The following is a 54091-nucleotide window of genomic DNA, read 5'->3' on the forward strand; positions in this document are numbered from 1 at the left end:
CCCAGATCAAGTGGGGCCTGGACTACATGAACTCCCGCTACGGCAGCCCCGTCGGCGCCTGGAACTTCTGGCAGACCCACCACTGGTACTAAGCCGGCGCCGAACCACCAGCGGACACAGCAGCACGCACACAGCAGCACGCACACAGCGACGCCCGGCCGGGACAATCCCGCCGGGCGTTCTCGCGTTGACGTCGCGCGGCGCCGGTGCGGCGACCGTGCCGGTGGCCGCGGTCGCCGGGTTCGATGCACGCGCGGTCCGTCGTCCCCGCCCGACACGCCTCATACGGCTGGGGCGGATGCCCCGTTCGGCCGGCGGCTTCGGTGGAGCAGCCGGGCCGTGAACACCACGACAGGTACGGCCACGGCGGGTACCACCCACGACGGGATGTCGAGCCACACGGCGGGCAACCCCACGGCAGCACAGGTGATCATCATGAGGGCGAGCAGCGGCTTTCCGTACGGGCGCCAGGTGAAGGGCTCGTAGTCGAGGGGTCTGGCCATCCGCACCGCGCCGAACCCCAGCCCCATGACCGCGAGGAGTCCCAGGAACGTCCCGATGGCGACCGTCATCTGGGGTTCGTCCCGGGGTGCTTCGGACGTGCTCTGCCGAAGGCGCCCCTTGCCGACCGTGACGACGTCGCCGCGCCAGACGGTCCCGGTGACCCGGTCGCCCGGCCGCAGTGTCTCCAGTACCGGATCCGGGTCGCCGAACTCCACGACCCCGTTCCAGAAGGGTGTGCCCGACAGGGTCACCTTGTAGCCGCCGGACCTCATACCCGGATTGTTCGTGGCTCGCTCCACGGTGAAGGAGACCGTCCGGAGGCAGTCCTCACCGTCCTTCGCCGTCGCGTCGGCAGCGCACGGCACGGCCGCCACGTAGTCCTGGTGCCGCTTGATGTCGTGGGGCAGCCAGACGCCGAAGACGAGTTGGCAGCCCAGCGCCGGGATCAGGCAGAGCACGATCAATAGCGCGCCCACGAATCGCGCGCGGCCGGGAGACCGCCGGGCGGGGTGGTCGGCGCCGGGCGGAGGCCGCGACGGGCCGCCCGTTCCGTGGGTGATGTCCGTACTCGGCACTGCCCTCACATGCCTCTCCTGGCCGGTCGGAAAGGCCCTGCGCCGCCATGGTGCTCCAGCCCCGTCCGCACAGCTTCGTTCAACCGGAAGCGGGCGGACAATGAGGGCCTCGGGCAGTCCGGTCCCACGATTCCTTGCCGCACCCGGGCAATCGGCCGCACGGTGAAGCGTGTTCCGGGCCGGGACGGCTTCGTACGGCGGGCGCCGTGTGCCGGGTGGCACGGCGCCCGCCGAGCTGTGGGGGGACGTACGGTCGCGGGGTCAGGTGTTGAGCAGGCGCAGGGCCGCGGGTGCGTAGCGTTCTCCGGACACCTCGGTGGCCGGGAGGGCCTGCTCCAGTTCGTGCAGCTGGGCCGCGGTGAGGTGCAAGTCGGCTGCGCCGGCGTTCTCCTCGAGGTAGCTGATGCGCCGGGTGCCGGGGATCGGAACGATCTGCGGGCCTCGGGAGAGCAGCCAGGCGAGGGCCAGCTGGACGGGGGTGCAACCGATGTCGCCGGCCAGGGTCCGGACGCGCTCCACGAGGGCGAGGTTGCGGGTGAGGTTCTCTCCCTGGAAGCGGGGGTCGTTGCGGCGGTAGTCGTCCGGCTCCAGTTGACTGAGGGAGGTGAGGGCCCCGGTGAGGAAGCCCCTGCCGACCGGCGAGTAGGGCACGAGTCCGATGCCGAGCTCGGTGGCCGTGGGGGCGATGTCGCTCTCCACGTCCCGTTCCCACAGGGAGTATTCGGTTTGCAGGGCCGTGATGGGGTGCGTGGCATGGGCACGGCGCAGGGTGTCGGAGTTGACCTCGGACAGGCCCAGGTGCCGGACCTTTCCGGCCGTGACGAGCTCCGCCATGGCTCCGACGGTCTCCTCGATCGGCGTGTCGGGATCGCGGCGGTGCAGGTAGTAGAGGTCGATGCTCTCCACGCCCAGCCGGGCCAGGGACGCGTCACACGCCTGCCGGGCGTGGGCGGGGCTGGAGTCGATCACGGCGCCGCCGGCCGTGCCGCCCGGGCCGACGCTGCGGATGCCGAACTTGGTGGCCACCACCGCTTCGTCGCGGCGCCCCCCGAGGGCGCGGCCGAGGAGTTCTTCGTTGCGGCCGGCGGCGTAGGCGTCGGCGGTGTCGAAGAACGTCACCCCGGTGTCCAGGGCACGGCGGATGGTGGCGATGGACTCCGTTTCGTCGCTGGTCCCGTAGTAGGCGGACATGCCCATGCAGCCGAGGCCGATCGCCGAGACCCGTAGTCCCGAGGTACCGAGGGTGCGGTGCTCCATGTGGTGCTCTCCTGTGTTCCGGTCGGGGTGTGTGCCTGCTGGTACGCCGGGGCGCGGTCAGGCGTTCGTGGGGGTGGGGGTCGGAGCGGGACCGCGGGCGCGCGTGCCGCGGGCGGACAGCAGCAGGGTCAGCAGGGCGCAGGCGGTCAGCGCGGCGGCGACGGCTGTCACGGCGCGCGGTCCGGCGGCGGAGTCCACGAGCAGTCCGCCCGCGAGGGATCCCACGGCGATGGCGCCGTTGAAGGCGGCCACGTAGAGCGACGAGGCGGCATCGGACTCCTCCTTGGCCAGTTGCAGCACCCAGGTCTGGAGGCCGACGGGCAGGGCCGCGAAGGCCAGGCCCCACAGGACGAGCAGGGTGATCGCCACGGGCTTGGAGTCGCCGAAGGCCCACAGGAGGGCGAGCGAGACGGTCATCAGGACAAGAGCGCCCGTCAGGGTGCCGTGCACCGAGCGGCCGACCACGGCGCCCGCGACGAAGTTGCCCGCGAACCCGGCGGCTCCGAAGACCAGGAGCAGTACGCCGACCATGCTTTCGCTGATGCCCGTGATCTGCTCGAGGTAGGGGGCGACGTAGGTGAAGGCGAGGAAGTGACCGATCATCACCAGTGCGGTGACCGCGACGGCGACACGCAGTCGGCCGTTGCGCAGGACGCGCGGTAGGGCGGCGAGGCTGCCGTTGCCCTGCGCGGGGAGGTTCGGCAACAGGAGCAGCACCGCGACGAGGACGACGAAGCCGATCGCGGCGACGGCGGCGAACGCGGTGTGCCAGCCCGACCGCTGACCGATCATGGTGCCCAGCGGGACGCCGAGCACCGAGGCCAGCGAGATCCCGCCGAGAACGAGTGCGGTGGCCCGAACGGCATGCCGCTCGGGGACCAGGCGGACCGCGATGGCCGCGGCGATCGACCAGAAGACGCCGTGTGCGAGTGCCACGAGCACCCTGGCGGACAGCAGGGCGCCGTACGAGGAGGCGACGGTGGCCAGCAGGTTGCCCGCGACGTACATCACGAGCAGCCCGGCCAGCAGCCACTTGCGGTCCACGCGCCCGCACAGTGTGGTCAGCGGTGCCGCGGTGATCGCGGCGACTGCGGCGAAGCCGGTGACGAGGAAGCCGGCGGTGCCGACGGAGACGTCCACGCCCGCGCCGATCGACGGCAGCAGTCCGATGGGGAGCGTCTCGGTGGTGACGAAGGAGAACGTGCCCAGTGAGAGGGCGATGACGGCCAGCCAGGCACGCACCGGTGAGGGGGCGGGGCCGGGCGCGGCGGCGGGGCGTTGCCTGTCCGGGGTGAGGGTGGAGGAGCTTCGTGTCATGGTTACCGGTCTCCGTGGGTGGGGGTGGGGACGGTCGGGCCGCCCGTGGGGGTGGGGGTGGGATGGTCGGCCCGGGGGCCGGGGCTCCAACCGTGTGCGCAGGGGCCGGCGTCGAGGACGTCGCGTCCCATCGACCAGTGGGCGATGGCGCATCCGGGCACCGCGCACAGCACGTCGGACACGGGGGCGGAGCGGAACGCGGAGGCCGGGACGGTGAGGGGTCGGTTCATCGGGCCACGCTCCCGACGAGCTGCGCGGAGTGCGGCACGGCCGGGTGTCGGGGGCGCGTGGCGTCCCAGCGGACCAGGGCCGTGCCGACTCCCATGCCGCCGCCGAAGCCGGCCAGCAGTACGAGATCCCCGTCCCGTAGCGCGCCGGACCGGTTGGCGTGGTCGAGCGCGAGCGGTATGGAGGCGGCGCCGGTGTTGCCGTGCAGGTCGACCGGCAGGTGGGCGTGGGCGTTGGGCAGCCCCAGTCGAGGTATGACCTCGCCGACCATCACGCCGTTGGCCTGATGGGGTACGAAGTGCTTGACCTCGGCCGGATCGACGCCGTGGGCGGCCAGCACGCCTTGGACGGCCGCGGGCAGGCGCTCGTTGACGAACTCGCGGACCTCCCGCCCCCTCATTCTGAAGAAGTGCTGCCCGTCGGCCAGGGTGCCCGCGGAGGCCGGGTGGCGGCTGCCGCCGGCCTGGACCCCGATCAGGTCGTGGAGGCTGCCGTCGGTGCTGGTGCCGGTCCCGACGATGCCGAATCCGGGGCGGGTCGGGCCGAGCACGACGGCGCCCGCGCCGTCCCCGAACAGCACCGCGGTCTTGCGGTCGCTGTGGTCCAGGATCCGCGAGTAGACGTCCGCGCCCACGACCAGCGCGTACTTGGCGTCGGTGTGTTCGCTGATGCCCGCCAGGAGCTGCGCACCGGTTTGCAGGGCGAAGACGAAGCCGGCGCAGACGGCGTTGATGTCGAAGGCCGCCGCCTGGGTCGCACCGATCTGGTTCTGCACGAGGCAGGCGGTGGCCGGCTGCGGGTAGTCGGGGGTGGAGGTCGCCACGATCACCCAGGCGACGTCGCGTGCGCGGATCCCGGCGTCGTCCATCGCGGCCCGCGCGGCGGCGGTGGCCAGGTCGGAGGTCGCCTCGTGGGGCGCGGCGCGATGCCGTTCCCGTATGCCGGTCTTGCGCACGATCCACTCGGCGGTCACTCCGGCCAGTTCCGCGACCGCGGAGTTGGGCACGATCTCGGTCGGGAGGTACGAGCCGGATCCGATGATGCCGACGGCGGTCGTGGCGGGTGAGTACACGGTCATCGCTGGTGCTCCAGAGGAGTGGGGGAAGGCCGGGCGTCGAGCAGGGCGCGCAGGGCGGGGTCGTCGCCGACCACGACCGGGTGACCGACGCAGCCGAGCATCTCCAGGTCGGACGGGTGATCGCCGTACGCGTAGCAGTCGCGCGGGTCGATGTGCGGCCGGTCGGCGAGGAAGCGACGTACGGCGGTCGCCTTGTGCGGGCCGATCATCGGGGTCTCGATGAGGCCCGTGTAGGTACCGCCGGTCCCCGGTCTGGCCGCGTCCGTCTCGACGAGGGGACGGCTGCACAGCAGGTGCCCGGCGCCGACGGCCCGGGCGACGGGGTCCAGGCAAGCGGGGAACGACCCCGAGACCAGGATGAGTTCGGCGCCGGCCTCGCGGTGGGCGCGGAGCGCGTCCCGGGTCGCGTCGATGAAGAGGCCGTCCCCGGCACGGTCGGCGAACCAGCGCTCGCCCCAGGCGGCGATGGTGGCCTCGGATTCGCCGGCGTACGCGGCGTAGTAGGCGCGGTTGATCAGCTCGCGCGGTGTGCCGGTCGCGGCGGCCTGCTGGAAGCCGGCGAGGAGCCGGTCGTGTTCGGCGGTCCCCGCGGCGCCGTGCCGGCCGGTCAGGTGGTAGTGGAGGAAGTCGAACATGCTCTTGCAGTGGATGAGTGTCTCGTCCACGTCGGCGAAGACGAGGTAGGGACGAGCGGTCATGGTGGGTCCCTCCTTCGGGTACGGGTGTGTGATCGGAATGTGGGACGGGCAGGGGGGCGCGCGGCCCGGTTGCGGCGTTGTCGCCCTATCGCGTCCGCAAGACGTCGCGCGCCGCGTTGAGGCCGTTCACCGCCGCCGGGACGCCGGCGTACACGGCCATCTGCAGGATCGTCTCGACGGCGTCCTGCCGCGTGCCGCCGGCGTCGAGGATCTCGTGCACGTTCGCCATGAGCTGCGGTCGCCGCGTGCCGATGGCCGTGCAGGCGGCGACGGCCACGATCGCGCGGGTGCGCGGATCGAGGCCGCCGCGCGCGGCGTCCGGATCCGGGGCGCCGGACACGGTCTCGACGAGGAAGTCGGCGAGATCCGGGTCGATGGCCCGTACGGAGGCGAGGACCTGCTCGCCGATACCGTCGTGGCCGTCGTGGGCCTTCGCCCCCGGCCCGCCTTCGGAGCGGTCGGTGGGCCGGACGCGGGCGGCTTCGGCTTCGGCTTCGGCTTCGGCTTCGGCTTCGGCTTCGAGGACGGTCCTGACGACGCCCAGCGCCTCCAGGGTCGCGGGAAATCCGGCGTGGTCACTCAGGTGGAGGACCGTTTCGACGATGGCGCGGCGGCCGCAGCCGACGTTGCGCGCGCCACGGACGTGGAACTCCAGTTGCGGAGCGGCGTTGCCCAGTGCGGTCAGCGCGGCGATGGTGACGAGTTGGCGGGTCTGCGGTTCCAAGCCCGGCCGGGAACAGACGTCACCGAACGCGAAGCCGACGATCAGCTCACCGAAGCCGGGGGCGATGTCCTGGAAACCGTCGAGGATGCCGGGGCGCTCGGTGGCCTCGATCCGGCGCAGGGTCCGTAGCCCGCGCTCCATCCGGTCGTCGTTGTCGGCGGAGGTGGGTGCGCTCATGGCGGAAGTCCTTCCTGGTACGGGACGGGTGGGGGCCGGGCATCGCGCCCGGCCCCCCGAGGCCGGCGGGGGCGACGTCAGACGGCGGCGGGCCGGGCGGCCCGGCTGAGCCGGGCGAAGTCCGGGTCCGAACCCACCGCCCCGCCCTCGGACCAGCGGTTGCGCGACACTTCCTGGATGTAGACCGTGATCCGGTCGCGGGGCGCTCCCGTGACCCGGTGGACGGTCTCCGTGAGCTCTTCCATCAGCTCGTGGCACTTCTCGTCGTTCTCACTGGGCCACGTGGTTACGGAGATGATCGGCATGGTGGTTCCTCTCGTCAGCCGGTGGTCGTGAATTCCTCGAAGCTGGGTCCCTGGAGCTTCAGCTGGGCGTGGATGTCCCCGCCCAGGCCGAACTGGCCGATCGCTCCGCCGTAGTTCTGCTGGTAGCTCATCCACAGCACGATGACGTTCACGACGCGGTTGCCACCGGTGCCCGGCGCAGGGAAGGGATCGGGGAGGGAGGCCCGGTAGCGGCCCTTGCCGTCCTGGTCGGTGACGAAGGCATTGGGTACGCCGAGCGGTCCGGGTCGGGTCGGCCCCGACGGGTCAAGGTCGTGTGCCCGGAGCGACATCACCGTGTACAGGCTGTTGGGGAGCATCCCGGCGAACTCGAAACTGAATTCCGCGGACCTCGCGTCGTCGGCCAGCCGCACCTCGAGCTCGCCGCGCGCCCGTCCCCACGTGCCGAGCGTCACCGGTTCCGTCACCTTCGGCCCGTCCTGGGCCCGCATGTCCGGTACGTCGACCTGGTGGAACGCGTAGCTCGGGCGCACCACCTCGGACGCCTTCGGGAACTGCTCCGGGGCGAAGACCATCGGATAGTTGCTGCAGGGCAAGGGCAGCGGCAGTGTGTGCAGCACGATCTCGTTGTCGGCCGGACTGAATTGGCCGGGATGATCCGGCAGGTCACGGACGATGCGGTACGGCTCGTTGCCGCCGAACGGCGGCAACGAGCTCTCGGCGGAAACGATGGCGCAGCCCCAGCCGTTCGACACGCCGCCCGTGCCGTCGTCACGGTTGATGCGGCCGATCACGACGAAGTCGCCGTTCGCGTCCATCACTTCGCTGGGCGGGTAGGTCGGCCCCTGAGTGGTGAGACTCAGCTGGTAGGTGCGCGACGGTCCCATCCGCTTCTCCTCTCCTTCGCGTGTTGTGCTTCTCGCGTCCTTCCGGTGCAGGGCAGGACGTGGGGCGTGCTACGACACACGGGCGTAGATCGTGGTGTAGAGGCCGCGCTCGCCGCCCGCTATGAAGCGGTCCCCGGCCTGCCGGACGATCTCCTGGTAGCGCGGGGAGGTGAACACCGCCGTGTAGTCGGCCGGGTCGCAGCTGAATCCCGAGACGAACATGACACCGGGCTCGGTGCTCACCACGGAGTGGTACGCCTCGAAGACCTCGACCTCGTCGGCGGTGCGCACCACGTCGTAGATCGTCTCCTCGCGCCAGGCGCGGTACGGCGAGTAGACCCGCGGCGGTACCTCGATGTGCCGCATCTGCACATAGGGGGTCTGCGGCAACGCGGTGTCGGCCGGCTTGGGCGCGTCGACGAAGCCCAGCACCTGACGCCGGAAGTCACCCTCGGCCATCGGGGCCAGCGCGTCCCACAGCTGCGCCCAGTCGGAGCGCAGGTCGGCGAACTGCTCCCAGCCGGCGACCGGCGCCAGCTCCAGGAGGGCGGCTCCCTCCAGGCTCCGGAACAGGGCGCGGCCCTCGAACGCGGATGCGGCGTGGTGGGCCTTCCAGGCGGTGGCGGCGGCATCGACCTGATCGGGCTTGACCGACAGTTCCACGGCGGTGATGAGTGATGCGGACATGACTGCTCCTCGGTGGAGTGGCTGGGTGGAGTGGAGTGGGTGGAGTGCACGGGGTCCGGCGCGGGGAAGCGGGCCGTGCCCGTGGGACGGCCGGGGGCCGGGGTGCGGCGGGGGCCCGGCGGTCGGTCGGCCTGCGGCCGGACTGCGGCGGATACGTCAGCCGGTGCGTGGCCGGTACGGCCGGGGAAGCCGGTGTCGGTCAGACACCGGAAAGGACTGCGGCCGGGGTCCGGAGCGTGTGCTCGACGGCCTGGCGGGCGCGGCGGTCCTCCTTGGCCTCGATCACATCGGAGTCGAAGGCGGTGAAGGCCAGGTGGGTGAGGGAGGACCGGCGGCCGGCCTGGTGGATGCCGACCTCGGCGTGGAAGGACAGCCGGGACGGATCCTGCGTACGGGATTCGGTGATCCGGTACTCGATGGTGGAACACAGCGGGAAGAGGAAGTTCTCGAACGCGGTGTTCATGTGCTCGATGACGAAGTAGTACTTGCGCTGCGGCCACTGAGCGGCAAAGAAGCGTTCCGTGACGGCCAGGAACATCTGGCGCGACGCCTCTACGGCGATCATGCCCTGCACGTGCTGGCCGGTCTGGTGGTCGAGCAGCAACTCGTTGTCGTTGTGCACCCGCAGTCCCGCTCCGAATAACGAGTCGCTGACCTGGTGCAGGTCGGCGATCAGCGCGTTGGCCACCTGGTGCTTGTGCACCTCACCGGCGCCGCTGAGGGCGGCGGGCTGGAGCCGGATCTGCACGCGGTCGAGGCCTCGGTGGCGCAGTTCCTCGACGATGAGCAGCACATCGGATTCGGACACGCCCTGCGCGCTTTCCGCGAGGACCGGCTCGCCTTCCGTCGCATATGCGCCGCGGCGCAGGTCGTCGATGAACTGAGAGACGGTGAATACGTTCTCCTGTGCGGCGAACCCGATAAACCGGTCCCCGACCAGGACGATGCTCTGGATCGGCTGATTGATGACGAACTCCTCGGTAGTGGAACCGCGCGGCATTGAATGCCACGACGGATCCCGGGGCGATGAGCATGCGAGAGGAAGGGCATTCGCGGGGCGATGCGCCCTTCACGACGCCTGGCAGTACCCGGTCCCGGGGGCCTTGGCGGAGGCGCCGGCCGGGCTGACGTCATCGACACTAGGGGAACGCTCGAGAGGGCGCAACCATCTAGTTGGTTGGGCCCAACCATCCAGTTGGTTTTTCGTGCTAGGCTCGATGCATGGCCAATGATCCAACTCGCGACACGCCGACCCGCCTGCTGGACGCAGCCCGCAGGGAGTTCGCCACGTACGGCATCGCGGGCGCCCGTGTGGACCGCATCGCAGAACAGGCGGCGGCGAACAAACAGCGTCTGTACTCGTATTTCGGCAGCAAGGAGCAGCTCTTCTCCAAGGTCCTGGCGGCCGCCTACCGGGATCTGAGCGAGCGGGTTCCCGTGCCGACGACGCGGGAGGATCTTGAGCAATACGTCGGCCAGGTCTTCGACTACCACCGGCGCGACCCGAGCCTGGTGCGCCTCCTCGCGTGGGAGGGCCTGCACTACGGAGACGCGGAAATCCCCGGGGAGGAAGAACGTCACGCGTACTACCTGAACAAGAACGAGGCGCTCCGCGAGGCCCTGTCCCTCACCTCGCCCCAGGAGGTCGGCCATCTGCTGATGACCCTGATCGGGATCGCCTCCTGGCCCTTCGTGGTGGAACAGCAGCGTCGGCTGATGGCCGGTCTCGTCGCCGGATCGGAAGACGGCTGGGACCAATTGCGCGCCAGCCTCACCGCCTATGGCAGCGCGGTCATCAATACGCGAGTGACCGAATGCGCCGCCCATCCGGAATCGGATCCGGAATCGGAATCGGATCCGGTGTGATTTCCGACGCTGATTCCTCCGGATCCGGTACTGACGGGGGACGTACGACGACCACGGCCGGGGCCCGGCGGACGTGATTCGTCCGTCTGGCCCCGGCCGTGGTCGGGAGTACGTGCCTGGTGCTCAGCCCCGGTAAGGGTGGCCCGGGCGAAGTCGGTCGGTAAACGGGAAGATCCCGTCGACGATGCCGGCGAAGTCGCCGCCGGTGGCGTAGGGCCCCCGAGTGGGGCCCTACGGGCGCCGTCAGTCGGATCGGACGCTCACCAGGGATTCTCGGGCGGGCGGCGTCCCATCCGGTGCCGGGGTCGGGGATGGGGTGGTGGCAGGGGGTGTGGGGGTGGTCGGGGAAGCAGCGCGGGCGCGGGGACGGGACCAGCGGCGCATCACGGGAAGTTCGACGAAGCGGTAGAGCAGCCAGGACAGCGCCAGGGTCAGGGCGAGCCAGCCCGCGATGCGGGCGGTGGCCTCGATGGTGTCCCATTGGCGGCCACTGCCGAAGGCGGCGGGTCCGTGGTAGGCGACGACCATGTGGAGCATGTAGAAGGCGAAGGAGATCTCGCCGAGCCACACCATGGTGCGGCCGCCGAGGAAGCTGGTGCGGCCGGTCGCGTCCGCGTGCGCTCCGGAGGCGACGATCAGGCCGAGGGGGATCAGCAGGGGCAGCACCAGTCCGTACGAACCGGGGAGGAAGACGGTGCCGAGGTAGCCGGGGATGAGCGTGAGGGCGGCCACGGGGCGGCTCACCGGGATCCAGCGGCCGGACATGACGATCCTGGCGAGCAGGATGCCGATCACGAACTCGAACAGGCGGCTGACGGGGAGGAAGTAGACGAACCAGAACTGCCACCAGCCGTACTTCAGGCCGGGCAGCGACTCGTACGGCAGGAAGGACTCGGCGATCACGGCGACGGCGATCGCGCCGAGGACCATCACGCCCACCCAGGCCCACAGCCGCTGCGGGCGGATCCGCTTCACCCACAGGAGCAGGGCGGGGAAGGTGAGGTAGAAGACGAGCTCCACGCACAGGGACCAGGCAGCGCCGTTGGTGCCCCGGATGACGAGGTACTCGGGGAACCAGGCGTTCACCAGGAACAGGCCGGGCAGGAACTCCTTGCCGGTGACGGCCGTGCCGGCGAGCACCGCGAGGAGCAGGCCGGCGATCCAGGTGACGAAGTGGTTCGGGTAGATCTTCGCGAGGCGGCGCCGGTAGAAGAGGCCGGGCCGATCGCTGTCGCGGGCGGACCAGGTCAGCACGAACCCGCTGAGGACGAAGAAGAAGGACACGCCGACGGCGCCGAGCGTGCCGAGGTACTTGTCCAGGCGCGTGTTGAGGAGCTGGTCGGTGAACATGCCGGCGGCCGACATGTGGGCGAGGAAGACCAGCAGCGCGGCGATGAAACGCATGCCGGTCAGGGACGGCAGCGCAGCGCCGGGGCGGATGGCTGCCTGTCTCGGGTCCAACATCGTGGTCCTTTGCGGTGGTGGGGTGCGGGACGGGCTCGGGCGGGGCGGGGCAGGTGGAACGGGCTCGGGCGGGGTGGGCGCGAGCACGGGCGGGGGTGCGCGGGCGGAGGTGGGCGCGGGCGGGGGCCGGCTACTCCCAGTTGGTGACGATGGCGCCGCCGGGTCCGTAGGCGCGCATCCTGGTGACGAGGAGTTCCTCGTTCTGGACCTCGTCGAGACGGTCCAGCAGCCAGTCGAGGTCGTCCTCGACGGAGAGGTATCGGCCGTGCAGGGCGTCGTACCGGCCGGAGGCGAGGGCGGCGACGAGGCGGCCGCTGTCCTCGGCGGGAGTCCACTCCATGTCCGGGTACTTGGCGGCGAACGACTCGGTCAGGCGGGTCTGGACGGTGCCGGGGCTGATCGCGAAGGTCCGTACGCCGGTTGCGGCGCTGTCGAGGGAGATGCCGAGGGTTTCGGTCAGGCGCACCAGGGCGCTCTTGCCGAAGGAGTACGAGGTGACGGGGAACGGCAGGACGCCACTGTCACTGCTGACGGTGATGATCCGGCCGCGCCCCTCGGCGACCATGGTGGGCAGCACGGCGCGCATGCAGATGAGGGGGCCGCGGACGTTGATGTCGACGGTCCGCCACCAGGCGTCGAGGTCGGCCTCCCAGAAGGGAGGTTCGCCCGCCGTATAGGTGGCGGCGTTGTTGACCAGCAAACTCACCGGCCCGAAATGGGCGTTGACCTGGGCGACGACCTCGGCGACGGACGCCTCCTCCGTCATGTCGGCGGGAGCCACGAGAACGTTCGAGCGGTTGATGCCGGCGAGTTCCGCCGTCGCCTCCAACTCGTCGCGCGTCCGCGCGACGACCGCGACGCGAGCCCCGTGGTCGGCGAGGGAAAGTGCGATCTGACGGCCGATTCCCCGCCCGCCGCCGGTCACGATGGCCACCTGCTTCGACAGATCCATTGCTACCTCCATGTACTCGCGCGAACCACCACCGTGGTCCGGACCTGGCCAGGGGGAGTGGAGGAGGTCTGGATTCGCCCTGGATAAGCGGTATCGGCCGGCAGGACACCGGCCCCAGGAACGGACCGGTGAGGACGGAGCCCGTGCCGCCGGCGGGGGCCGGCCGCCGGCTCGGTCGGGGCTCACCGAGGGGCTCACGGAGGGAGCGCGGGGTCCTGACCGGTGTGCGAACGCGAAAGGGGCGGCGTGCTCCGACGGGGGTCGGGGTACGCCGCCCCTGGGGCGGAACCGGTGCGGGAGGTGGCCCGCGCTGTCACAGCGGCTACTTCGGGTCGCGCTTGAAGGAGGAGGTGGACCAGCGGTAGCCGAGGGCGGCCAGGGCGACGGACCAGGCGAGGGCGAGCCATCCGTTGTGGCCGATCCCGGTGCCGAGGAGAAGGCCGCGCAGGGTTTCGATGGCGGGGGTGAAGGGCTGGTACTGGGCGATCGGCTGGAACCAGCCCGGCATCGCGTCGATCGGGGTGAAGGCGCTGGAGATGAGCGGCAGGAGGATCAGCGGCATCGCGCTGTTGCTCGCCGCCTCGGCGTTCGGGCTGACCATGCCCATGCCGACGGCGATCCAGGTGAGGGCCAGGGCGAAGAGGACGATCAGCCCGAAGGCGGCGAGCCATTCCAGGACCGTGGCGTCGGTGGAGCGGAAGCCGATGGCCACGGCGACGATGCCGACGAGGACGACACTGGCGACCGATTGCAGGACGCTGCCGATGACGTGCCCGATGAGGACGGAGCCACGGTGGATGTTCATGGTCCGGAAGCGGGCGATGATGCCCTCGGACATGTCGGTGGAGACGGACACCGCGGCCCCGATGACGGTGGAGCCGATGGTCATCAGCAGGATGCCGGGGACGACGTAGGCGATGTAGGCGGAGCGGTCGGCGCCGCCGCCGAGGCCGGCGCTCATCACGCCGCCGAAGACGTAGACGAAGAGCAGGAGCAGCATCACCGGGGTGAGCAGCAGGTTCAGGGTGAGGGAGGGGTAGCGGCGCGCGTGCAGGAGGTTGCGGCGCAGCATGGTGGACGAGTCGCGCACGGCAAGGGAGAGGGTGCTCATCGGACGTTCTCCTCGGACTGGGTCGGCTGGGTGCTCGGGGCGCTCGGGGTGCTCTGGGTGGGGACGGTGGTGTTGCCGGTGAGGGCGAAGAAGACGTCGTCGAGGTCGGGGGTGTGGACGGTGAGTTCGTCGGCCTCGATGCCGGCCGTGTCGAGCCGGTCGAGGATGGTGCGCAGGTCGCGTTGGCTGCCGTCACTGGGGATCCGGAGCGAGAGGGACTCGTCGTCGCCGGCGGCGGTGTGGAGGGTGGCGGCGGCGGACCGGTAGGTGGCCGGGTCGGTGAAGCGGAGGCGGACGTGTCCGCCGGGGATGAGGCGCTTGAGTTCGGCGGCGGTGCCCTCGGCGGCGATCCGACCGTTGTTCAGGACCGCGATGCGGTCGGCGAGTTGGTCGGCCTCCTCCAGGTACTGGGTGGTGAGGAAGACGGTGACGCCGCCCGTGACCAGTTCACGGATGATCTGCCACATGGTGTGCCGGGAGCGCGGGTCGAGGCCGGTGGTCGGCTCGTCGAGGAAGATGACCCGCGGGCTGCCGACCAGGGTCATGGCGATGTCGAGGCGACGCTTCATGCCGCCGGAGTAGGTGGAGGCGGGCTTCTTCGCGGCGTCGGTGAGGTCGAAGCGTTCCAGCAGTTCGGTGACGGTGCGGCGCCCCTCACCCTTGGGGAGGTGGTGGAGGTCCGCCATCAGGAGCATGTTCTCCTCGCCGGTGATCAGGCCGTCGACGGCGGAGAACTGGCCGGTGACGCCGATCGCGGCGCGTACCGCTCCGGGGTGGGTGGCCAGGTCGTGGCCGGCCACGTGCAGGGCGCCGGCGTCGGGGGTGATGAGGGTGGAGAGGATCTTGACGGCGGTGGTCTTGCCGGCGCCGTTCGGGCCGAGGAGGGCGAAGACCGTACCGGCCGGGACCGTCAGGTCGATGCCGTCGAGGACGGCCTTGTCACCGTAGGACTTGCGCAACCCGTGCGCCGAGATGGCCAGGTTCGTCATGAGGGGTGCTGCTCCTTGGAAGGGTTTCGGAGGGGCGGGGCCGCGGAGGATCGGGGGTTGCGCAGGATCGGGGGTTGCGGATGGTTCGTCAGAGGCTGCGGGCGGTGACGTCGCCGTACGAGGTCGTCGCGTGGATGTTCAGGTCGGCGGCGCCGTCCGTGTTCCGGAGGGTGTTGCGGATCCGGCCGTAGGCGGTGCCGGCGTCCATGGAGGCGTGGACCCCGGCGGCTGCGGCGATCGACAGGTCGCCGGCCTCGGTGCGCAGCACGACCGTGCCGCTCACGGCTTCGCCGACCTGGACGTCGCCCTTCTGCGTGCTGATGTCTGCGGGGCCGCCCAGTCGGCCGACCGTGATGTCCCCGGCGAGGAGGGTGAGGCGGGCGCTCGCGGTCTCGTCGAGCTGGATGGAGCCCTGGGCGCCCTCGAAGGTGACGTCGCCGAGCCGCCCGACGCCCCGGAACTCGGCGGCGGCCGCCTTGGCTTCGACGCGGGAGCCGGCCGGCAGGTGGACGACCACGTCCACGGAGCCGGAGTTCCCGAGGATCTTGTTCTTCGGTGCCGGGGCCGCGATCCGCAGGACGTCGTCCCCGTACTCGACCGTGATCTGCTGCGCGGCCTCCAGGTCCCGGCGCTTCGAGTCGTCCGCGGGCCGGACCTCGACCGTGGTGTCGGCGCGGTCGGCGGCGACGAACCGGATGCGTCCGGCGGGGATGTCGAGGACGGCGGAGACGGTGGCGGGGGTGAGGAACTTCTGCATGATGGCTTCCTTCGCCTTGTCGTTTCTGATGAACGAAAAGCTACGTTGCCTTCATGAACTCGGCAACAGGCTCGTTGCGCGTAATTGCCATATTTGCAGGTCAGTTGGCAGCAATCGTTGCAACTACCTGAGGAAGCAACGCAACACGACGACGCCGTGCGTTGCATTGACTTGATGTGAACGCTCGGCTTCGGCACCGGGTACGGGCACCGGTGACAAGGGAGCCGGCGAGCCGGTAGCCGCCCGTCGGCGCAGGGCGCGCGGACGGGCGGCGGGGCGAACGACCGGTTGGTGGCCTCGGGCGCCGCGTCGGGCCCGACCGTGGTGGGTGCGGGTCCGGTCAGTCGAGCACCGCGGTGGCTTCGACCTCCACCAGGTGCGCGGGGACGTCCAGCGCCGCCACGCCCAGCAGCGTGGCCGGCGGGACCGGGGTGGTCCCCAGCTTCTCGGATGCCCGACGGATCCCCTCCAGGAGCTGGGGCATCTTGTCGGGGGTCCAGTCGACGACGTGGACGTTCAACTTCGCCACGTCATCGAAGGATCCGCCGACCTCGGCCAGCGCGGTGGCGACGTTGAGGTAGCACCGCTCGACCTGCGCGGCGAGGTCGCCCTCGCCGACCGTGTCGCCCTCGGCGGTCCAGTCGACCTGCCCGGCGACGAAGACGAGCCTCGTGCCCGTCGCGATCGACACCTGCCGGTAGACGTCGATCTCCGGAAGTCCCTCGGGGTTCACCAGCGTGATGGCCATACGACCCGCCTCCTTCTCACCCGAGCCCATGGGCTCGCAACTACGCCGGACGGGGGCCCGGCGCTCTCTTGTGGTTACTCAGGAACCGTAGGAGAGTGATCGCTGACATGGAAGAACGCACTTTTCGGTGACTGGGGAACCTCATGGTGACCAAGCAGTACACGGGCTCGCCCGACGAAGCGGACCTGCGGCGCGCGGACTCGCTGGCGCGGACGATCTTCTCGGACGTCGCCAACAAATGGGCGCTGCTGATCATCGAGGCGCTGGGCGAAGGCACCCTGCGCTTCAGCGAGCTGCGGGACGGGGTCGAGGGCATCAGCCACAAGATGCTCACCCAGAACCTGCGCATGCTGGAGCGCTACGGCCTGGTGGAACGGACCGTGCACCCCGTCGTGCCGCCGCGGGTCGAGTACACCCTCACCGAGCCGGGCCAGGCCCTGCGGGTCACGATCGACGGATTGTGCGACTGGACCCACCGGTACCTCGGTCACATCGAGGCCTCCCGCGACCACTTCGACAGCTGACGGGGGAACGGGGGAACGCAGGAACGACCCTCCCCCGCGCGGTGCCGGGCGCTACCCCGTGTGCCAGGTGGCGGGGCCGCCGCCGCGCCATTCGATGAGGCCTTCGCCGTAGGGGGCGACCTCGTCCGGATCGCGCCCGGCCAGGCGCAGGAATTCCAGGACGTCGGCGGGGCCGAAGGCGCGGCCGAGGATCTCGCCGTCGACCCGGACGCGGCGCCCGCCCTGTTCGTCGGGCGGGTAAACGATCACGGGCAGCGCGTCATCCATGCTTCAAGGGTGCCGCCGGCCGGTCACTCCAGCACCCCGAGAGCGGTGTCCGGGCGGCACTGGGGACAGGCGGATACGCCCTCGGCGAGTGCGCGTCGCACGGCGTCCCGGTCGGCGGGCTTGCAGCGCGTGCGGGTGTCCCAGCAGGTGCCCACGTGCACGCGGACAGCCGGCCGGCCGGTCCCGATCCCGTGCTCGACCAACCACTCGGCGGGCGCCGGAGGCGGCGCGGGCGGCCCCTGCGCGCCCTCGTACGCCGTGCGCCGCTCCTCGGCGGCGATCCAGTCGCGCGTGCGTTGCAGGTCTCTGACCTGGACCTTCTCCAGGAAGCGGAGGAGGTCGAGACGCGATGACTCATTTTCGGACACAAGTTCGATTATAGGCCAGGGTGAGGCCGCCCGATGGATACCGGGAGCGCCCCGGCGGCATGTCGGGCCCGGCCCGGCGGGGAGCTCGCCCGGACGGGTCGAAAAAAGAACGCGGCGGCGATGTCGAGAACCCGCGGGCGGCTCCGTCCCCGTGGTGAGAGCGACCGGCGACCACAATGGGTCGCACCAGTGAGGAGAACCACGATGGCCAAGTACCTGCTGCTCAAGCACTACCGCGGCGCCCCGGCTCCGGCCAACGACGTGCCGATGGACCGGTGGACGCCGGAGGAGATCTCGGCCCACGTCCAGTACATGCACGACTTCGCGGGCCGGCTGGAGCAGACCGGCGAGTTCGTCGACGGTCAGGCGCTCGCCCCCGAGGGGGCGTGGGTCCGCTACGACGGCGAGGGGCGCCCGCCGGTCACCGACGGACCGTTCGCCGAGACCAAGGACCTCATCGCCGGCTGGATGATCATCGACGTCGACAGCTACGAGCGGGCCGTCGAGCTGGCCGGGGAACTGTCGGCCGCGCCGGGGGCCGGCGGCAAGCCGATCCACGAGTGGCTGGAGGTGCGTCCCTTCCTGGCCGCGCCGCCCACCATCACGGAGTGACGCCACCGATGGACGAGCTCCGACTCAGGCGCCTGACGCCGAGCGTGCTCACCGTCCTCGTCCGCCGCGGAGCCGACTTCGCGGCGGCCGAGGACGCCGTGCAGGACGCGCTGGTCGAGGCGCTCCGGGTCTGGGCGACCGACCCGCCGCGGGACGCCAAGGGCTGGCTGGTCACCGTCGCCTGGCGCAAGTTCCTCGACGCGACCCGCGCCGACGTCTCACGGCGTCGGCGTGAGGACCGCGTCGAGGTGGAGCCGGCGCCCGGGCCGGCGCCCGCGGCGGACGACACGCTCCAGCTCTACTTCCTGTGCGCGCACCCGTCGCTGACCCCGGCGTCCGCGGTCGCGCTCACCCTGCGCGCCGTCGGCGGGCTCACCACCCGCCAGATCGCCCGGGCCTACCTGGTGCCCGAGGCGACCATGGCGCAGCGCATCAGTCGGGCCAAGCGGACCGTCTCCGGCGTGCGCCTCGACCGGCCCGGCGACGTCGCCACCGTGCTGCGCGTCCTCTACCTGGTCTTCAACGAGGGCTACTCCGGCGACGTCGACCTCGCCGCCGAGGCGATCCGGCTCACCCGGCAGCTCGCGGCCGCGGTCGACCACCCGGAGGCATCGGGGCTGCTCGCCCTCATGCTGCTCCACCACGCGCGGCGTGCCGCCCGGACCGCGTCCGACGGCAGCCTCGTACCGCTCGCCGCACAGGACCGGGGGCGGTGGGACAAGACGATGATCGCCGAGGGCGTCGGGATCCTCCAGGCGGCCCTCGCCCGCGACCGGTTGGGCGAGTTCCAGGCGCAGGCCGCCATCGCGGCGCTCCACGCGGACGCGCCCGCCGCCGAGGAGACCGACTGGGTGCAGATCGTCGAGTGGTACGACGAGCTCGCGCGGCTGACCGACAGTCCGGTCGTGCGGCTGAACCGCGCGGTCGCCGTCGGGGAGGCCGACGGGCCGCGCGCCGGCCTGCGGGCGCTCGCGGAGGTGGACGCCGCCCTCCCCCGCCACACCGCGGTGGCGGCCTACCTCCACGAGCGCGACGGCGACCGGTCGACGGCGGCCCGGCTGTACGCCGAGGCCGCCCTCAAGGCGGCCAACCTCGCCGAGCGCGACCACCTGACGCGCCAGGCCGCCCGCCTCAACGCAGGCCGGTGCCGGTGACGGACGGGGTCCGCGCTCGGTTCCTCCCGTGGCACCGGCGTCGGTCGGGGCCGGCACGGCAGCCGCCGGGTGGTGTCACTGGCGCGGGATGTCGACACCGGCTGCGCGGAGGTTGGCCTCGACCAGCGCGTTCAGTCGGGCGATGGCCGGCGCCCGGTCCTCGCGGTGGTGGTTGACCAGTCCGTACCGGGAGGCGGTGTCGGACCGGCCGTGGGAGCCGGTCGGCATCTCCAGGAGTGCGCGGTCGGTCAGCAGCCTGGCGGCCAGGGCGGATGCCAGCTCCTCGATCCGGGGATCGTCGGGATCCCAGGACGCCGCCTCCGAGCCGCGCTTGGTCAGCTCGACGAACTCGGGATCGTCCAGGGAGCGTTGGAGCCGGGTCAGGAAGCCGTCGAAGATCTCCGGGAGCAGCGCCCGGGTGAGCACCAGGGCTTCGCGTTGGGTGGCCACGTAGTCGGGACCGAAGCCGAGACCGGTGAGTCGGTCCAGGACCGCGCAGGCCCGGTCGGGCAGCAGGACCCGGTCACCGTTGCCGAGTCGGTGCAGGGTGTCGCGGCGTGCGGTCAGGTCCTCGATCCGCTCGGTGAGCCGACGGTATACGTCGTCCAGCGCGGCGGCGAACCGTTCGGGCTCGGCGTCGAGGAGGTCGCCGACCTCGGCCAGCGGCACCCCGGCCCTGGCCAGGGTCCGGGCCTGGACCAGCCGGAGCAGGTCGGCCGAACCGTAACGGCGGTAGCCGGACCCGTCACGTTCCGGCTCGGCGACCAGGCCGAGCCGGTGATAGTGCCGGACGGTTTTGATCGTGACGCCGACGAACGCCGCCGCCTGACCGATCGTGAGTCCGTTCGCCATCGGATCGGCGCACCTCCGGGTCGTGGGCGGCCGCGCGTCGGGGGCGGCCGCGGTGTAGCGGTGTCGCGGACCTCGGCGCGGGGGTCGCGGGGGGTCGCAGGGGCGAGGGTAGCCGCATCCGCGCCGGTCGATCACACCGCCTGCGGGGGCGTTCGCGCCCCGCTGGGCTCCTGCGCAGCGGTGTGGGCGGTCCTGTCGGTGTTGACCTTGACCTTGGGTCAAGGTGCACGCTCCTCGCGAGACCACCTCGAAGGGGAGATTCACGATGGGGACGAACAACGGTGACAGCGGCTTTTCGGAAGCCGGCCTGCGCGCACTGCGCGACGTACTGGCACGGCACGTCGAGTCCAAGAGGATTCCCGGGCTCGTCGCCCTGGTCGGCCGCGGCGGCCGGACGCACGTCGAGGCGATCGGGACGATGCGCCCCGAGGGTGGCGAGCCGATGCGCCGGGACACGATCTTCCGGATGGCTTCCACGTCGAAGCCGGTCACGACGGCCGCGGTGATGGTCCTGCTCGACGAGTGCCGACTGCGACTGGACGAACCGGTGGACCCGTGGTTGCCCGAACTCGCGGACCGCCGGGTGCTCAAGCGGCCCGACGGCCCCCTGGAGGACACCGTGGCGGCCCGCCGGCCGATCACCGTACGGGACCTGCTGACCTCCACGTTCGGGCTCGGAGTGGACTTCGGGTTGATGGACTCCCCGATCAGGGCCGCGACCTTCGAGCGGCTCGACTACAGCGTGGCGTCCGGACCGGCGCCCGACCCGGACGAGTGGATGCGCCGCCTCGGCGAGCTGCCGTTGTCGTACCAGCCCGGCGAGCGCTGGCAGTACGACCTCTCCAACGAGGTGCTCGGCGTGCTCGTCTCCAGGGTCACGGGCCGGTCGTTGGAGTCGTTCCTGCGCGAACGGATCCTCGATCCGCTGGGGATGAAGGACACGGCGTTCCACGTCCCGGCCGAGAAGATCGACCGGCTGCCGCCGCTGTACGGGCCCGATCCGCAGACCGGGGAGTTCCTCGTGTGGGACGAGGCGGCGGGCGGCAGGTCGAGCCGGCCGCCCGTCTTCCAGGGCGCCGGCGGCGGGCTGGTCTCCACCGTCGACGACTACCACGCCTTCTTCCGGATGCTGCTGAACCACGGGACGCACGACGGCGAACGGATCCTGTCCCGGCCGGCGGTCCGGCTGATGACCACCAACCGGCTCACGCCCGGGCAGCAGGCTTCTCGGCACGCCATGTACGAGGGAATCGCCCATCTGACGGGGGGCCAGGGACTGCACGGTGGCTGGGGCTTCGGGATGGCCGTCCGCACCCACCCCGGCGCCTACGAGCCCGTCGGCCAGTTCGGCTGGGACGGCGGTACCGGCACCACCGTCCACGCCGACCCCGACAACGGGCTCACCGGAGTCCTGCTCACCCAGGTCGGGATGTCCACGCTGGATTCGCCGCGGCTCATCCAGGACTTCTGGACCACCCTCTACCAGGCGATCGAGGACTGAACCCCGCTGTACGGGGCGGGTCACGCCCGGCCGCCCGCTCGCCCGCTCGCCCGCTCGCCGCGAAGGGGGTCGCCGTCACTGCCGCTGTCGCTGCCGCCTCCCGTACGACCAGGTCACCGCGGTCATCAGGGGCGGGATCGCGAACAGCGGTGCGAAGGCGAGGGCCCAGACGGTCCGGGCCGTACCGTCCGACATGTACGTCCGGCTCTCGACAGTGAAGGCGACCACGAGTTGCCACAGCGCCACCAGGACCAGGAGGGCCGAGGCCGTCCAAGCGAGCGCGGCAAGGGTCCGGGGTCGCAGCGGCTGCCGGCGGTCGCTGACGAGGAGCAGCGGGAACAGGGCCGCCAGTTCGGCGAGGACGGAGAGGCCGACGACGTACGCGATGCCCCAGCCGGGAATGTCGAAGACGTCCCGCAGGACCTGCTCGCTGTAGCCGACGTGGATCCCGGACGCCATGGCGATGCGCCACAGGCCGGACGGGAGGGCGCACAGGGCGATGGCGTGGGCGGCCCGGCGGGCCCAACGGGGAGCGGGTACGGGGCCGGAGGCGGGCAGCGGAGCGGTCGCTGTGGTCATGACCCCATGCTGGCCGTGAACATGGCGGCCACGCGTCGTCCGCCACGGCGGAGCGTCTCCGCCGTGCGGCGGACGCGCGCCCCGCTCGGGTCATACCTCAGCGGGGCGCGCGTCCGTGGTCGGTCAGGGCAGGATCTCGACGTACCCGTCCGTTCCGTGCACGCGGATCCGCTGACCGTCCCGGATCAGCCGGGTGGCCCCCTCCACGCCCACGACGGCCGGCAGGCCGTACTCCCGGGCGATCACCGCGCCGTGCGTCATCAGGCCGCCCACCTCCGTCACCAGTCCGGCGATGCCGACGAACAGCGGCGACCAGCTGGGATCCGTGAAGGTCGTGACCAGGATGTCGCCCGCTTCGAGATCGGCCTGCGCCATGTCGAGGACGACGCGGGCCCTTCCTTCGACGGTCCCCGCGGAAACCGGTAGGCCGGCCAGGGCGCCGGCCGGCACGTCGTCGCGCCGGTAGGCCCCGTTGAGCGTCTCGCCGTCGGAGGTGAGCACCCGGGGCGGTGTGAGCGCGTGGTGCGAGCGGAACGCCTCTTTGCGCTCCTGGATGAGCGGGCCGTCCACCCGGTGCGAGCGCGCGGCGTCGTGGAGTTCCTGGAACGTGAGGTGGAAGGCGTCCTCCCGGTCGGCGAGCACCTCGGCCCGTACGAGGCGGTCGGCCTCCGCCAGCAGGGCCTGCTTGTAGAGGAAGTAGCGGCTGACGATCCCGTACTTCGGGTACTCCCGGTACCCGATGAAGGTTCTGACCCGGTCGATCATCCGCTTGGTCTCGTCGGCCTTGCGGTCCCCGTCCGGCAGGGTCCGCAAGCGGGACAGGACCTCCTGTTCCTTCGCCCGCGCCTTCAGCCGTCCTTGCTCGAAGCGCCGCTCGGCGGCGCCCGCCTCGAAGTTCCTCACGTTGTCGAGGATCGCGGGGACGAGCGTGGAGGGGCGTTCGCGCCAACGTGGCCGGGTGATGTCGATCTCGCCGACGCAGCGCATTCCGTACCGGTCGAGGTAGGCCTCGATGGCGTCGCGCGCTTCGGCGCCGCCCGCGAGTTTCGCCAGTTCGTCCAGGAAGCCCTCGTCCTCGACGCCTTGGACGCCTTGGACGCCTTGGACGCCTTGCAGGAACGTCACGACGTCCGGCCGTGGACGGATCACGTCCGCGACGTCGAGCAGCGCCAGCCCCATCTCCGACGTGATGTTGTCGGGGGCGGACAGGGTGAGCGTGTCGGCCGCGTTCTTCTCGCCCAGCCAGTCGAACAGGTGGTCGTTGAGCCACCAGGTGGCGTCCATGCCGGCCATGATCGCCTGCATGTTCAGCGGATCGCCGAGGACTCGTTTGTGCTCCTCGAAGGCTTCCAACAGGAAGTCGAAGAGCGCCGGTCCGGTCTTCGTCCGGATGCCGCGTTCCAAGGCGGCGATGGAGGTCCGGCTGCGTTCGATCAGCGCGGTGACGATGGCCGGATCGGTCCCGATCGGGGCGGGCGGGCCGCCGACGGGGGGCCCGCCGGGAGTCGTGTCCGCGTCCGAGGACGTGTCCCGAGTCGTGTCCGGGGTCGTGTCCGGAGTCGTGTCCGGGATCCGCGGGAGGAAGTCGTCGCGGTCGAGGACGGTTTCCAGGGCGTCCCTGATCAGCGGATCGCCCTTCCCCAGAGCGTCCAGGAGCCCGGCTCGACTCGCGGGCGCGGACAGGCCCCGGGTGACGTCGACGAACAACCGCCCGCCGGCCGCGTGCATCGGCACCATGGCCGTCAGCTGCCACATGGAGAGCCCGAGGGACTTCATGGGGTCGGTCATCATCTGCCCGTGACCGACGGAGACGTAGACGCGGTTCCCCGACTCGCCGGTCCCGGGGGCGGCGGTGGGTGCGGTGGCGGGGATGGGGAACAGGGTCGTGATCGGCCGGCTCTGAACGATGCGGAACCCGTCATCGAGCGGGTCCTCGACCGGGCCGTCGGCCAGGCACCATTCGATGTCCTGCGGGCGACCGAAGTGCGCTTCGATCCGCCGTCCGAGCCGCACCAGCCGTACGACCTGCGCGTCCGTCAGCGCCGGCTCCTCCTGCCGCCGCGGGTCGATCGCCACTTCGCGCGTACCGCCGCCGGTCGGGAGGGCGTGCACGGCACGCCGCTTGGCGGCGATCGCCCTGTCGACCACTTCCCCGTCGCGCACCCTGAAGACGTCCGGGTTCACCAGACCGGAGACCAGGGCCTCGCCGAGGCCGAACCCGGCGTCCACGGTGGCGACCTTGCGGTGGCCCGTGACGGGGTCGGCCGTGAACAGGACGCCGGCCGCGTGCGGGAAGACCATCCGCTGCACGACCACGGCCATGTCGACCGTACGGTCGTCGATGCCGTTGCGCCGGCGGTAGGTCACGGCGCGCTCGGTGAACAGCGAGGCCCAGCACCGGCTGACGTGCCGGAGGATCTCCGCCGGGCCCACCACGTTCAGGTACGTGTCCTGCTGGCCGGCGAACGAAGCCGTCGGCAGGTCCTCCGCGGTCGCGCTGGATCGGACCGCGTACGCGGCCTCCTCACCGAACCGGGCGAGCGCGCCGGTGATCTCCCCCGCGAGATCATCCGGAACGGTGATCCCCTCGATGATCCGGCGGATCTCCGCGCTGAGCGTACGGATCGCCTCCCGGTCGTCCGGGTTCAGACGCGAGAGGCGATCGAGCCGGTCGTCGATGGACGGAGCGTGCGCCATGACCCGGCGGAACGCGTGCGTCGTCACGCAGAAACCGTCCGGTACGCGGATGCCCTCGATCCGCGACAGCGCGCCCAGGTGAGCGCCCTTGCCGCCGACGACCGCGAGCCGCGTCTCGTCGACCTCTCGTAGATCCCACACGTACGGCTCGCTCATCGCGGTCCCTCCGGGAAGGCCGCGCCGCGTCGCACCGCGCCGGCCGGTCGCATTCGCTTCGGCGAGCCGGACGGCGGCTCGACCTCGCGCAGCGCCGGCAGGCCCACCGTCTCCGGCCGGACCCCTGTTCCGGCGTCATCGCGTCCCTCGTACGCCGACAACAACACACGCACGTCGTGCCCTCATTTCCGCAGGTAGTGGCATCGGCCGACGATTCTCCGGCACCACCGGGGCCTTGCCGCAAGCCCCCCGGTGCGCTATACCTTGGAAGTGCGGGGAGAGTGATCTCCCCGCTTTTTCGTTTTCCCCCGCGGTCCGATTCCTGGCGCGCTCGCCGGCTGCGACCGAGCTCCCGAAAAGGAGTGGGGTGTCCCGGTGCGGCGGGGCGTCAGTCCTGGTTCGCGGTGGACAGCGCCTTGGCGATCAGGCGGGTGGCGAAGTCGCGGTCGCCGGTGATCCGGTTGATGTGCTCCGCGAGGAGGAAGGCCGTGGCCTCCAGGGGGTTCATCTCGGCCCGGGTCCAGTCCCCGTACTGCCGGCGCCACAGGTTCGGGCTCAGGCCGATGCCCGCGGCGATGACCATGCCGGCCATGGTGGGGATGGTCTCGGGATCGATGCTCCTGGGCATCGCGCGCATCGAGGCGACCAGGTTCGGCACCACGTACTCGATGACGTCCTTGTCCTGGGCCTCGTGCGCTGTGCGCAGCCACGTCATGAACATGTAGATGAGCGTGCACGCGCCGTCCAGCAGGTCACGGACTCCGTCGGCGTCCATGGAACCGGCGAGCTGGTCGATCAGCGCCCGCTGCTCGGGATCGGTCTCGGTCCTGCCGTCGTAGACGGCTTTGAGCCGCGAGTCGATCATCATGAGCGCCGCGCCGACGTCACCGGGGGAAGCGTGCTCGGGGTCGCAGGGCGATGTCACGGGTTCCTCCTCATGTGGCTGCCGCGGACGGCACCTTGTCCGTACGGTAGGCCGCCGATCGGTCGGCGTCCGGCGAATCCCGGTGGGAAACGCCCGAGGGGGCGCGGCGCCGGTGCCGGTGCGCTCTTGTCGGGCGTCCCGTGCACCGGGCGGCCCGGGAGGGGTGATCATGGTCCCGGGGGCCGGTCGCGGGGGTGGGTTCGCCGCGCGTCGTGGGCAGCCCTGTGGGGGAAGTGCCGCCGTGGCCCTTGCTGTTCGCCCACCTCATCGCCGCAACCGACCGCCCGAGAGGACCCGACACCTGATGTCCATATGGCCTTCGATCGTCGCCGTACTCGGTACCCTCGCCGGTGCCCTGACCGCCGGGATCCTCCAGCACCGTTCGGCGCGTACCGCACGCGTCGAGGAGCGTGCCGTCAGCCACCGCCAGGACCAGCTCGGCGCCGTCACCGACTTCGCGGCCGCCTTGGACGCGCACCGTTCGGCGATCTTCCACCGGGAGCGTCTGGCGCTGACCGGGGCGGGCACCGAACACCAGTTGGAGGCCCAGACGAAGTCCCACGACACCCGGGCGGCGATCACCGCGCCCCACATCCGGCTTCAGATCCTGGTCCCCGAACTGGCCGGACCGGCTCAACTGGCCGCGGACGCCACCTACGTGCTGCGCAAGGCCGCCGACCGGAGCGAGCTGGACGCCCGTCGGCACGCGGCCAAGGCGGCGTCCGTCGCCTTCATCACCGCGGCCGCCGCACTGCTGAGCCCCGACCACCGCTGACCGCCGAGCGGTGGCGGTGAGCGGTGGCGGTGAGCGGTGGCGGTCAGGGCGCCCGCGGGGCGCCGGTAGGGGCCGTCGATAAACGGCTCGACATCGGTCGCACCGATCGGGGACTCTTCGGGCGATGACCAGAATCGACGACACGCCGCCCGCGTGGGACGAGCGCACCCAGCTCACCACGTTCCTCGACTACGCACGCGACACCGCCCGCACCAAGTGCGACGGCGTCTCCGCGGAGAACGCGCGCAAGGCGCTCCTCCCGGGCTCGCCACTGATGACCATGAGCGGTTTGATCAACCACCTCCGCTGGGTCGAGTACTACTGGTTCCACGTGGTCTTCCTCGGGGAGGAGGACCAGGGTCCCTGGACCGATGAGGACCCCGACCGCGAGATGCGCATCGCCGTCGACTTCCCGCTCGCGCAACTGCTCGACGAGTACGCCGCCGAGAGCGCGCGCCACCGCGAGCTGGTCGCGGGCAACAGCTTGGACGAGAAGGCCCGGCGGGCCGGCCGCAGCGGCCTGCACGTCGACCTGCGCTGGATCCTGCTCCACCTCACCGAGGAGACGGCCCGACACAACGGCCACCTCGACATCCTGCGCGAGATGCTCGACGGCACGACCGGCGACTAGCGGGCCGTGACCGGGTACGGCGCACCCAGGCAGCCCGTGGGGGCGGCGGCTTAGCCTGAGCGGGTGACCAGCAACGATCTCGGAGATTTCCTGCGCGCTCGCCGTGCCCGCCTGCGACCCGGTGACGTCGGGCTGGCCTCGTACGGTGCCCGCCGGGTGGCGGGGCTGCGGCGGGAGGAGGTCGCCGTCCTGGCCGGGATGAACAGCGATTACTACGCCCGCCTCGAACAGGGCCGCGAACGCAGCCCGTCCCCGCAGATCCTCGAATCCATCGGCAACGCCCTGCGGATGGACGACGAGGCCCGGGAGCACCTGTTCCGGCTGGCGGGCACCGCACCGGAGGGCGAGCGGCCGCGACCTCGGGAAACGGTCAGTGCCCCGCTGCGGCAGCTGCTGGACGGTTACCCGAACGCCGCGGCGTTCGTCCTGAACCCGGCCACCGACTTCCTGGCGTCGAACGCGCTGGCCGACGCGCTGTTCTCAGCGTTCGCGAAGCCGGACAACCTGGCCCGGATGACCTTCCTCGATCCGGCCGCCCGAACCTTCTTCACCCGGTGGGAGCGGGCGGCCGAGGGGGTCGTCGCCGCGTTGCGCCACGCCACGGGCCTCGACCCGCACTATCGGCAACTGCACGATCTCGTCGGCTCGCTGGTGGAGGAGAGCGAGGAGTTCGCCGCGCTGTGGTCCTCGCACACCGTGTACGGCAAGACCCGTGACGGCAAGGAGCTCCTCCACCCCGACGTCGGTCCGCTCTCGCTCACCTTCCAGACCTTCGACGTGCGCGGGGCGTCGGGTCAGCAACTGGTGGTCTACCAGGCCGAACCGGGAAGCCCGGGCGCCCAGGCCCTCGCCCTGCTCGGGAGCCTGCACGCCACCCGCCGCCGGGAGTCCGCGACGGAGCACTGACCGGATCGCGGGAGCGCGGCGGGGTGCGAGGTTCCGTCAGAGGCGGCGGGTGAAGCGGTATCCGGCGTGGTGCAGGACGCCGTCCCGGAACTCGCCGAAGGCCCAGAAGCCCAGGTCGTCCAGGTAGTCGATGCGGTTGCCGGTGATCCAGTAGCGGCCTCGGTAAGCGCTGGGGCGCTCGCCGCGTGCCTCGTCGTAGCGGCCGTCGGGCAGCAGTTCCTGGCGTACGAAGTCCTTGTCGTCGACCCACGTCCCCAGGAACGGGTGCGCCCGATCGGCGTCGTGGATCGGCTCGCCCCGTCGGGGCTCCACGGCGGCGGCGTTCAGGTCGAGGGGACGACCGTTCCAGAGGCGGACCTGTCCGGCGGTGACCAGGATGTCGAGGTGCGTGCCGGTGGGGGTGCCGGGGGCGTCGGCCAGGCGCAGGACGGCGATGTCGGCGGGCCGGCCGGGGGTGAGGGTCGCGGCGGGGCGCCGGGTGGTGAAGTCGGCGGTGGCGGGCAGGACGAGGGTGCCCGCGCAGTCGATGACGATCATGTTGTCGTCGCCGGCCGCGGTCAGCAGGCCGGGGCCGATTCCCACGATCACCGTGCCGCCGATGAGGACGTCGGCCTCCCGCCAGTCGCCCAGCAGCGGGTCGCCGGTGACCACGGCGCCGCCGGTCAGCAACAGCGGCCTGCCTTCCGGGGCGCGCAGATCGTGTGGGACGCCGCCGTCACGGCGTGGGCCACCCCGGTGATCGGTTGTCATGTCAGTACCTGCTTCGGTCGTCGGAGGAGCCGTGGAGGGACATCGGCGGAAGGGTCGGGTGCACCGGTCAGGCCGCCGCGGGGGTGGTGGTGAGCACGTGCTCCCGCGAGGCGTGGACCTCGTCGCGCAGGGCGGGCAGGTCGACGTCGAGGACCTGGCCGTTCCATTTGCGTACCGCGCCGTTGATGAGGACGGCGCTGATGTTGCGGGCGTCGGAGCCCAGGACGACGGTGCCGATCGGGTCGTTGAGCGGCATGTTGTTGAGGTCCTCGGCCCGGATGACGAGCAGGTCGGCCTTCTTGCCCGGGGTGAGCGAGCCGGTGACGTCGGCGAGGCCGTTGGTGCGGGCGCCCTGGAGGGTGGCGAAGTCCAGGACGTCGTGGGTGGTGATGCGGTTCGGCTGCCGGTCGGTGCCGTGGACGGCGTTGGCGGCGCGCATCCGCTGGATGGCGTGCAGGGCCCGCATCTGGGTGAACATGTCGCTGGCCAGGGCCACCTCCACGTCGATGCTGAGACCCGGGCGCACCCCGACCGAGAGGGCCTCGTCGATCGCGGGGATCGCGGTCTCCAGTCCGATCTGGGCGTCCGAGGTCGGGGCCAGGGCGATGGTCGTGCCGCTGTTCCCGATCGCCCGCCATGCCGCCGGGGTCAGGCCGGTGGCGTGGATGAGGGTGAGGTCGGGGCCGAGGATGCCGGCCTTCTCCCACCTGAGGACGGCCTCCGAGGACGCGGCCCCGAAGACGGCGTCCACGCTCACGCCGATCCCCAGTTCGGCGGCCGTGCGGGCGAGTTCGGTGCCGTGGGCGAGGGCGGGACCGGCTATCGCGTCGGTGGCGAGGGCTGCCAGCCGTAGCGTCAGCAGTTGGTCCTCGTGGGCGAAGTAGGTGTCCTTGAGGCGGGCCAGGTCGCCGGGCCACTGTCGGTCCCAGTCACCGAAGTGCGGGCCCATGGAGGCGTGCACGCCGCGGATGCCGGTGTCGATGAGGGCTTGGACGGCGGCGTCGGAGTGCTCGGGGGTGCGCGCGTTGTGGGAGAAGTCGAGCATGCAGGTGATGCCGCCGTCGATCGCCGTGAGAGCGGCCAGTTTGGTGCCGACGTACATGTCGTGGGGCCGGTAGACGGTGGCGTGGCCGGCGAGGGTGGACATCACGTAGGCGCCGAGGTCGTCGACGTCCGGCATGATCCGGCGCAGCTGGGTTTGCCAGGCGTGCCGGTGCGTGTCGACGAAGCCGGGGGCGAGGATGGTTCCGGTGGCTTCGACGACCACGGCGCCGTCCCGGCTCAGGTCGTTGCCGATCGCGGCGATGGTCTCGTCCTCGACGAGCAGATCCGCGCCGTGGAGGACGCCGAGGTCGGGGTCCATGGTGACGATGGTCGCGCCGGTGAACAGGATGCGCCGCCGCTCGCGGTCGGCGGACCGTCGGCGGAGCTGTTCGAGTACGGCAGGGCTGGTGGTGTCGGGGGGAGTCACGGGAGGTCCGTCCGTTCCGTCATGCCGGGGCGGAGGGGGCGAGGGCCCGTGCGGCCGCGCGGCGACGCGCCTGCGCGCCCGCCGTCGCCGCCTCCGCGCAGTGGGTGATGTCCCCAGCCTCGGCCCGTCCCCCGGCGACAACCAGGCCGCCGCTTGCCCGGGTACGGCGCACCCCGGCTGCGTGGGGGTGCGGGCGCCGTGGCCTTCGGGGACCCCCGGCGGTGGGTGGATGACGACCCGGCCCTGTCGGATCCGGGGGTCCGCTCCACGACGTCGGCCCCGCAGCTCGGGCTGTGGCTGACGAACGTGCGCAGGCCCGGCGGGCTGGGCAAGGACCCCGTGCGGGCCCGCCGGCGGGCCGACGAGCTCGCCGCGATCGATCCGGACTGGAACCCCGGTCCGCTGGGTTGGACCGTGGATTGGCAACGTCACCTCACGTACCCGCGGCAGGCCCTGACGGCCGGGGCGGGCGTCGACGACATCGTGCCCGGGGTCACTCGGCACGGTGACGACATCGGACGCCGGCTCGCCACGCAGCGTCGCGACTGGAACCGGCTGAACGCGGAGCAGCGGCGGCGGCTCGGCGGGCTGGGAGTGACGGCGGCCGTCCGGGTCCCCGGGACCGCGACGGGGCCGGCGCCCGAACGCGGCGGCGCGGCCTTCGAGCAGGGCCTCGAAGCCCTCGCGCGGTACGTGCGCAGGGAAGGCACCGGCGTGGTCCCCCGCGGCCACGTCGAACTGCTCCCGTACAGCGGTGAACACCGCACGGGGGTGTGGCTCATGAACCACGAGCAGCGCCGCGACCGCCTCGACCCGCGCCGGCTCGCCGCCCTCGCCGCACTCGGCGTCGACTGGGCGCGGTAGGGCGGAAGTGGACCGGCGCCGGGCTTCCGGGGCGAGTGGAGTCCCGCGTCACCAGGTGACGAAGCCCTCGGGGTCCAGGGCGTTCGCCCTGTCGCGGAGGTCGTCGGAGATGTCGTCCCAGGAGGGTCCGAACGCCGCCAGGTTGATGGCCGCCGCCCGCATCAGCGCCGGCTCGTCGGGCCGCTGGAGCAGGATCAGGCGGTATCCGAGGTTGCGGACCCAGACGGGCAGGAAGCCGTCGACCACGTTGGGGCACAGCGCGTGCAGCATCGCGAGGATCTCGTCGGCATCGGCGAAGGTGAGTTCCTCGGTGAAGTACATCGAGTGGTGATCGCGTACGTCACAGTCGGGCGTCGGAGCGTACTCGTCGCCCCACAGGCACCGGGCGTGCTCCGTCAACGTGGTGTGCATGCGCCGAACCTACGGGATGGTTGGCCGTGTCTCGTCAACCGCATCGGCATCGGCATCGGCGCACCGCTCCGGTTGCGTGGGCCCGGGTACGGCGAAGGGCCGGGGCGGCAACCGTGTGGTCGCCGCCCCGGCCCCGACGCTTGGGCCATGCGCCGTCAGATGCGGTTCGGGCCGCCGTAGTGGCCGCCGACCTGGCGGTGGTAGTCCTCGTTGCCGAGGTGCTTGTCCTTGTCGAACTCCGGAGCGGCCTTGATCTGCTCCTTGGTCCGGTCGACGTAGACCTTCTGCTCGTCGGCGTCGACGCGCTGGACCGTACCGGCGGGAAGGAGCACTTCCTTGCCGAAGATCCACGGGCCGGTGTCGACGACGAGGTACGCCGACCCGACCTCGTCGGAGTGCTTGTCGACCTTGCCGATGGAGCCGTCCGTGGCCTCGACCTTGTAGCCGGTCAGGTCCGTACCGGCCAGGTGGCCGGACGTCTCGCGGTAACCCCATACGTTCTCAGTCATACGAACAACTCCTTCATTGATTTCGGTGATTGCTTTCCCGGAGTTCTTTTTGGGAAGACCCCGGGATGCCACACCGTCAGAAATTCGCCTGCCCCGGAAATGCCGATCGACACTCCCCCGGGCCGCGTGTTTCACATGCGGGGCGGGTACGTCGCCGGTCTACCAGCGGTACCAGCGGCCGCTGCCGCCCTTGGGGCGGGCGACGAATCCGACCAGCCACAGCACCAGTACGGCGATGGCGACCCACCAAAGGATCTTCACCGCGAAACCGGCACCGAAGAGGATCAGAGCGAGCAGAAGAACAAGCAGCAGGGGAACCATGTGTATTACCTCCGAGGCTCCTTCTGTCCGGCGCCCGGGGAAGCATGCGCATGAATCTTATTTGTTTCTTATCGGCGCAGGCGGGAAGTCGAGGGGCCCTCATACGGGCTACGCGTAGGGCTCGTCGTCCTGGTCGTCGTCCTGCTCGTCGTCCTGGTCGGCGGACAGCCGGGGGCCGATGTCGTCGGCCCAGGACCGGGCCCAGGACCGGAGGGTGGCGATGGCGTCGTCGTCGAGGCCGTAGGCGGCGAACTCCTCGTCGTCGTACCAGTCGGCGCCGCCGAGGCGGGCGTGCAGGTCGTCGAGGCGGAACTCGTCGCGGCCGTGCCGGGCGCCGAGTCGCTCCAGACCCGCGAAGGGGTGGTGGCGGTGCGCGGCGTGGACGTCGATGAGGTCGCGCACCGCTCCGCGGTCGGCCAGGGCCCGGACCTTGGTGCCGATGACGTCGTCGAGCGCGAGGACCGGCCCGTACTCGGTGTCCTGCGGCGCGGACCAGAGGTTCTCCTTCAGGACGTCGACCTCGCAGCGCCCGCCGCCGCGGAGGTCGGTGACCATCATGCGGGCGGACAGCGGGTCCACGCCGATGACGTCGACGCCCCAGCCGCGCTTGGTGAGCTCGTGGACCAGGTCGGCGGCGATGTCGTCCATCGGGGCCGGGTTCTCGGTGGCGACGTCGAGGTCCTGGCTGAGGCGGTCGACGAGGCCGTGGGCCTGGACGGCGTAGCCGCCGGTGATCACCAGGGGGTACGGGCTGCCGATGGCGATGACGTCGGCGAGGAGCCGGCGGTGGAGCGCGCTGAGGTTCACCCGGCGGGGCTCACGCGGCCGGGAAGGCCGCCCGGGGGGCGAGCCGCGGGAAGGCGTCCTCCCAGACCTGCCGGACGTGGCGGCTGATGAGGGTGCGCAGGACGGGCCACTGCGCGATCAGCAGGTGCTGGTCGAGCAGGCCGGTCAGGTCCTCGCGCAGGCCTTCCGCGAGGACGGTGCGGTAGAGGCTCATGCGCTGGCGCGGCCGGTCCAGGTCGTACGTGCGCAGCCCCGACCAGGCGATGTGCGGGGGCAGCGCGACCGGTCCGCAGGTGGGGCCGGTCAGCTCGCCGAGGGAGGCGGGCAGCCGGTCGGCGTACCGGGTGCGCAGGACCTCGCCGGCCATGGTCGGGGGGACGGGAGAGGAGAGCTGCTGCGCCATGGGGCCAGTATCGCGCGTCCCACCCGCCCCCGGCACCGCGGACGTGACATCCCGCTCCGGGTGCGGTCAGCACCTGCGACCGCCGACCCGAGCCGCCGGCCCGGGGGACGGGAGGGCGCGGTGGGCGGTCGGGGCGTGCAGTCGGGCGAGGTAGTCGTGGGCCGTGGGGAGGGTTTCCAGGAGGGTGCGCTGGTGGCGCTCGATACGGCTGAAGTGCTCCTCGGCGGCGCGCAGGGCGCCGGGATGACGTGCGAGGGCCGCGGGCGGGGCGGCCGTACCCGGGCTGAAGGCGGTCAGCAGGGCGCGCAGCGGCAGTTCGTCGGGGGTCGGTGCGAGGCCGGCGCGGTGGGTTTCCAGGGCCGCTCGCGCGGTGTCCGAGAGGACCGGCGTCCGCCGGGCCGGATGCCGCAGCCGCACGAGGTCGAGGGCCCGCTCGTGGTGCGCCGCGGCCGCCCGGTTGAACCGGGCCGCGGGCGCCTCCGGGGTGTCGGCGGCGGGGAAGTCCCGGATCAGGCGGTCCAGCAGGTCCAGGGTGACGGCGTGGTCCTCGGCCAGGGGGTCGGTGAAGCCTGCGGCCGTACCGAGGGCCACGCAGTTGTTCACCCAGGAGCGCCGGGGCCGTCCCGGGCGGTGCCGGGTGTGGGTGAGTCGCGGCGGCGTCCCGCGCGGGTCGAGGGCGCCGGTGAGGCCCCGGGCCGCTTCGTCGGGGGTGGTGCGGCCGCTCGCGTAGGCCGCGCCGGCGCCCTGGCGGCCGAGCAGGGGCAGGCGCCACGTCCAGCCGCCGCGTACCGCGGTGGCGGTGGTGTACGGCTCGACGCCGTGCAGGGCGCTGTCGTGAGGGACCGTCATGGTGATGCTGCTGTCGGTGGGGACGAGGTCCGTCTCGTCGGTGAAGGGTTCGGCCAGCACACCGCCGATCAGCGAGCGGGACTCGCCCGTGCAGTCCAGGACGAGGTCGGCGTTCAGGGTGCCGCGCGTGGTGTGCAGGGCCGTCACCCTGCCGCGGGTGTCGCGGTCGGCGCCGAGCAGGTCACCGGTCAGCAGCCGGACCCCGTGGGTCCGGACAGCCCTCGCGCGCAGGAAATGGGTCAGCATCGTGGTGTCCGCGTGCCAGCCGTAGGGAATTGCCGCCCGGCCGTCCAGCCAGCGCGGTGATTTCTTCGCGTCCATGAGCGGGGGCTCGCGAAAACAGGCGTGGTCGGGAGGGGCGACGGTCCGTCCGGAGGTACGGCGCAGGGTCCAGGCGTCGGAGAGCGGAAATCCCTCGCAGTCCGGGATCGGGCTGCTCCGCGGAATGTAGACGTGCGTGTGCGGGGCCGACCAGTCCACGTATTTGACCGCCGCGGAGAAAGAGGCGTCGGCGGCCCGCATCCATGCGTCCTCCAGGACGCCGAGCGGGTCGAAGAGGGTGCGCTGCGCGGTCGGCGCCAGCGCCGTGACCTGCCCGGACGGGCGGTGCGGGGTCTCCAGGACGGTGATGCGGACCGTGCCGGGGAAGGCGGAGGCGAGCCGGGCGGCGGCGATCCAGGCGGTGAGGGTACCGCCGGCGATCACCACGTCCGTGCGGGGGGCGGGGGCGGTCCGTTCCGCGCTCTTGTCCATGGGAAAAGGGTGGGGAGCCGCTCTGCATTCCCTCCATATTCCATCCATGGAGCAGCTGTATTCGGGGTGCGAGCCGGAAAGGAGATCGCCCATAGGGGCTGATTCCAATCTGTTGGTGCGGGACCTGAACGGGGCCCGGAACCGACAGGAGGAAATCGGAAATGTTCGAGCTGCCCCAGGTCCAGCACCCCTTGGACATCCTGACCGAGATCGAGAACACCGCGGCGGTGGATCAGGAACTGCTGCTGCGCGACGGCGCCACCCCGTGGGCCGATCTGCTCGCGGACTACGTCGACGCGCTGAACGAGCTGGCCGTGCGGGGCACCGCGGAGAACGGCTGGATCGCGACGTACGGCCTGGACGAGGGGCACGCGGGAGGCTGCGGCTGACGGCGCCGGAACACGGCGCCGGCGGCCCGGTGGGATTCACCGGGCCGCCGCGGGAAGGGACGCCGAGGGGGCCTCGGACGTCGGAATGTCGGGACGTCGGGACGGACGTCGGGAGAGACGCCGGGACGGACGTCGGGCGTCGCGAGGGACGTGTCAGTGGACGAGTACGCGGGTCCGGGCGAAGAGCCTGACCAGGGGGGCCAGGTGGTAGCGGGGGACGGCGCCCTCGGTGTGCCTCCCCGGTTCGAGGAGGCGGGCGTCGGCGAGGCGGTCGAGGACGTCCTCGGCCTCGTGGTGCGGGAGGTCGAGGACGGCGGCGGCGTCGGCCGGGGTGAGCACCCGCAGGCCGGCGGCGGTGAGCGCGTCGAGGGCTGCCGCGGTGGGTCCGTCGAGGCCTTCCAGGGTCGGGCGCAGCGTGGCGGCCAGGTCGAGGCTGCCGATGCGGAGTTCGGCCAACCGGCCGTCCTCGGCCGCGAGCCGGGCGGCGAGCCGGGACACGGGCCAGTGGGGTCGGTCGGCGAGCCGGGCCGCGGCGATGCGCAGGGCGAGCGGGAGCCGGTCGCAGTACTCGGCGACCCGGGCGACGGATGCCGCGTCGGCGGCGAGCCGTTCGGGGCCGACGATCCGGGCGAGGAGGCGGGTCGCCTCGGCGGGGGTCATCGGGCCCAGCCGGACCAGGCGGGTGCCGGCGAGGCCGGCGAGGCCGGGGCGGATGCCGGTGACGACGGTACGGGAGTCCCCGCCGCCCGGCAGGAGGGGACGTACCTGGGTGTCGTCGGCGGCGTTGTCGAGGACGACGAGCACGCGGCGGCCGGCGAGGAGGGTGCGGTAGAGCGCGGTGCGCTCCTCGACGCCGTCGGGGATGCGGTGTTCGTCCACCCCGAGGGCGCGCAGGAACCATCCGAGGACCTGGCGGGGCGGGCACGGCGTGCCGTCGGCGGTGCGCAGGTCGGCGTAGAGCCGGCCCCCGGGGAAGTCGCGGCGGACGCGTTCGGCGGCGTGCAGGGCCAGGGCGGACTTGCCGGTGCCGGGGGCGCCGGTCACGACCACGTCCTGGCCCGCGCCGAGCGCGGCGAGCACCTCGCGCAGTTCCGTCCCGCGCCCGGTGAAGTCGCCGGGGGCGGCGGGGCAGCCGTGCGGGGTCGGGTAGGGGGGCGTCGCGGGCGCGGCGGCCGTGGGGGGCAAGGCGTCCGTCGCGGGCACGGCGGTCGGCGCCGGCGCCACGGCCGTTGCCGCCTGCACCGGCAGGGCGGGCACGGCGGTCGGCGCGGCCACTGCCGCTGCCATTGCCACTGCCGCTGTCGTGGACAGGGCAGGCACCGCGAGCGGCACGGGCGGCACGGGCGGCATGGGCGTCGCGGCCGGGTCTCGGGGCGGGGCCGGGGCCGGGAGCGCGGTGTCGCGTCGCGGGGGCGTCGGGCCCGGCAGGGTCCCGGCGAGGATCTGCTGGTGCAGGGTGCGCAGTTCGGGGCCGGGGTCGATGCCGAGTTCCTCGGCGAGGAGGCGGCGGCCCGCTTCGTACGCCGTGAGGGCGTCGGGTCGGCGGCCACAGCGGTCGAGGGCCGTCATCAGCTGCGCGCGCAGCCGTTCGCGCAGCGGGTGGCGGGTGACCGCGCGGGTCAGGACCGGAACGAGCGTGGTGTGCTCGCCCAGGGCCAGGGCGGCCTCCGTGTGGTGTTCCACGGTGGCCAGGTGGGTCTCGGTCATGCCGGGGCCCTCGGCGGTGGCGAGGTGGTCGGTGACGTCGCTGAGGGCCGGGCCGTGCCACAGGGCGAGGGCGTCGGCGAGGCGGCGTTCGGCATCGGCGTGCCGGCCCGCGCGGAGGTCGGCGCGGCCGGCGTCGGCGAGCTGCTGGAAGGTGTGCCAGTCGACGGTGCGGGCACCGGTGTCCAGGCGGTAGCCGGCGCCGTGCCGCTCCAGGCCGTGGCCCGGCCCGAGCCGGGTGCGCAGCCGGGAGACGTACGTGTAGAGCTGGCTCGTGCTCGTGGCGGGCGGTTCCTCGCCCCACAGGAGGGTCGTGAGGCGCTCGTCCGTGACGACCCGGCCGTTCGCGAGGAGCAGGGCGGCCAGCACGGTGCGCTGCTTGGCGCCGTCCAGGGCGACCGGACGGCCGTCGAGCTCGGCCGCCACGGGCCCGAGGAGCGTGAAGTCCATGGTCTCCTCCGCGTCTTCGCCGGCGGGCCCGGACCGTCCGTGCCGCCGTGCGAAAAGCTAGTGACCTGCGATTTTTCATCGCCCTCGGATCGATTTCAGTGGAGCGAAAGCGCTTTGAAAGCGGGGAAAAACGACGTCTCCCTAGCTTGGTGGACATGCCGAAGGGCAGCGCCGAGACCGACCCGAAGGAGACCCTCGTGAACCGCATCGCCCGCACCGCCCGCCGCACCGCCGCCACCGCCGTTCTCGCCCCGATGGGCCGGGTCGCCGCCACCACGGCGGTCCTCGTGGCCGCCCTCGGTGCGGCCACGGTCACCACCGCGGCCGGGGACGATCCGTGGGTCTCGGTCAGCGCCGCTGCCACGATGGACGACCCGTGGGTCTCCGCCCCGGCCTCGACCCTCCAGGACGACCCGTGGGTCTGAGACGACACGATCCCCGCGTGAACGCCATGAACGCCATGAACGCCGTGAGGGCCGGGAGCGCCGAGACCGCCGGGGACCCCGCCGACGTCAGGGTCGTACGAGCGCGAACAGCTGTGGTGAGCCGACCGGTTCGCCTTCCGCGAGCACCACCAGGATCCGCTCCACCCGATCCCGCCACACCGGCGAACCGACCTCCGTGAACAGCTCCGTCGCGGCCCGCAGGCTGCCCGCGGCGCCGGCCCGGTCCCCTCGCAGCATCAGTACGCTTCCCAGCACTCCGGCCGCCCGTGCCTCCAGGAACGTGTCCGGGACCTCCGACGCGGTCCGCACCGCGCCGCGCAGCACCGACTCGGCCTCGTCCAGCCGGTCCTGGCACCACAGGGCCTCGCCCAGGGCGCGCAGCACATGGGCCTCGCCCCGCCGGTCGCCGCTGCCCAGCACCAGTTCCATGGCCCGCCGGCAGGCCTCCTCCGCCCGCGCGCCGTCCCTGCTCTGCAGCAGCGCCTCGGCCAGCCGCACCGTGCTGTGCGCCTCCGCCCGTACGGTGCCCAGCCCCCGGCTCTTGGCCACGGCCTCCGAGGACAGCATCAGCGATGCCTGCGCGTTGCCGCGTTCCAGCTCGATCTGCGCCAACATGCCCAGCACATGGGTCTCGGCGTAGTGGTCGCCGACCTCCCGGAAGATCTCCAGCGAGAGCCGGCCCCGCTCCACCGCACCGTCCAGATCGCCCCGGTGGCGTTCGCACAGCGCCAGGTTCCGGAGCACCAGGGCGCGGCCCTGGGCCTGGTCCAACTCCTCGAACAGGTGGAGGGCCAAGTTCAGGCGGGCGTACGCGCTGTCGTGGTCCCACCGGATGATCTCCAGGGTGCCCAACGACTGCTGCATCGCCGCCTCCCCCAGCCGGTCGCCGGTGCGGCGGGCGGCGTCCAGGGCGGCTTCGGCAGACTCGCGCCAGTCCTCCAGGTAGTTGCGGCTCTGGAAGAGCGTCACGCTGGACATCGTCAGGTCCCAGGCGTAGCCCGACTCGTCGTCCCGGGCCGCCTGCTGGATCAGCGCGGTGAGGGAGGGGCGTTCCGCTTCGAGCCACTCCATCGGGTCCTCCAGCAGGTCGGAGGCCAGGTGGTCCGGCAGCTCGCGCACCGGGGCGGTGCCGGGTACCACGGTGTAGTCGCCGCCGTAGATGCGGCGGTGCGCCGCCTTCGCCAGGCCCAGCCACACCGCGCAGGCCCGGCGCAGGGCGGCGCGCAGTTCCGCCTCGCCGTCCTCGGCCACGGCGCATTCGCGGGCGAACAGGCGCAGCAGGTCCTGGAAGCGGTAGCGGACGTGGCCGCCTCCCGCGCTGAGGGGTTCCAGCAGTTGGGCGTCGACGAGGTGCTCGATGAGGTCCTCGGCGTCGACGGGGTCGATGTCGAGGAGGGCCGCGCCGGACCAGGCCGAGAACTCGGTGATGTTGAGCGAGCCCAGCAGGCGGAACATGCGGGCGGTGTCGGCGGGCAGGTCGCGGTAGCTCAGTCTGAAGCCCGCCCGGACGCCGCGCGAGTCGAGGCTGAGCTCGTCCAACCGGCGGCGCTGGTCCTCCAGGCGGGCGACCAGGGTACGGACCGTCCAGTGCGGTTTCGCGGCGAGCCGGGCGGCGGCGATGCGCAGGGCGAGGGGCAGCCGGTCGCACAGTTCGCTCAGCCGGTTGGCTCCCACCGGGTCCGCGGTGAACCGGTCGTCGCCCGCGACCTTGGAGAGCAGGGTGATGGCCTCGTCCTGGCCGAGCGAGGCCAGGTGCAGCGGCACGAAGGCGTAGTCACCGGCCAGCGCCCCGCCCATGTTGTCGCGGCTGGTCACCAGCACGCAGCAGCCCGAGGTGCCCGGCAGCAGGGGGCGGATCTGTTGGAAGGAACGGGCGTTGTCCAGCACGATCAGGACCCGGCGGCCGTCCAGGACGCTCCGGAAGAGGGCGGTCCGTTCGGCCTGTTCGTCGGGGATCTGCGGGCCGGGCACACCGAGTGCGCGCAGGAAGCGGTCCAGGACGGCGCCCGGTCGGCGGGGGGCCTCCTCGTCGTAGCCGCGCAGGTCGGCGAAGAGCTGCCCGTCGGGGAAGCGGGACGCGACCTGGTGCGACCAGTGCACGGCCAGGGCCGTTTTGCCCACGCCGCCGGTGCCGACGATCGAGCCGACGGGCAGGGAGGGGCCGCCCTGGTGTTCCAGCAGCCGGTCCAGGGAGGCGAGTTCGGTGGCGCGTCCCGTGAAGGAGGCGGGCGCGGGCGGCAGGTGGGCGGGTACGGCGGCCGCGGCGACGGCCGGGGTGACGCTCCCGTCGGCCGGTGTCAGCCGGGGCGAGTCGGCGAGGATGTCGTCGTGCAGTTCCCGCAGGGCGGGTCCGGGGTCGATGCCGAGTTCCTCGGCGAGCAGCCGGCGGCCGATCCGGTAGGCCTCCAGGGCCTCGGCGCGGCGCCCGGAGCGGTACTGGGCGAGCATCAGCTGGCCGAGGGCCTGTTCGCGCAGCGGGTGTTCCCGGACGAAGCCGGTGAGTTCGCCGATCAGTTCGCGGTGCCCGCCCTGTTCGAGGCGGATCGCGGTCAGCTGCTCGTGGACGCCCAGGCGCAGTTCGGTCAGTCGGGCCGCCTCCGCCTCGACCCGTTCGGCGGTGACGCCGGCCAGGGCCGGGCCCCGCCACATGGCGAGGGCCTCCTCGAAGTGGGCGCGGGCCTCGTCGCCGCGGCCTCGGCGGGCCGCCTCCCGGCCCTCGGCGGCCCGTTCCTCGAACTCGACGGCGTCGATGCGGTGCTCGCCGGTGTGGAGCATGTAGCCGGGGTGGCTGGTGACCAGCAGGTCGTCGAGGCCGACGGCCGTCTTGAGGGTCTTGCGCAGCGCGGAGACGCAGATGGCGATCTGGTTGCGGGCGGTGGCGGGCGGGTTGCCGTGCCAGACGGCGTCGGCGAGGGTGTCGACGGAGACCACCCGGCCCGGTCTGAGCAGCAGCATCGACATGATGGTGCGCTGTCGGGCTCCCTGGAGGGCGACGGGGCGGCCCTCCGCGCTGATGTCCAGGGGGCCCAGGATCCGGAACACCAGCTGGAGCACGGCTGCCCTCCTCACTCGGCCGCAGCCGTACCCGGCGACCGGTGGGCCGCCTTCCTCTGGGGTACAGGTCGCGCCCGGGGCGGACAACGCGGGCGGCAGCAAGCTGCCAGGCCCCGGCCCCGGCGCAGGTCAGCCGCCTGCCTGCCAGGAGGCGGGCGGGAGCAGTCCGGAGGGCTGCCAGGGCGCGGCCCGGTCGGCCGTCGCCCGGGCGGGGCCGTGGTGAGCGGCCGTCAGGGCGGCGATCAGGGCGGCCACGGCGGCGAGTTCCTCGGGGGTGGGGCGGCCGTTGATGACCTTGAAGAGGGCGGGGGCAAGGGGGCCGTCCAGTACCGGGGTGGCGGCTCCGGCGGGCAGCGGCGCCCGGGTCGCGGCGGGCGGTGTCGTGGGCCGGGCCTCGAGGGGTGCCTCGGGGGGTGCCGCGGGCAGGGTCATGGGCATGGAACCGTCCTCACATCGGGGGGTTGCCGTGCTTGCGGGTGGGGGTGACGGCGTGCTTGGTGCGGAGCATGCCGAGGGCTCCGATCAGGGCGGAGCGGGTGTCGGCCGGGTCGATGACGTCGTCCACGAGCCCGCGTTCGGCGGCGTAGTAGGGGTGCATCAGCTCCGCCTTGTACTCCTTGACGAGCTGCCCGCGTACGGCCTCCGGGTCGTCGGCCGCGGCGATCCGGCGGCGGAAGACGACGTTCGCGGCTCCTTCGGCGCCCATCACCGCGATCTCGTTGGCCGGCCACGCGAAGGAGACGTCGGTGCCGATGGAACGGGAGTCCATGACGATGTACGCGCCGCCGTACGCCTTGCGCAGGATGACCTGGACGCGGGGGACGGTCGCGTTGCAGTACGCGTACAGCAGCTTGGCGCCGTGTCGGATGATGCCGCCGTGCTCCTGGTCGACGCCGGGCAGGAAGCCGGGGACGTCGACCAGTGTGACGAGCGGGATCGAGAAGGCGTCGCACAGTTGGACGAAGCGGGCGGCCTTCTCGGAGGAGTGGATGTCGAGGACTCCGGCCAGGGACTGCGGCTGACTGGCGACGATGCCGACGACCTGCCCGCCCAGCCGCGCGAGGGTGGTGATGACGCTGGTGGCCCAGCGTTCGTGGACCTCCATGTGATCGCCGTCGTCGACGATCTCCGTGATGACCTCGCGCATGTCGTAGGGGCGGCTGCCGTCGAGCGGCACCAGGTCGAGCAAGCGCTCGCAGCGCCGGTCGACGGGGTCGTCACAGGGTGCGGGGGGCGGGGTGGAACGGTTGTTGGAGGGCAGCATCGTGATGAGGTAGCGGACCTCGGAGATGCAGGTCTCCTCGTCGTCGTACGCGAAGTGCGCGACGCCCGAGGTCTCGGCGTGCACGTCGGCGCCGCCGAGCCCGTTCTGGGTGATCTCCTCGCCGGTCACCGCGCGGACCACGTCGGGGCCGGTGATGAACATCTGCGAGGTGTCACGGACCATGAACACGAAGTCCGTCAGCGCCGGCGAGTAGGCGGCGCCGCCCGCGCACGGACCGAGCATGACGCTGATCTGCGGGATGACGCCCGAGGCTTCGGTGTTGCGCCGGAAGATGCCGCCGTAGCCGGCCAGCGCCGAGACGCCCTCCTGGATGCGGGCGCCCGCGCCGTCGTTGAGGGAGACCAGCGGGGCGCCGGCCGCGATGGCCATGTCCATGATCTTGTGGATCTTCGTCGCGTGGGCCTCGCCCAGCGCCCCGCCGAAGATCCGGAAATCGTGCGCGTAGACGAAGACCGTACGGCCCTCGACCTCGCCCCAGCCGGTGATGACGCCGTCGGTGTGCGGCCGTCTGTCCTCCAGGCCGAAGCCGGTCGCGCGGTGTCGGCGCAGCTGCTCGACCTCGTGGAACGACCCCTCGTCGAGGAGCAGCGCGATGCGCTCGCGGGCCGTCAGCTTGCCCTTGGCGTGCTGCGCCTCGGTGGCGGCCGGAACGCCGTCGAGCACTTCCCGGCGGATGCGGACGAGTTCGGCGACGCGTTCGGCCATGGTCATGGGCAGCGGCTCCTTGCGGTTCAGCTGGTGCGGAGGGCGACGTAGTCGCAGAGGGCGAGCAGGGCCCGCCGGGCGGGCAGGGCGGGCAGGGCGGGCAGGGAGGCGAGGGCGGTACGGGCGCGGTCCAGTCGACGGTGCATCACGGCCTCGGTCTCGGCCGGTGCCTGTGAGCGCTCGAACAGGTCCAGGGCGCGCGGGAGGGCGGCGGCCGGGACGGGGCCGGCGTGGAGGAGGTCGCGCAGTTCGGCATCGGCCGGATCGGTGCTCTCGCGGGCCAGCAGCACCGGCAGGCTCTGTACGCCGGCCAGCAGGTCCTTGCCGCGTTCCTTGCCGGTGAGTTCGGCCGGGGAGGTCAGGTCCAGGAGGTCGTCGGCTATCTGGAAGGCGATGCCGAGCTGCTCGCCGCAGTCGGTGAGGGCGGCGACGGCCGCGGCGGGGGCGCAGGCCTGGGTGGCGCCGATGCCGAGCGACATCGCGAGCAGGGCGGCGGTCTTGCCGGCGGCCACGTGGAAGTAGTGGGTGACCGGGTCCTCGTCGGGGCCCGGACCGGCGAGTTCTCGGAGCTGGCCGGCGACGAGCCGTCCGGCGGCCCGGGCGTTGAGGTGCACGGCGGCGGGTCCGAGGTCGGCGGCGAGCTGGGCGGCGCGGGCGAGCAGCCAGTCCCCGCCGAGGACGGCGGCGCGCTCGCCCCAGCGGGCGTGGGCGCTGGGTACCCCGTGGCGGGTGGCGGCGCCGTCCATGACGTCGTCGTGGTAGAGCGAGGCGATGTGGACGAGTTCGGAGATGGCGGCGGCCTGCGTCACCCCGGGGGTCCACGGATCGCCGAACTCGGCGCCGAGCAGGACCAGCAGGGGCCGCAGCCGCTTGCCGCCGGCGTCGGCAAGGTGGCCGGTGAGGGCGGCCACCCGGGGGTCGAGGGCGTCGTGCGCGGTGGCCTGGAGCCACTTCTCGGCCCGGGTCAGGGCTTCCCGCATCCGGGTCTCGAACTCGGGTTCGTCCAGGGCCAGTCGGCTCAGCAGCCCGGCCGCGGGGAGGTCCGGCGACACGGACGCGTCGGCCCCGCGTAATTGTCCCGCACCCACAGCACCCATGGGGAATCCCCTTCGCGAACGGACGAACCGGTGACGTTCAGATATGCGCTCGGACCAGCCTCGGTCGCGCTCCCGTTGCCGGACAACAGCACTGACATGAAGGTGCCAGTACGACGGACACCGGCGCCGACCAGCGGTTTGTCAGCTTCCTGCCGACGTGGCGCCGTCCCGGTCCGACGAGCCGGCGGGCCCCCGGCGGGAACGCCGCCCCTGGTGCGGGCCGACCGTGATCAGTCGGGACCAGCTCTCGTAGCGTCCCTTCTCGCCGATCAGCCCGCCCTCGGCCTCCACCCAGGCGTGCGCCGTGAACGGTGGCGCGGCCCGTACGCCGACGCACCACGTCGGCCAGGCGCCCCGGCTGCGGCAGAGCAGTGCGACCGCGACGGAGCGCGGCAGGCAACTGCGCATGCCGTTCATGGCGAGGCTGGCCTCCAGTACGGCGCCGCGGGCCCGCAGCGCCTGCGCGGCCGTCGCCGGGGCGGCTCCGCGGCTCAGGAACGTGAGCACCCGCCTCAGGCGGTGCGGTGCGAGGAGGACCAGCAGCCGGGCCGCGCCGACCAGGGTCCGGATCCACAGCCGCCGTCGCAGCGGCAGTCGGGCGCCGCGGTCTCTCGGGAGGGCGGTGGTCAGGCTCATTCCTGCACCACCCCGGCGGCCCGCATGGCCGCGAGGAGCGCGTGCACGTCGGCGGCGGCCCGTTCCTCGTCGACCTCGAAGGCCTCGGTCAGGCGCAGCACCGCCTCCGTGGAACCGCCCCCGTCCAGCAGGGTGCGGGCGATCACCGCGGCGCTCGGGTTGAGCTGCCAGTACTCGCCGCTGCGGCCGTCCAGGAGCACTCCTCCGTACTCGGTGTCGGCGACGCTGAGGTGCTCGCGGTTGCGGAGTTTCATGCCGTTCTCCCAGTGGTTCGGGTGGATGCCGTGCCTGCCGTGCGCAGCCAGGACTCGCAGGCGAGCGTGGAGTACAGGGCGTTGTCGGCGAGTTCGGACGAGCCGGGGGCCAGGCACAGCCGGCGCAGCGCCGCGGCGTCCACCAGCCCGGCGTCGGCGAGCGCGCTGTCCTCCCAGAGGGCGGCCAGTTCCTCGCGGTGGCGGTACAGGCCCGCCACGGCGTCCGGGGTTCCGTCGCCCTTGGTGCTGCGGCTCAGGTTGCGGGCGGGCACGATGCCGTGCATGGCCCGGGCCAGCAGGGGTTTGTACGCCCACGGGGTGACGCGGTCCTCGGGTCGTACGGACAGGGCCGCGTCGACCACCCGGTCGTCGAAGAACGGGTGGGCGACGGGTACGCCCGCCTGCCGCGCGGCATCGTCGTAGGCCCGCACCTCCTGGGTGCCCGCGTACACGGCCGCGAGCTCGACGTGGCGGGCTCGGTCGGGCGCGTACGGTCGTACGGAGCCCGCGGCGTCGGCCAGGACGCGTTCGGCGATGTCGAGGCAGTCGGGGGTGAACCAGGGGGCCACCACCGGCGGGTGCATCCAACCGAAGCCGGGTCGGCTGAGGGACAGCGAGCCGGAGGTGCGGACGGTGAGTCGGGCGAAGGCGGCGTGGTGGTCGCGGCGGTCGGCCAGTTCGCGCAGCACCTCGCGACGGGGCCAGGCGTAGAGGGTGCGGTAGCCGCGCAGGCGGGACAGCGCGAGCAGGGGCCTGCGGGTCAGCAGGGAGTGGTAGTGCCCCGCGCCACCGAAGAAGAGGTGGTCGCCGCCGATGCCGGTCAGGTGCAGTCGGGAGCCGCGTTCGGCCATCCGGGCGACCAGGGCGGTGGCCCGGTGGCGGCTGACGGCGAACGGCGAGGGCGCGTCCCAGCGGTCGCGGGGGTCGAGCACGCCGCTGTAGAACAGCGGCAGTTCGTCCTCCGGTTGGACGTGGTGCTCGGTGCCGGTCAGTTCCCGCGCGGCGAGTCGGGCCCAGTGGCCGTCCTCGTTCTCGCTCTCGTCGCCGGTGGAGGTGCAGGCGATCAGCCGCGCGCCCCGGGATTGCCGGGCGGCGAGGAAACAGATGGAGGTCGAGTCCAGGCCGCCGGAGAGGTCGGCGCTGATCAGCCCGCCGCCGTTCGTGCGTACGGACACCGCGGCGAGCAGGGCCGACCGCACCGCTGCTGCGCCCTCGGCGATCTTGAGGTGGGGTTCGGGCGGCCGGTGCCAGCGGTGTTCGCGGGGAGCGGCTCCGTCGGGGACGACCAGGCAGGAGCCGGGCGGCACCGCCTCGACGCCGTGCCACATGGCGCGCTGGTCGAGGGGGGCGGGTACGGGGTGGAACAGGCGCAGCGCCAACTGGGCCGTGTCGGGTCGCGCGCCGAGCAGCGCGGCGAGCTCGGCTGCCCGGTCGGCGGTGACGACGGTCCCGTCGGCGCGGCCGTGGAAGATCCGGCGGGTCCCGTACGCCGTGCCCTGCACCCGTAGCTGCCCGGCGACGGCGGCGATCAGGTGGAACTGGCCGGGCAGGGCGCCGGCCAGGGCGTCCAGGTCGGTGGGGGTGCGGACGTGGCGGGTGCGCTCGCGCAGTTCGTCGCCGTCGACGGCGAAGGAGCCGACGAGGGCGACGGCGGTGTCGCGGTGCCGGGCGACCAGGGGCGCGCCGTCGGGCCAGTGGCCGACGATCCAGGGCCGTCCGGAGCCGTGCGGGACCACCCCGAGTCCGGGGCGGTCCTCGCACAGGCGTCGGGCCACGGCGCCCGCGGCCTCGCAGTCCGGGAACGCGAAGAAGAAGGGCATGCCGTGGCCTGACATCACATCACTCCAGGGTGTCCGCTCAGACCATCGCGTACGGCGTGAACCAGTCGTTGCCGCGCGGGCCCCACAGTCCGGTCATCTCGCGGAAGGAGCCGGCGGCGGAGAAGAGCGGTGCCTCGTAAACGGCCTTCTTGGCCATGATGATTTCCCTCTCGAATTGATGGGTCGAACGAAAGTGCGCCCGTGGAATCGTGTGCGCTTCCGTGCGCTTCGTGTACTTCCGGGAAACAACGTCGCATCGATATGGCCACGCGGACGTCGGGCTGTCAGGATCGTGCCACGGGGCCGGGAGCCCGGGCAGCCTGCTGACAGCGGCTCCGCGGAGCGCCTTCCGACGGCCTGACCAGATCTGTGTCAGCTTCCTGCCAAACCTTTCCCGGGCCGGTTCGCCCCGCGGCCGGGCCCTTACGCTCCCTCACGGAAATCTCCGAGGAAGGCTTGAGGAATTGCGTAGGAAAATGATGCTCGGCGCCGCCGTATTCGCCGCCGCGACCATGTCGTTGACGGTCTCTTCGGCTTCGGCCGCCCCGATGGCCGACCCGGTGCCCGCGCCGTCCGTGCGCGCGTGCGGCGAGGTGCGGCTGACCGGGTCGCTGCCCGCGCCCCCGGCCGGCATGGCCGTGCGGCAGCAGGTCACCATCGGGGCCGACTGCAAGCCGGTGTTCGGCGAGGCCCGGCTGGTCCCCGCGCCGCGGGACGGCGCCGCGCAGAAGGCGGTCGGGAGCCGGCCGGCCGCCGCGGCCGGGGACGCCCGGGCCGCCACCGAGCGCCGGCTCACGAGCTGGAACGAGATGTACGACTGCTGCAACATCCGGATGACCGGCCTCTACACCACCTCCCGGTGGACCCCGGGGGACGGCCGGATCAGCACCGCGTCCACCACGGTCACGCAGGGCTGGAACCGGGAACCGTGGAACGCCGGTTGGTCGCTGAAGTCCGCCGTGCACAGCACCGACTGCACGACCGACTGCGGCGCCTCGCGCACCGAGGCGCACGCCGATTTCACGTACAAGGGAATCTTCGACTTCTCCGGAAACACCTACGCCAACGCGCACCACTCGTACGTCGACCTGAATGCGGACGGCACCGCGAACTGCCGCTTCGACGTACAGCTGCGCAACACCTTCATCGGCTGGAACTGGCAGCGCGGCTGTTCCTGAGGGCGGCGGGGGCGTGACAGCAACCGGACACGGTCGCAGCGCTCCGCGTCCCCGCTCCCTAGCCTCGTGGGACATATTCCTGACGTCCCACGCTTGTGAAGGAGTCTCATGTTCGGACGGATCGGACGCTTCGTCGTCCTCCGGCCCTGGGTGACCATCTCGGCCTGGCTGATAGCGGCGGTGGCGCTGGCCGTACTCGCCCCCCAGCTGAAGTCCACCAGTGACCAGGCCGAATTCCTGCCCTCCCATTACGAGTCCGTCCAGGCGGCGAAGGCACAGGAACGCGCGTTCCCCCAGCATGAGCAGCCGGCTGCCATCGCCGTCTTCCGGCGCGGCGACTCCAAGACGCTCACCGACGCCGACAAGGCCGCCGTGGCCAAGGTCTCCGCCGGTCTCCAGGCCAAGGGCCTGGACCTCATCAAGCGGGTGGAGAGCAGCCCCGACGCGGTCTCCCCCGACGGCACCGTCGCGCTGGCGCAGGTCGTCGCGACCGTCAAGGACCCCTACGACCCGGCGCTCGGGGAGTCGGTCAAGAAGCTGCGCGAGGAGGCGAAGTCGCTCCTCGTCGGCACGGACCTCTCGCTCGGTTTCACCGGGCAGGCGGCCAGTGCGGTGGATGCCAAGGAGGCTTCCGGCGACACCGACGCCATGATCATGTCGGCCACGCTGCTGCTCATCGTGGTGCTGCTGCTGCTCATCTTCCGCAGCCCGCTCATCGCGGTCCTGCCGGTGGTGATCATCGGTATGGCGTTCGTGGTGGCCACCGGACTGATCTCGACGGCGGTCGAGCTCTTCGGGCTGAAGGCGGACGGCTCCATATCCGCGATCCTGATCGTGGTCCTCTTCGGCGTCGGCACCGACTACATCCTCTTCCTGCTGTTCCGGTACCGCGAGCTGCTGCGCGGCGGCCAGGACCCCAAGCAGGCCATGATCAGCACGGTGGCATTGGTGGGCGAGACCATCGCGTCCGCCGCGGGTGCGGTCATCGTCGCGTTCCTGGCGCTGCTGCTGTCCACGATGGGCATGCTGCGCACCATGGGCCCCTCGCTGGCGATCTCGGTGGCGGTCGCCCTGGTGGCCGGTCTGACGCTGGTCCCGGCGGTCTTCTCGCTGCTGGGCGCCAAGGCGTTCTGGCCGTCCAAGGCTTGGCGCAAGGAGCCGAAGAACGTCCTCGCCGGCCGGATCGGCGGGCTCGCCGCCAAGCGTCCGGGCATCGTCGCGGGCGTCACCTCCGCCGTGCTCGCGGTGCTCGCCGTGGGTGTCCTCAGCTTCCACGCGGAGTTCGACGGTGACAGTTCGCTGCCGCAGAACACCGAGTCCGTGCAGGCGATGAAGGACCTCCAGCGCGGCTTCTCGGCCGGGCAGACCGACCCGACCACCGTCTACCTGGAACAGCGCGACGGCTCCGCCCTGGACCCGGCCCGGCTGGAGGCGTTCCGCGCCGCGCTGGGCGCCGTGGACGGGGTCGCCTCCGTCTCCCCCGCCACGCCCGGGGCCGGCGGCGGCATCGCCCAGTACAGCGTGGTGCTGAAGTTCAAGCCCACCGAGGACAAGGCGCTCTCCCTGGTCTCGGGTCCGCTGCGGGACGCCGCCCACGGGGCCGCGCCCGAGGGCGCCAGGGCCCTCGTCGGTGGCACGTCCGCGGTGCTCGCCGACATCAGCACGGCCGTCAACCGCGACTACAAGGTGGTCTTCCCGGCCGCCGGCCTGGCCATCATGCTCATCCTGGGCCTGCTGCTGCGCAGTCTGGTCGCCCCGCTGTACCTGATGGTGTCGGTCGCCCTCGGCTTCGCCGCCACCCTCGGCGCGACGGTCTGGCTCTTCCAGAACGGCGCGGGCGAGAAGGGCCTGCTGTTCACCCTGCCGATCATCGTCTACCTCTTCGTGGTCGCCATCGGTACGGACTACAACATCCTGATGGTGGCCCGGCTGCGCGAGGAGATAGGGGCCGGACGCAGCCCGCGCGAGGCGGTGCGGCGCGCCGTCACGGCCACCACGCCGACGATCAGCGCCGCCGCGGTCATCCTGGCCGGCACCTTCGGCGTGCTGATGCTCGCCAAGAACTCGATGCTCCAGCAGATGGGCTTCGCCGTGGCGTTCGGCATCCTGCTGTCCGCCTTCGTCATGGCGATGCTGCTGGTCCCGACGCTGACCAGCCTGCTGGGTCGGCACGCCTGGTGGCCCGGCCACCGGACCACCCTGCCGACCACCGCCGGCGATCGGGGCCCGGGCGCGGGCCCGGGCGGCCCGGGGAGCGGGGCAACCGGGTCGGGAACGTCCCGTACCGACGACCGAACGCTGGTCTGAGCCGTATCCACCGTGTGACCTGTGCGAGAGGAGGGCGCCGCCCGGTCCGTGCTTCCCGAGGGGGGCGCGGGCCGGGCGGCGCACGCCCATGGAGCTGACCGTTTTCCTGTTCATCGCCACCATCACCCTCGTCCTGACCGTGGCGCTGCTCGCGGTCGGCGCCCGCCGCCTCCTGGGCCTGCGGATCGGCAAGGTGCGGGCGGCACTCACCGGACTGGTCGCCATGGGAGCCGGCGGCCTGATCGGAGCCGCGATGGGCGAAGCCCGTCGCGGCGCCCTCGTTTCCGTGCACATCGGTCTGACCGTGCTGGTCGCGGTGGTCTTCCTCGCCCTTTCCGAGATGGTGGTGCCCTCCGGGTCGCTGTCGGAGGTGGTGCGCTGGCCGCAGGCCCTGCGCCGACGGGTCGCCCGGACCCGCCGGTACACCCAGCTGAGCCGGATCGCCGTACGCCACGGCCTGGGCGGGGCGCTGCGCGGCCGGGGGCGGAGCGGGCCGGAGGCGACGGCCGACCGGGAGCAGCTGGCGGCCGGCGTACGGCTGGCCCTGGAGGAGGCCGGCGCCACCTTCGTCAAGCTCGGCCAGGTGCTGTCCACCCGCTACGACCTGCTGCCGAGCGAGTTCGTGGAGGAGTTGACGAAGCTCCAGCACCAGGTGGCCGCGGATTCCTGGGACGAGGTGGAACGCGTGCTGACGCAGGAACTCGGCAAGGAACCGGAGGTGTTCTTCGCCGAGTTCGATCGCGAGCCGCTCGCCGCGGGTTCGATCGCCCAGGTGCACCGCGCCCGGCTGACCAGCGGCGAGAAGGTGGTGGTCAAGGTGCAGCGGCCCGGCGCCCGGCCCGTCGTCGACCGGGATCTGGACATCCTGTTCCGGATGAGCCGCAAGTTCGAGGAGCACACCTCCTGGGGCCGGGACCTCGGTGCGGTCGACCTCGCCGTGGGCTTCGCCAACTCCCTCAACGAGGAGTTGGACTTCCGGATCGAGGCCCGCAACATGGCCACCATCAGGGCCGCGAACGAGCGTCCCGACATGGCGTCCACGGTCCGCATGCCCTTGGTGCACGAGGAGCTGTGCACCCGCCGGATCCTGGTCCTGGAGTGCCTTGACGGCGTACCGCTGAACGCGGCCGGGGCGGTGATCGACGAGCGCGGGCTGGACCGTACGGAGATGGCCCGGCAGCTGCTGGAGTGCGTACTGGAGCAGATCATGATCGGCGGGGTGTTCCACGCCGACCCGCACCCCGGCAACATCATGCTGCTGGACGACGGCAAGCTGGGCCTGCTCGACTTCGGGTCGGTGGGGCGCATCGACCGGGTGCTGCGTGCCGCGCTGCGCAACCTGCTGCTGGCCATCCACCGCAGCGACCCGGTGGCGCTGTCCGACGCGCTGCTGGAGCTGGTCGACCGGCGCGAGGACATCGACGAGATGCGGCTGGAGCGGGCGCTCGGCCGGTTCATGGCCCGGCACCTGACGCCGGGGGTGCGGCCCGACCGGGAGATGTTCGCGGACCTGTTCCTGCTGGTGGCCCGGCACGGGTTGACGGTGCCTCCGGAGATCGCCGCGACCTTCCGGGCGCTCGCCACCCTGGAGGGGGCGATGGAGCAGTTGGTCCCGGGTTTCGACATCGTCGCGGAGGCCAGGGAGTTCGCCGCGGGGCAGCTGGAGCGCAAGCTGACCCCGAGCTCGATCGGCCAGGTCCTCTCGGAGGAGGCGCTCGCGCTCGCGCCGATGCTGCGCCGGCTGCCGCGCCGGTTGGAGCGGATCACGAACGCGCTGGAGCACGGCCGGTTGGGGGTGCAGGTCAGGCTGCTCGCCGACGAGCGGGACCGGCGGTTCGTGCGCTCCCTCGTGCACGACGTGCTGCTGGCGTTCCTGGGCGGGGTGACGGGGCTGATCGGCGTCCTGCTGCTGGACACGGACCACGGGCCGCCGCTGAACGACTCCCTGACGCTGTTCCAGCTGATCGGCTACAACCTGCTGGTGGTCAGTTGCGTGCTGGTGATCCGGGTGGTGTTCGGCATCTTCAAGGCCCAGCGGCGGCTTCCCGGCAGGTGACCGGCGGCAAGGGGGCGGGGTGGGGCCGGGGTGTGGACCCCGGCCCCTTCGTTCTGTGCGCCGCCCGTCCGGTGCGCGTTCTCAGGTCGCCCGGAAGGCGACGGGCAGACTGCTGTGCCCGTGGAGGAAGTTGGAGTACACCCGGCGGGCCTCGCCGCGGGACTCGATCGAGGCGACCATGTCGCGCAGGGCCGACAGCAGGGCCTTCAGTTCCTCGCGCCCCAGGAACGCGCCCAGGCAGAAGTGCGGGCCGAAACCGAAGGTCACGTGCTTGTTGGGGGTGCGGGCCAGGTCGTAGCGGCGGGGGTCGGCGAAGACGTTCTCGTCGAAGTTGGCGGAGGTGTTCCACAGGGTGACGATGTCGCCGGCCGCGATGGTGTGGCCGTCGATCTCCACGTCCACCAGGGCGCGGCGGCCGAAGTGCATGGCCGGGGTGGTCCAGCGCAGCACCTCCTCGGTGGCGCTCTCGACGCTCACCCCGCCGGCCTTGAAGACCTCCCACTGGCCGGGGTGTTCGATGAAGGCGAGCACCGCGCCGATGGAGGCCATGCGGCTGGATTCGTCGCCGCCGATGATCAGGCTGTAGCAGTTGAAGATGATCTCTTCCTCGCTGAGGGGACGCCCCTCCACCTCACCCGTCGCCAGCGCGCTGATGACGTCGTCGCCGGGGTTGCGGCGGCGGGCGCGGGCCAGGTCGGAGAAGTACAGCAGGATCTCGTTGCGCGCCAACCACGCCTCGTCGGCGGTGCCGTCGCTGCTGTCGGCGCTGAGCACCTGCTTGTTCCAGTCCAGCAGCCGCTGGCGGTCCTGCGGCGGTACGGCCATCAGGTCGCAGATGGTGCCCATCGGGATGTGCTCGGCGATGGCCTCGGCGTAGTCGAAGTCGCCGCGGTCGACGACCTGGGAGAGCAGGTCGCGGGTGCGGGTGTTGACCTGCTCGACCACGTGGCGCAGGGCCCGCGGGGAGAAGGACTTCAGCATCAGGTTCCGGATGGCGCGGTGGCGGGCGCCGTCGCTGACGGCGAGCATCTTGCCGGCCGCCGAGTCTCCGCCCTGGAGCAGGGTGGAGAGGACGTTGCCGCGCTCGGAGGTGAAGTGGGTGGTGTCCTTGTAGACGGCCATCACGTCGTGGTGGCGGGTGAGCGCCCAGAAGCCGGGCAGGCCCGCGGTGGCACGGTGGTGGTGGACGGGCCGCTCGGTGCGGAACCGCTGCCACAGGTCGTGGATCGCGGCGGGGTCCTCGGTGACGAACGTCCGGGGGTCCGTGAGGTCGACGGCGTCGAGGTCGCCGTGGACACCGGGGCCGGTCCCGATGGTCTCGGTCGTAGTGGTCATGTCCGCTC

At 72.1% G+C, this 54091-nt stretch carries 55 protein-coding genes and 1 pseudogene; 15 read left to right on the forward strand and 41 right to left on the reverse strand.

Translation table 11 applies throughout. The features are described 5' to 3' along the window. Nucleotides 1–92: pseudogene (locus ACFY0I_RS37345) on the forward strand (lytic transglycosylase domain-containing protein); the annotation flags it as partial. A gap of 189 nt (nucleotides 93–281) precedes the next feature. On the opposite strand, the gene ACFY0I_RS37350 reads toward ACFY0I_RS37345, so the two are convergent. From ACFY0I_RS37350 to ACFY0I_RS37400, 11 genes are all read right to left on the reverse strand, one after another. Next, nucleotides 282–962 carry a hypothetical protein gene (locus ACFY0I_RS37350; protein WP_388904109.1) on the reverse strand — a complete coding sequence of 227 codons (681 nt, stop codon included), beginning with the start codon at nucleotides 960–962 and terminating at the stop codon, nucleotides 282–284. A gap of 378 nt (nucleotides 963–1340) precedes the next feature. Then, entirely contained in the window at nucleotides 1341–2336 is a 996-nt protein-coding gene (locus ACFY0I_RS37355) for an aldo/keto reductase (RefSeq protein ID WP_388904110.1), read from the reverse strand. A gap of 57 nt (nucleotides 2337–2393) precedes the next feature. After that, on the reverse strand, nucleotides 2394–3653 hold the full coding sequence (locus ACFY0I_RS37360) for an MFS transporter (protein WP_388904111.1): 1260 nt from the start codon (nucleotides 3651–3653) through the stop codon (nucleotides 2394–2396). Between the two features lie 2 nt (nucleotides 3654–3655). Then, nucleotides 3656–3883, reverse strand: a complete 228-nt coding sequence (locus tag ACFY0I_RS37365) for a hypothetical protein (protein WP_388904112.1) — start codon at nucleotides 3881–3883, stop codon at nucleotides 3656–3658. Next, nucleotides 3880–4959, reverse strand: a complete 1080-nt coding sequence (locus ACFY0I_RS37370) for a 3-oxoacyl-ACP synthase III family protein (RefSeq protein WP_388904114.1) — start codon at nucleotides 4957–4959, stop codon at nucleotides 3880–3882. Before ACFY0I_RS37370 ends, ACFY0I_RS37365 begins: the two co-directional genes overlap by 4 nt. Then, nucleotides 4956–5657, reverse strand: a complete 702-nt coding sequence (locus ACFY0I_RS37375) for an HAD family hydrolase (protein WP_388904115.1) — start codon at nucleotides 5655–5657, stop codon at nucleotides 4956–4958. Before ACFY0I_RS37375 ends, ACFY0I_RS37370 begins: the two co-directional genes overlap by 4 nt. 85 nt (nucleotides 5658–5742) lie before the next feature. Beyond that, a complete protein-coding gene (locus ACFY0I_RS37380; protein ID WP_388904116.1) occupies nucleotides 5743–6558 on the reverse strand; it encodes a carboxymuconolactone decarboxylase family protein in 816 nt (271 codons plus the stop codon). A gap of 77 nt (nucleotides 6559–6635) precedes the next feature. After that, nucleotides 6636–6863, reverse strand: a complete 228-nt coding sequence (locus ACFY0I_RS37385) for a 4-oxalocrotonate tautomerase family protein (RefSeq protein WP_388904118.1) — start codon at nucleotides 6861–6863, stop codon at nucleotides 6636–6638. A gap of 14 nt (nucleotides 6864–6877) precedes the next feature. Continuing rightward, nucleotides 6878–7729, reverse strand: a complete 852-nt coding sequence (locus ACFY0I_RS37390; protein WP_388904120.1) for a hypothetical protein — start codon at nucleotides 7727–7729, stop codon at nucleotides 6878–6880. Between the two features lie 69 nt (nucleotides 7730–7798). After that, complete coding sequence (locus ACFY0I_RS37395; protein ID WP_388904122.1) at nucleotides 7799–8416, reverse strand: hypothetical protein; 618 nt, start codon at nucleotides 8414–8416, stop codon at nucleotides 7799–7801. Between the two features lie 199 nt (nucleotides 8417–8615). Further along, nucleotides 8616–9416 (reverse strand): AfsA-related hotdog domain-containing protein, encoded by an 801-nt coding sequence (locus ACFY0I_RS37400; RefSeq protein ID WP_388904123.1) that lies wholly within the window; start codon nucleotides 9414–9416, stop codon nucleotides 8616–8618. A 221-nt stretch (nucleotides 9417–9637) separates the two neighbouring features. Between ACFY0I_RS37400 and ACFY0I_RS37405 the strand changes: the two genes are divergently transcribed. Continuing rightward, nucleotides 9638–10282 (forward strand): TetR/AcrR family transcriptional regulator, encoded by a 645-nt coding sequence (locus ACFY0I_RS37405; RefSeq protein WP_388904125.1) that lies wholly within the window; start codon nucleotides 9638–9640, stop codon nucleotides 10280–10282. 243 nt (nucleotides 10283–10525) lie between these two features. On the opposite strand, the gene ACFY0I_RS37410 is transcribed toward ACFY0I_RS37405, so the two are convergent. The 6 genes from ACFY0I_RS37410 to ACFY0I_RS37435 all read right to left on the reverse strand — a co-directional run bounded on the left by ACFY0I_RS37410 (nucleotide 10526) and on the right by ACFY0I_RS37435 (nucleotide 16303). Further along, entirely contained in the window at nucleotides 10526–11746 is a 1221-nt protein-coding gene (locus ACFY0I_RS37410; RefSeq protein ID WP_388904126.1) for an acyltransferase family protein, read from the reverse strand. A gap of 130 nt (nucleotides 11747–11876) precedes the next feature. After that, entirely contained in the window at nucleotides 11877–12698 is an 822-nt protein-coding gene (locus ACFY0I_RS37415) for an SDR family oxidoreductase (RefSeq protein WP_388904127.1), read from the reverse strand. A 322-nt stretch (nucleotides 12699–13020) separates the two neighbouring features. Continuing rightward, nucleotides 13021–13809 carry an ABC transporter permease gene (locus tag ACFY0I_RS37420; protein WP_388904128.1) on the reverse strand — a complete coding sequence of 263 codons (789 nt, stop codon included), beginning with the start codon at nucleotides 13807–13809 and terminating at the stop codon, nucleotides 13021–13023. Next, the gene (locus ACFY0I_RS37425; RefSeq protein ID WP_388904129.1) at nucleotides 13806–14798 is read right to left on the reverse strand and encodes an ATP-binding cassette domain-containing protein; all 993 of its coding nucleotides are present in this window, start codon (nucleotides 14796–14798) and stop codon (nucleotides 13806–13808) included. Before ACFY0I_RS37425 ends, ACFY0I_RS37420 begins: the two co-directional genes overlap by 4 nt. A gap of 88 nt (nucleotides 14799–14886) precedes the next feature. After that, a complete protein-coding gene (locus ACFY0I_RS37430; protein WP_388904130.1) occupies nucleotides 14887–15555 on the reverse strand; it encodes a DUF4097 family beta strand repeat-containing protein in 669 nt (222 codons plus the stop codon). A gap of 340 nt (nucleotides 15556–15895) precedes the next feature. Continuing rightward, entirely contained in the window at nucleotides 15896–16303 is a 408-nt protein-coding gene (locus ACFY0I_RS37435) for a RidA family protein (RefSeq protein ID WP_388904132.1), read from the reverse strand. A 143-nt stretch (nucleotides 16304–16446) separates the two neighbouring features. Between ACFY0I_RS37435 and ACFY0I_RS37440 the strand changes: the two genes are divergently transcribed. Further along, entirely contained in the window at nucleotides 16447–16827 is a 381-nt protein-coding gene (locus ACFY0I_RS37440) for a winged helix-turn-helix transcriptional regulator (RefSeq protein WP_388904134.1), read from the forward strand. Nucleotides 16828–16878: 51 nt separating this feature from the next. Here ACFY0I_RS37440 and ACFY0I_RS37445 read toward each other — a convergent pair whose 3' ends face one another. Both ACFY0I_RS37445 and ACFY0I_RS37450 read right to left on the reverse strand, forming a co-directional pair. Further along, nucleotides 16879–17094 (reverse strand): hypothetical protein, encoded by a 216-nt coding sequence (locus ACFY0I_RS37445; protein WP_388904135.1) that lies wholly within the window; start codon nucleotides 17092–17094, stop codon nucleotides 16879–16881. A gap of 23 nt (nucleotides 17095–17117) precedes the next feature. After that, complete coding sequence (locus ACFY0I_RS37450; RefSeq protein WP_388904136.1) at nucleotides 17118–17462, reverse strand: DUF6233 domain-containing protein; 345 nt, start codon at nucleotides 17460–17462, stop codon at nucleotides 17118–17120. Between the two features lie 204 nt (nucleotides 17463–17666). Between ACFY0I_RS37450 and ACFY0I_RS37455 the strand changes: the two genes are divergently transcribed. Both ACFY0I_RS37455 and ACFY0I_RS37460 read left to right on the forward strand, forming a co-directional pair. Then, the gene (locus tag ACFY0I_RS37455; RefSeq protein ID WP_388904137.1) at nucleotides 17667–18074 is read left to right on the forward strand and encodes a YciI family protein; all 408 of its coding nucleotides are present in this window, start codon (nucleotides 17667–17669) and stop codon (nucleotides 18072–18074) included. An 8-nt stretch (nucleotides 18075–18082) separates the two neighbouring features. Beyond that, nucleotides 18083–19228, forward strand: a complete 1146-nt coding sequence (locus ACFY0I_RS37460; protein ID WP_388904138.1) for an RNA polymerase sigma factor — start codon at nucleotides 18083–18085, stop codon at nucleotides 19226–19228. A 75-nt stretch (nucleotides 19229–19303) separates the two neighbouring features. Here ACFY0I_RS37460 and ACFY0I_RS37465 read toward each other — a convergent pair whose 3' ends face one another. Further along, nucleotides 19304–20080: a MerR family transcriptional regulator gene (locus tag ACFY0I_RS37465; protein WP_388904140.1), complete on the reverse strand. Its 777-nt coding sequence runs from the start codon at nucleotides 20078–20080 to the stop codon at nucleotides 19304–19306. 265 nt (nucleotides 20081–20345) lie between these two features. Between ACFY0I_RS37465 and ACFY0I_RS37470 the strand changes: the two genes are divergently transcribed. Then, nucleotides 20346–21581, forward strand: coding sequence for a serine hydrolase domain-containing protein (locus ACFY0I_RS37470; RefSeq protein ID WP_388904141.1), 1236 nt, complete (start codon nucleotides 20346–20348; stop codon nucleotides 21579–21581). A 75-nt stretch (nucleotides 21582–21656) separates the two neighbouring features. Here ACFY0I_RS37470 and ACFY0I_RS37475 read toward each other — a convergent pair whose 3' ends face one another. The 3 genes from ACFY0I_RS37475 to ACFY0I_RS37485 form a co-directional block, all read right to left on the reverse strand. After that, nucleotides 21657–22160, reverse strand: coding sequence for a hypothetical protein (locus ACFY0I_RS37475; RefSeq protein WP_388904143.1), 504 nt, complete (start codon nucleotides 22158–22160; stop codon nucleotides 21657–21659). 123 nt (nucleotides 22161–22283) lie between these two features. Then, on the reverse strand, nucleotides 22284–25013 hold the full coding sequence (gene rph / locus ACFY0I_RS37480) for a rifamycin-inactivating phosphotransferase (RefSeq protein WP_388904145.1): 2730 nt from the start codon (nucleotides 25011–25013) through the stop codon (nucleotides 22284–22286). A 388-nt stretch (nucleotides 25014–25401) separates the two neighbouring features. Continuing rightward, nucleotides 25402–25938: a hypothetical protein gene (locus ACFY0I_RS37485; protein WP_388904146.1), complete on the reverse strand. Its 537-nt coding sequence runs from the start codon at nucleotides 25936–25938 to the stop codon at nucleotides 25402–25404. A gap of 304 nt (nucleotides 25939–26242) precedes the next feature. Between ACFY0I_RS37485 and ACFY0I_RS37490 the strand changes: the two genes are divergently transcribed. From ACFY0I_RS37490 to ACFY0I_RS37500, 3 genes are all read left to right on the forward strand, one after another. Further along, complete coding sequence (locus ACFY0I_RS37490; protein WP_388904147.1) at nucleotides 26243–26713, forward strand: protein kilB; 471 nt, start codon at nucleotides 26243–26245, stop codon at nucleotides 26711–26713. A gap of 124 nt (nucleotides 26714–26837) precedes the next feature. Continuing rightward, nucleotides 26838–27344 carry a DinB family protein gene (locus tag ACFY0I_RS37495; RefSeq protein ID WP_388904148.1) on the forward strand — a complete coding sequence of 169 codons (507 nt, stop codon included), beginning with the start codon at nucleotides 26838–26840 and terminating at the stop codon, nucleotides 27342–27344. Between the two features lie 63 nt (nucleotides 27345–27407). Beyond that, nucleotides 27408–28250, forward strand: a complete 843-nt coding sequence (locus ACFY0I_RS37500) for a helix-turn-helix transcriptional regulator (protein ID WP_388904149.1) — start codon at nucleotides 27408–27410, stop codon at nucleotides 28248–28250. Nucleotides 28251–28286: 36 nt separating this feature from the next. Here ACFY0I_RS37500 and ACFY0I_RS37505 read toward each other — a convergent pair whose 3' ends face one another. Together ACFY0I_RS37505 and ACFY0I_RS37510 are read right to left on the reverse strand one after the other, a co-directional pair. Then, entirely contained in the window at nucleotides 28287–29000 is a 714-nt protein-coding gene (locus ACFY0I_RS37505; protein WP_388904150.1) for an Atu4866 domain-containing protein, read from the reverse strand. A 67-nt stretch (nucleotides 29001–29067) separates the two neighbouring features. Continuing rightward, a complete protein-coding gene (locus ACFY0I_RS37510; RefSeq protein WP_388904151.1) occupies nucleotides 29068–30471 on the reverse strand; it encodes an amidohydrolase family protein in 1404 nt (467 codons plus the stop codon). A gap of 225 nt (nucleotides 30472–30696) precedes the next feature. Between ACFY0I_RS37510 and ACFY0I_RS37515 the strand changes: the two genes are divergently transcribed. After that, nucleotides 30697–31335 (forward strand): hypothetical protein, encoded by a 639-nt coding sequence (locus ACFY0I_RS37515; protein ID WP_388904152.1) that lies wholly within the window; start codon nucleotides 30697–30699, stop codon nucleotides 31333–31335. 48 nt (nucleotides 31336–31383) lie between these two features. Here ACFY0I_RS37515 and ACFY0I_RS37520 read toward each other — a convergent pair whose 3' ends face one another. The 6 genes from ACFY0I_RS37520 to ACFY0I_RS37545 all read right to left on the reverse strand — a co-directional run bounded on the left by ACFY0I_RS37520 (nucleotide 31384) and on the right by ACFY0I_RS37545 (nucleotide 35367). Beyond that, nucleotides 31384–31746: a hypothetical protein gene (locus tag ACFY0I_RS37520; protein WP_388904153.1), complete on the reverse strand. Its 363-nt coding sequence runs from the start codon at nucleotides 31744–31746 to the stop codon at nucleotides 31384–31386. Between the two features lie 155 nt (nucleotides 31747–31901). Beyond that, nucleotides 31902–32255, reverse strand: coding sequence for a PRC-barrel domain-containing protein (locus ACFY0I_RS37525; RefSeq protein WP_383997860.1), 354 nt, complete (start codon nucleotides 32253–32255; stop codon nucleotides 31902–31904). A 159-nt stretch (nucleotides 32256–32414) separates the two neighbouring features. Beyond that, on the reverse strand, nucleotides 32415–32576 hold the full coding sequence (locus ACFY0I_RS37530) for a hypothetical protein (protein ID WP_053676175.1): 162 nt from the start codon (nucleotides 32574–32576) through the stop codon (nucleotides 32415–32417). A 108-nt stretch (nucleotides 32577–32684) separates the two neighbouring features. Then, nucleotides 32685–33383 (reverse strand): nucleotidyl transferase AbiEii/AbiGii toxin family protein, encoded by a 699-nt coding sequence (locus ACFY0I_RS37535; RefSeq protein ID WP_388904154.1) that lies wholly within the window; start codon nucleotides 33381–33383, stop codon nucleotides 32685–32687. A gap of 10 nt (nucleotides 33384–33393) precedes the next feature. Beyond that, the gene (locus tag ACFY0I_RS37540; protein WP_388904155.1) at nucleotides 33394–33765 is read right to left on the reverse strand and encodes a hypothetical protein; all 372 of its coding nucleotides are present in this window, start codon (nucleotides 33763–33765) and stop codon (nucleotides 33394–33396) included. Between the two features lie 66 nt (nucleotides 33766–33831). After that, on the reverse strand, nucleotides 33832–35367 hold the full coding sequence (locus ACFY0I_RS37545) for a tryptophan 7-halogenase (protein ID WP_388904156.1): 1536 nt from the start codon (nucleotides 35365–35367) through the stop codon (nucleotides 33832–33834). 161 nt (nucleotides 35368–35528) lie between these two features. Here ACFY0I_RS37545 and ACFY0I_RS37550 point away from each other — a divergent pair, with 161 nt between their 5' ends. Continuing rightward, nucleotides 35529–35756 carry a DUF6269 family protein gene (locus ACFY0I_RS37550; RefSeq protein WP_362881572.1) on the forward strand — a complete coding sequence of 76 codons (228 nt, stop codon included), beginning with the start codon at nucleotides 35529–35531 and terminating at the stop codon, nucleotides 35754–35756. 153 nt (nucleotides 35757–35909) lie between these two features. Here ACFY0I_RS37550 and ACFY0I_RS37555 read toward each other — a convergent pair whose 3' ends face one another. Further along, a complete protein-coding gene (locus ACFY0I_RS37555) occupies nucleotides 35910–37910 on the reverse strand; it encodes a BTAD domain-containing putative transcriptional regulator (RefSeq protein WP_388904157.1) in 2001 nt (666 codons plus the stop codon). Nucleotides 37911–38065: 155 nt separating this feature from the next. On the opposite strand from ACFY0I_RS37555, the gene ACFY0I_RS37560 reads away from it, so the two are divergent. Next, nucleotides 38066–38335, forward strand: coding sequence for a hypothetical protein (locus tag ACFY0I_RS37560; RefSeq protein ID WP_388904158.1), 270 nt, complete (start codon nucleotides 38066–38068; stop codon nucleotides 38333–38335). 87 nt (nucleotides 38336–38422) lie between these two features. Here ACFY0I_RS37560 and ACFY0I_RS37565 read toward each other — a convergent pair whose 3' ends face one another. From ACFY0I_RS37565 to ACFY0I_RS37600, 8 genes are all read right to left on the reverse strand, one after another. Continuing rightward, the gene (locus tag ACFY0I_RS37565) at nucleotides 38423–41410 is read right to left on the reverse strand and encodes a BTAD domain-containing putative transcriptional regulator (protein ID WP_388904160.1); all 2988 of its coding nucleotides are present in this window, start codon (nucleotides 41408–41410) and stop codon (nucleotides 38423–38425) included. A gap of 129 nt (nucleotides 41411–41539) precedes the next feature. Beyond that, a complete protein-coding gene (locus ACFY0I_RS37570; RefSeq protein WP_388904161.1) occupies nucleotides 41540–41848 on the reverse strand; it encodes an acyl-CoA carboxylase epsilon subunit in 309 nt (102 codons plus the stop codon). A 10-nt stretch (nucleotides 41849–41858) separates the two neighbouring features. Next, on the reverse strand, nucleotides 41859–43400 hold the full coding sequence (locus ACFY0I_RS37575) for an acyl-CoA carboxylase subunit beta (RefSeq protein WP_388904177.1): 1542 nt from the start codon (nucleotides 43398–43400) through the stop codon (nucleotides 41859–41861). A 26-nt stretch (nucleotides 43401–43426) separates the two neighbouring features. Next, nucleotides 43427–44497, reverse strand: coding sequence for a polyprenyl synthetase family protein (locus ACFY0I_RS37580; RefSeq protein WP_388904162.1), 1071 nt, complete (start codon nucleotides 44495–44497; stop codon nucleotides 43427–43429). A 141-nt stretch (nucleotides 44498–44638) separates the two neighbouring features. Beyond that, nucleotides 44639–45133, reverse strand: a complete 495-nt coding sequence (locus ACFY0I_RS37585; RefSeq protein ID WP_388904163.1) for a lasso peptide biosynthesis B2 protein — start codon at nucleotides 45131–45133, stop codon at nucleotides 44639–44641. Further along, nucleotides 45130–45387 carry a lasso peptide biosynthesis PqqD family chaperone gene (locus tag ACFY0I_RS37590; protein ID WP_362881558.1) on the reverse strand — a complete coding sequence of 86 codons (258 nt, stop codon included), beginning with the start codon at nucleotides 45385–45387 and terminating at the stop codon, nucleotides 45130–45132. The genes ACFY0I_RS37585 and ACFY0I_RS37590 overlap by 4 nt, the downstream gene beginning before the upstream one ends. After that, nucleotides 45384–47222 (reverse strand): asparagine synthase-related protein, encoded by a 1839-nt coding sequence (locus ACFY0I_RS37595; protein WP_388904164.1) that lies wholly within the window; start codon nucleotides 47220–47222, stop codon nucleotides 45384–45386. Before ACFY0I_RS37595 ends, ACFY0I_RS37590 begins: the two co-directional genes overlap by 4 nt. A 22-nt stretch (nucleotides 47223–47244) precedes the next feature. Further along, nucleotides 47245–47364: a keywimysin-related RiPP gene (locus ACFY0I_RS37600; RefSeq protein WP_362881555.1), complete on the reverse strand. Its 120-nt coding sequence runs from the start codon at nucleotides 47362–47364 to the stop codon at nucleotides 47245–47247. A 307-nt stretch (nucleotides 47365–47671) separates the two neighbouring features. On the opposite strand from ACFY0I_RS37600, the gene ACFY0I_RS37605 reads away from it, so the two are divergent. The 3 genes from ACFY0I_RS37605 to ACFY0I_RS37615 all read left to right on the forward strand — a co-directional run bounded on the left by ACFY0I_RS37605 (nucleotide 47672) and on the right by ACFY0I_RS37615 (nucleotide 52748). After that, complete coding sequence (locus tag ACFY0I_RS37605; RefSeq protein WP_388904166.1) at nucleotides 47672–48385, forward strand: hypothetical protein; 714 nt, start codon at nucleotides 47672–47674, stop codon at nucleotides 48383–48385. Between the two features lie 108 nt (nucleotides 48386–48493). After that, entirely contained in the window at nucleotides 48494–50692 is a 2199-nt protein-coding gene (locus tag ACFY0I_RS37610) for an MMPL family transporter (protein ID WP_388904167.1), read from the forward strand. Between the two features lie 88 nt (nucleotides 50693–50780). Next, nucleotides 50781–52748 (forward strand): ABC1 kinase family protein, encoded by a 1968-nt coding sequence (locus ACFY0I_RS37615; RefSeq protein WP_388904168.1) that lies wholly within the window; start codon nucleotides 50781–50783, stop codon nucleotides 52746–52748. Nucleotides 52749–52829: 81 nt separating this feature from the next. Here the strand turns inward: ACFY0I_RS37615 and ACFY0I_RS37620 are convergent, their stop codons facing one another. Beyond that, nucleotides 52830–54083, reverse strand: coding sequence for a cytochrome P450 (locus tag ACFY0I_RS37620; protein ID WP_388904169.1), 1254 nt, complete (start codon nucleotides 54081–54083; stop codon nucleotides 52830–52832). Nucleotides 54084–54091 lie beyond the last annotated feature (8 nt).

This window comes from Streptomyces sp. NPDC001568 (assembly GCF_042893755.1).
Taxonomy (GTDB): domain Bacteria; phylum Actinomycetota; class Actinomycetes; order Streptomycetales; family Streptomycetaceae; genus Streptomyces.

Excerpts from the sequence above, each read along its gene's own strand:
- ACFY0I_RS37355 (WP_388904110.1), bottom strand. The coding sequence starts at position 2,336 with ATGGAGCACCGCACCCTCGGTACCTCGGGACTACGGGTCTCGGCGATC.
- ACFY0I_RS37360 (WP_388904111.1), bottom strand. The coding sequence starts at position 3,653 with ATGACACGAAGCTCCTCCACCCTCACCCCGGACAGGCAACGCCCCGCC.
- ACFY0I_RS37365 (WP_388904112.1), bottom strand. The coding sequence starts at position 3,883 with ATGAACCGACCCCTCACCGTCCCGGCCTCCGCGTTCCGCTCCGCCCCC.
- ACFY0I_RS37370 (WP_388904114.1), bottom strand. The coding sequence starts at position 4,959 with ATGACCGTGTACTCACCCGCCACGACCGCCGTCGGCATCATCGGATCC.
- ACFY0I_RS37375 (WP_388904115.1), bottom strand. The coding sequence starts at position 5,657 with ATGACCGCTCGTCCCTACCTCGTCTTCGCCGACGTGGACGAGACACTC.
- ACFY0I_RS37380 (WP_388904116.1), bottom strand. The coding sequence starts at position 6,558 with ATGAGCGCACCCACCTCCGCCGACAACGACGACCGGATGGAGCGCGGG.
- ACFY0I_RS37385 (WP_388904118.1), bottom strand. The coding sequence starts at position 6,863 with ATGCCGATCATCTCCGTAACCACGTGGCCCAGTGAGAACGACGAGAAG.
- ACFY0I_RS37390 (WP_388904120.1), bottom strand. The coding sequence starts at position 7,729 with ATGGGACCGTCGCGCACCTACCAGCTGAGTCTCACCACTCAGGGGCCG.
- ACFY0I_RS37395 (WP_388904122.1), bottom strand. The coding sequence starts at position 8,416 with ATGTCCGCATCACTCATCACCGCCGTGGAACTGTCGGTCAAGCCCGAT.
- ACFY0I_RS37400 (WP_388904123.1), bottom strand. The coding sequence starts at position 9,416 with ATGCCGCGCGGTTCCACTACCGAGGAGTTCGTCATCAATCAGCCGATC.
- ACFY0I_RS37405 (WP_388904125.1), top strand. The coding sequence starts at position 9,638 with ATGGCCAATGATCCAACTCGCGACACGCCGACCCGCCTGCTGGACGCA.
- ACFY0I_RS37410 (WP_388904126.1), bottom strand. The coding sequence starts at position 11,746 with ATGTTGGACCCGAGACAGGCAGCCATCCGCCCCGGCGCTGCGCTGCCG.
- ACFY0I_RS37415 (WP_388904127.1), bottom strand. The coding sequence starts at position 12,698 with ATGGATCTGTCGAAGCAGGTGGCCATCGTGACCGGCGGCGGGCGGGGA.
- ACFY0I_RS37420 (WP_388904128.1), bottom strand. The coding sequence starts at position 13,809 with ATGAGCACCCTCTCCCTTGCCGTGCGCGACTCGTCCACCATGCTGCGC.
- ACFY0I_RS37425 (WP_388904129.1), bottom strand. The coding sequence starts at position 14,798 with ATGACGAACCTGGCCATCTCGGCGCACGGGTTGCGCAAGTCCTACGGT.
- ACFY0I_RS37430 (WP_388904130.1), bottom strand. The coding sequence starts at position 15,555 with ATGCAGAAGTTCCTCACCCCCGCCACCGTCTCCGCCGTCCTCGACATC.
- ACFY0I_RS37435 (WP_388904132.1), bottom strand. The coding sequence starts at position 16,303 with ATGGCCATCACGCTGGTGAACCCCGAGGGACTTCCGGAGATCGACGTC.
- ACFY0I_RS37440 (WP_388904134.1), top strand. The coding sequence starts at position 16,447 with ATGGTGACCAAGCAGTACACGGGCTCGCCCGACGAAGCGGACCTGCGG.
- ACFY0I_RS37445 (WP_388904135.1), bottom strand. The coding sequence starts at position 17,094 with ATGGATGACGCGCTGCCCGTGATCGTTTACCCGCCCGACGAACAGGGC.
- ACFY0I_RS37455 (WP_388904137.1), top strand. The coding sequence starts at position 17,667 with ATGGCCAAGTACCTGCTGCTCAAGCACTACCGCGGCGCCCCGGCTCCG.
- ACFY0I_RS37460 (WP_388904138.1), top strand. The coding sequence starts at position 18,083 with ATGGACGAGCTCCGACTCAGGCGCCTGACGCCGAGCGTGCTCACCGTC.
- ACFY0I_RS37465 (WP_388904140.1), bottom strand. The coding sequence starts at position 20,080 with ATGGCGAACGGACTCACGATCGGTCAGGCGGCGGCGTTCGTCGGCGTC.
- ACFY0I_RS37470 (WP_388904141.1), top strand. The coding sequence starts at position 20,346 with ATGGGGACGAACAACGGTGACAGCGGCTTTTCGGAAGCCGGCCTGCGC.
- ACFY0I_RS37475 (WP_388904143.1), bottom strand. The coding sequence starts at position 22,160 with ATGACCACAGCGACCGCTCCGCTGCCCGCCTCCGGCCCCGTACCCGCT.
- rph (WP_388904145.1), bottom strand. The coding sequence starts at position 25,013 with ATGAGCGAGCCGTACGTGTGGGATCTACGAGAGGTCGACGAGACGCGG.
- ACFY0I_RS37490 (WP_388904147.1), top strand. The coding sequence starts at position 26,243 with ATGTCCATATGGCCTTCGATCGTCGCCGTACTCGGTACCCTCGCCGGT.
- ACFY0I_RS37495 (WP_388904148.1), top strand. The coding sequence starts at position 26,838 with ATGACCAGAATCGACGACACGCCGCCCGCGTGGGACGAGCGCACCCAG.
- ACFY0I_RS37505 (WP_388904150.1), bottom strand. The coding sequence starts at position 29,000 with ATGACAACCGATCACCGGGGTGGCCCACGCCGTGACGGCGGCGTCCCA.
- ACFY0I_RS37520 (WP_388904153.1), bottom strand. The coding sequence starts at position 31,746 with ATGCACACCACGTTGACGGAGCACGCCCGGTGCCTGTGGGGCGACGAG.
- ACFY0I_RS37525 (WP_383997860.1), bottom strand. The coding sequence starts at position 32,255 with ATGACTGAGAACGTATGGGGTTACCGCGAGACGTCCGGCCACCTGGCC.
- ACFY0I_RS37530 (WP_053676175.1), bottom strand. The coding sequence starts at position 32,576 with ATGGTTCCCCTGCTGCTTGTTCTTCTGCTCGCTCTGATCCTCTTCGGT.
- ACFY0I_RS37540 (WP_388904155.1), bottom strand. The coding sequence starts at position 33,765 with ATGGCGCAGCAGCTCTCCTCTCCCGTCCCCCCGACCATGGCCGGCGAG.
- ACFY0I_RS37545 (WP_388904156.1), bottom strand. The coding sequence starts at position 35,367 with ATGGACAAGAGCGCGGAACGGACCGCCCCCGCCCCCCGCACGGACGTG.
- ACFY0I_RS37550 (WP_362881572.1), top strand. The coding sequence starts at position 35,529 with ATGTTCGAGCTGCCCCAGGTCCAGCACCCCTTGGACATCCTGACCGAG.
- ACFY0I_RS37555 (WP_388904157.1), bottom strand. The coding sequence starts at position 37,910 with ATGGACTTCACGCTCCTCGGGCCCGTGGCGGCCGAGCTCGACGGCCGT.
- ACFY0I_RS37560 (WP_388904158.1), top strand. The coding sequence starts at position 38,066 with ATGCCGAAGGGCAGCGCCGAGACCGACCCGAAGGAGACCCTCGTGAAC.
- ACFY0I_RS37570 (WP_388904161.1), bottom strand. The coding sequence starts at position 41,848 with ATGCCCATGACCCTGCCCGCGGCACCCCCCGAGGCACCCCTCGAGGCC.
- ACFY0I_RS37575 (WP_388904177.1), bottom strand. The coding sequence starts at position 43,400 with ATGGCCGAACGCGTCGCCGAACTCGTCCGCATCCGCCGGGAAGTGCTC.
- ACFY0I_RS37580 (WP_388904162.1), bottom strand. The coding sequence starts at position 44,497 with ATGGGTGCTGTGGGTGCGGGACAATTACGCGGGGCCGACGCGTCCGTG.
- ACFY0I_RS37585 (WP_388904163.1), bottom strand. The coding sequence starts at position 45,133 with ATGAGCCTGACCACCGCCCTCCCGAGAGACCGCGGCGCCCGACTGCCG.
- ACFY0I_RS37590 (WP_362881558.1), bottom strand. The coding sequence starts at position 45,387 with ATGAAACTCCGCAACCGCGAGCACCTCAGCGTCGCCGACACCGAGTAC.
- ACFY0I_RS37595 (WP_388904164.1), bottom strand. The coding sequence starts at position 47,222 with ATGTCAGGCCACGGCATGCCCTTCTTCTTCGCGTTCCCGGACTGCGAG.
- ACFY0I_RS37600 (WP_362881555.1), bottom strand. The coding sequence starts at position 47,364 with ATGGCCAAGAAGGCCGTTTACGAGGCACCGCTCTTCTCCGCCGCCGGC.
- ACFY0I_RS37610 (WP_388904167.1), top strand. The coding sequence starts at position 48,494 with ATGTTCGGACGGATCGGACGCTTCGTCGTCCTCCGGCCCTGGGTGACC.
- ACFY0I_RS37615 (WP_388904168.1), top strand. The coding sequence starts at position 50,781 with ATGGAGCTGACCGTTTTCCTGTTCATCGCCACCATCACCCTCGTCCTG.
- ACFY0I_RS37620 (WP_388904169.1), bottom strand. The coding sequence starts at position 54,083 with ATGACCACTACGACCGAGACCATCGGGACCGGCCCCGGTGTCCACGGC.